This is a genomic window from Sphingomonas sp. OTU376 (assembly GCF_038440415.1).
Classification (GTDB): Bacteria; Pseudomonadota; Alphaproteobacteria; order Sphingomonadales; family Sphingomonadaceae; genus Sphingomonas; species Sphingomonas kyeonggiensis_A.
The window spans coordinates 1-52217 of sequence record NZ_JASATQ010000033.1 but is presented as its reverse complement, the minus strand read 5'-3'; the positions used below and the strand labels follow the sequence as shown (position 1 = coordinate 52217).

The window sequence follows — 52217 nt, the reverse complement described above, 5'->3', positions numbered from 1 at the left end:
GCGCCGCGGGCCCGCGCCTCGGGGGGCGGGGGGGGGGGGGCGGCCCCCCCCCCCCCACCCCTCGGGTCTGCGCTCAGCGCTCGCGTGTCGCCGCGAACTTCACCCTGGGATAGCGATCGGCAACATAGCCGACCTCCCAGCTCGACTTGGCCATGAACACCGGATTGTCGTCGCGGTCCTTGGCCATGGCGCCCCGGTTCAGGCTCATGAACTCCGCCAGGTCCTTGGGATCCTCGGCCGAGATCCACCGCGCCGTCTCGAACGGAGCCATCTCCAGCCCCGCCGCCACCTTGTACTCGGCATCGAGCCGCGAGATCAGCACGTCGAGCTGCAGCTGGCCGACCACGCCGATGATCCAGTTCGAGCCGATCTCCGGATAGAAGACCTGGGTCACGCCTTCCTCGGCCATGTCGTCCAGCGCCTTGCGCAGCTGCTTGGTCTTGGTCGGGTCCTTCAGGGCGACGCGGCGCAGGATTTCCGGCGCGAAGTTCGGCAGCCCGGTGAAGCGCACATCCGCCTTCTCGCTCAGCGTATCGCCCACCCGCAGCACGCCATGGTTGGGGATGCCGATGATGTCGCCCGGGAACGCCTCGTCGGCCAGTTCACGCTGCTGCGCGAAGAACAGGATCGGCGAGTGGATCGCGATCGGCTTGCCATGCCCGGTCGGCGTCAGCTTCATGCCGCGCTTGAAGGTGCCCGAGACCAGCCGCATGAACGCGATCCGGTCGCGGTGGTTGGGATCCATGTTCGCCTGGACCTTGAACACGAAACCGGTGACCTGGCCCGCATCGGGCGCGACCGGCGCCGGCTCGGCCGGCAGCGCGTGCGGCGGCGGGGCGTGCGTCGCGATCGCCTCGATCAGCGAATCGACGCCGAACTCCTTGAGCGCCGAGCCGAAATAGACCGGGGTCAGGTCGCCGTGGCGATAGGCCTCGCCGTCGAACGCCGGATAGCCCGCCTGGGCCAGCTCGACATCCTCGCGCAGCTTGGCGAGGTTCTCGGGCGAGATGATCTGGTCGAGTTGCGGATCGTCGAGCCCCGAGGTCTGCACCACCTTGCCATGGAACTCGCGGCTGTCGCCCTCGGGCAGCAGCAGGCGGTTGGTGGCGAGGTCGAAGATGCCCTCGAAGGTACCGCCCATGCCGACCGGCCAGGTCATCGGGCACACGTCGAGCGCGAGCAGGTCGGCGATCTCGTCGAGCGTCTCGAACACGTGGCGGCCTTCGCGGTCGACCTTGTTGACGAAGGTGATGATCGGCACGTTGCGCAGCCGGCAGACCTCGAACAATTTCCGGGTCTGGCTCTCGATGCCCTTGGCGACGTCGATCACCATCACCGCCGAATCGACCGCGGTGAGCGTGCGATAGGTATCTTCCGAGAAATCCTCGTGGCCTGGCGTGTCGAGCAGGTTGAAGGTCACCCCGTTCCGCTCGAACGTCATCACGCTCGACGTCACCGAGATGCCGCGCTGCTGCTCGATCTTCATCCAGTCCGAGCGCGCACGCCGCGCCTGTCCGCGCGCCTTCACTTCGCCGGCGAGATGGATCGCGCCGCCGAACAGCAGCAGCTTTTCGGTGAGCGTGGTCTTGCCCGCGTCAGGGTGCGAGATGATCGCGAAGGTACGGCGGTCGGAGGGAGAAGGCATCGCGGCCCTCTAGTCGTCGCGCAGCCTCTCGGCAACGCCTGCGATTTCTCGCACCTGTACTAAACTGCTCCCCCAGGCGATCCGCCCTAGACCCGGAGCGAAACCCGCATCGTGAAGGTCCGCGCCTCGCCCGGCGCGAAGCGCAGCATCAGCGGCTTGTCCCAGATCTCGCCGGTGAAGCCGTACGGATCGGCGATGCCGTGCCAGGGCTCGATGCACAGATAGCGCGCGCCCGGCTTCATCCACAGCCCCAGCGCCGGCGTATCGGGGAAATCGCAGACCAGCTGCGGCCCGCCCAGCGCGCCATAGCTGAGCGACTGGCTGCGCACCGGATTCCACACCAGCGCATCGCGCTCGAACAGCTCGTCATACAGCTCGAGCATCCGGTCCTCGACCGGGCTCTCCCAGCTGTCGGCGTCCATCCAGCCGCCCTTGACGATCGCCGCCAGTTCGCCGGGCTCCTCGTCGGCGAAGACGATCTGGTGCTCCTCCTTGCTCGAGCCATAGGGCAGCGGCCAGGCAAAGGCCGGGTGGAAGCCGAAGCTCGCCGGCATATCGACATCACCGGTGTTGGTCACCGTGATCTCCATCAGCAGCGAAGCGTCGATCAGCGTGAACGCCGCATCGAGCGCGAAGGCGAACGGGTAGACCGCGCGCGTCTCCGCATTGTCGACCAGCCGGAACACCGCCCGGTCCGGCGCCTGCTCGACCAGCGCGAAATCCTGCTTACGGGCGAAGCCGTGCTGGGGCAGCGTGTATTCCTTGCCGTCCAACCGATATTTGTCGTCCATCAGCCGCCCGACGATCGGGAAGAGCAACGGCGCCCGTCCGCTCCAGAAGGCGGGATCCGCATCGGTCATCAGCTCGCGGCCATCCGCATCCCGCAGCGAGGAGAGCTCGGCGCCGAACGGATTGATCGCGGCGGACAGCGACTCGGACTGAATAGAGATCATTCTGGACCTAATAGATCATGGGGAAGACGGCGGCGGATACTATAATCCGGCGACACAGGGGCAAGAGGGGGCAGCCTGAAGGCCAGGCCGCCCGGGAGGAGACACCATGAACAGTCAGACAATCGATGTCATCGGCGATCCCGCGCTGATCGCGGCGATCGCGGCGCTTGCACGGCAGGAGGGCCATGCCGCCTCCGAGCCGATGCTGACCGAATCGATCAGCGACGCGCTGGACGCGCCGTTCGGCGTCGACGAGATCCGCCAGGTCTGCGAAGTCGTCACGATCATGATGGGAGCCGGCACCTCGGTCGTCGGCTTCCTCGCCGCGGTAAAGGCGCTGCTCAAGCGCAGCGAGCCAAAGGGCGGCGGCGAGACCGCGGTGATCGTCAACGATACCCAAAGCCAGGCCCGGATCACCAGGCTGACACCCGATACTGACATCAGCCAGATCGGCGGCTAGCCATGCTCCCCATCATCCAGTTCGATCCGGCCACGATGTCGTTGTTGTACGACGCCCAGCTGATCGGCGGACTGGATGGCGGCGGGCCGATCCAGCAGGCGGTCGCCGCGGTCACCCAGGGCAGGTCCGACGAGGCGATCGCCATTCTGGCATCCATCGACGACGACAGGACCTTCAACCGCGGCCTGCAGATGGTGTCGGCGATCTGGCACGAGAAGCGCCATTTCCTCGATTTCGTGTTCAGCAATTACGGCGCGTTCCGCTTCCGCCAGTTCGTCGAAATGTACGCGAACATGCCCCTCATCCTTCGCGAGGGGCAGGAGGCGGGGAAGATCCATGTCCCCCTCGAAATCTATGCCGATCCCGTTCGCAGCGCGGTCGCGAAGGTCGAGAACCCATCCGCCCACTTAGCCACCCTGGCATCGGTACTGACCCGTCGGCGAAAGATGATCGAGAGGGACCGGGCGCAGGAACAGACGCGCTTCGGGAGGCTCGAGCTGGGCGGCGAGGCACAGCTCGAATGCATGGCCTTCCTGGCGCAGCTCGATTTTGTCGGTACCTATTTCGGCGAGGAGGGCATACGGCGCTTCTACGGCTCGCTGTTCGATGCCGGGCAATTCGCCGCCAAATATCTCTCGCTGATCGAAACCGCCGGGCGGCTGGGGGTGGTGCAGGGAGATGTCACGGCCGAGGATGCGATCACGATCGACCCGTCGCTGCTCGAATGCATCCTGTTCGCATCGCTGCAGACCGACTATTTCGGCGCCTCTGCCCCCGGCTATGCGGCCACCTCCTACCCGGCGGAACGCTTTGCCGCGATCTCGGTGGAACTCACCCAATCCGGCAAGCTGCCGCAACCCGGCGCGCCGCCGCTCACGCCCGAGGATTGCTGGGAACTCGTCGATCAGGCGTGCCGCACCATATTTGGCGAAAGCATCGAGGGGGCCATCGCCAGGGATCTTGCCCTGTTCCGTGCGCAGACCGTCGACAAGATGCGGGGAAACATCCCGCCGGCGCTCGAGACGATGTTGGAGGACTATCTCGGCCTGCGCGAACGCATGCTCGAGGAATTTCGCGAAGACCCCGGCAAGTTCATCTTCTCGGCAAGATTCACCTCGGATCTCGCCGATCGCCTGCAACCGAATTACGTGATGGCGGCAAGCGGCGGAGATCTCGGCGATCCGCCGCCCGGCTACCATCTCATCATGGGCTATGATCATGAGAAGGGAACGGCGGGCGGCCAGGACCTTCCCTATCGCAAATGGTGGTGGGCCTGCGCGCCGACGCATCAGGCGGCAGGCGCAGCGCCGGACCGGCTGGGATTTGCCAACCCCTCGGTCTGGTACTCGGTGATGGACTTCTACGCCCCCACCGCCAAGCTTCTCATGAACGGACGCCGGCTCAGGACGCTCATCGGGCCCGAACTGCTCTTCGCCCAGCAGCGGCTGACGAATGATTTCCAGATAGAAATCGAGATATATCCGAGCTTCGCCTTTCCGGACGAGACGCTGCCGGTGGAGGTTTTCTACTATTACTACGGCACCGACCGGCTGAAATGCGACATGTCCTCCGTCCCGCTCACGCGCCCGGAAGGCGTGGCGATAAACCCCTGGACGCTACGGCGATGGCCGGGGCTCGCCCGGCACATGATCACCACGCTCGGGGATCATGACTTCGCCTATTTCACCTTTGTTCGCGACTGGTCGCCCTGGGTGATATCCAGCGCCGCCTATGACGAGATCCGGCCCTTGATGGCGTGAGCGCGCTCAGCCCTCGCGGTGGATCGCGAAGGCCTGCCAGCTCTGGTTGACCGGCATCAGCTCGAGGCTGTTGATGTTCAGGTGCGGCGGCAGCGTCGCCACCCACAGGATCGTCTCGGCGATGTCCTCGGCGGTCATCGGGTTCACGCCGCCATAGAGCTTGTCCGAGGTTTCCTGGCTGCCGGTGCGCACCAGGGTGAACTCGGTCTCGACCATGCCGGGCTCGATCGAGGTGACGCGCACCCCGGTGCCGTGCAGGTCGGCGCGCAGGTCGAGGCTCAGCTGGCGGACGAACGCCTTGGTCGCCGCGTACACATTGCCGCCCGGATAGGGATAGGTCGCCGCCACCGACGACAGGTTGATGATCGCGCCCTTGCGCGCCACCAGCATCGGCAGCAGCTTGTGGGTGATCGAGACGAGCGCGGTCACGTTCGTGTCGATCATCGTCTTCCACTTGGTGAGCGACGCCGCCTGCGCGGGATCGAGGCCCAGCGCCAGCCCGGCATTGTTCACCAGCAGGTCGAATTCGCGGAAGCCCTCGGGCAGCGAGTCCAGCGCCGCGTCGCGGGCTTCCTCGTCGCGGATGTCGAAGGCGAGGGTGCGGACATTGTCGCGCTCCAGCGGCGCCAGCCGCTCCGCCCGCCGCCCGGTCGCGACGACATTCCACCCCGCATCGGCAAAGGCCAGCACACAGGCCTCGCCAATCCCCGAAGTGGCGCCGGTGATGAGTGCGGTGGGCATGGGCTGGCTCCTCGTGCTGCGGTGCCGCGGCTATGCGGCGCGCGAAGCGGCAAGGCAACCGGCTCTCGCCCCAATCCGTCACCCTGAACTTGTTTCAGGGTCCAACTCTCCACGAGCGATATCGCTCGCGGCGCATTGGATGCTGAAACGAGTTCAGCATGACGAGATTGGTACTCCATCCTCCCGTCAAGGGAAGTGCCGGTCAGCCCCGCAGCACCGCGCTCTGCTTGGCCGCGGCGGCGACCACCTTGTCGGCGACCGCCTTCAGCTCCTCGTCGGTGAAGCTCTTCTCGCCCGGCTGGAGCGTGACTTCGATGGCGAGGCTCTTCTGTCCCTCCGGCACGCCGGTGCCGGTGAACACGTCGAACAACCGCGCATCGACGATGGTCGCCTTGTCCGCGCCCTTGACGCTGCGGACCAGGTCCCCTGCCGCCAGCGTCGCCGGCACCAGGAAGGCGAAGTCGCGCGTCACGGCCTGCAGCGCGGGCGGCGTATAGGCCGTGCGCATGAAGCCGGTGCCGCCGCGCTTGCCGGGCAGCGCATCGAGATAGAGCTCGACCGCGGCGACATCGCCGTCGAGGTCGAACGCCTTGAGCACGCTCGGGTGGACCATGCCGAATGCCGCGAGCACCGTCTTGGGCCCCAGGCGCAGCGTCGCCGACTGGCCCGGGTGCCAGACCTCGCCGGCCTCGCCCATCACCTGCAGGTTGGCCACCGGCGCGCCGGCGGCCTCGAGCAGCGCCAGCGCCTCGGCCTTGGCATCGAAGGCGGTGAAGGGCTGCGCCTTGCCACCCTGCCAGCCGCGCGGGGTCTTCGCGCCCGCCAGCAGCACGCCGAGCGTCACCCGCTCACCGTCCGCCAGGTAGCGCCGGCCCAGCTCGAACAGGCGCACCGAAGTCGCGCCGCGCTTGAGGTTGCGCTCGGCAGCACCCAGCAGGCCCGGCAGCAGCGACGGGCGCATGACCTTCATGTCCTCGCTGATCGGGTTGGCCAGCGTCCAGGCACCGCCGCCGAAGGGCGCCGCCTCGCTCTCCGAGACGAAGCTCCAGGTCACCGCCTCGTTGAGCCCGCGCGCCGCCGCCGTGCGGCGCAGCTTGCGCTCGAGCTTCTGCTCGGGCGTCGCGGTCGGCTTCGCCACGCCCGGCACGCGCGAGAGCGGCGTGGACGGCACGTTGTCGATACCCTCGATCCGGATCACTTCCTCGACCAGGTCGGCCGGGCCATCCACATCGCGGCGCCAGCTCGGCGCGGTGACGCGCAGCGCGTCGAAGCCCGCATCCAGCTCGACCGGATCGCCATTGCCGTCGAGCGGCTGGACCGTGAAGCCCAGGCTCTCGAGGATCTCGACCTGCCGCGCCGCCGGCACCGCCAGCCCGCCCAGCGTTTCGGCCAGCTTCGGATCATAGCCCGTGGTCACGCCCACCTTGGGCAGCACCCCCGCGCGCGTAACCTCGCTCGCCGTGCCGCCGCACAGCTGGATCACCAGCCGCGTCGCGATCGCGATGCCGTCTTCGAGGAACTGCGGATCGACGCCCCGCTCGAAGCGCGAGCGCGCATCGCTGGTCAGGTTGAGCTTCTGCCCCGCCCGCGCGATATGCTCCGGCTCGAAATAGGCGCATTCGATCACCACCTCGGTGGTCGCCTCGGACACGCCGGTGTCCTCGCCGCCCATGATCCCGCCGATATCGTGCACGCCGTTGGCGTCGGCGATCACGGTGATCGTCTCGTCTAGCGTATAGGTCTTCTCGTTGAGCGCCAGCACCTGCTCGCCGGCCGTCGCCTTGCGCACGGTCAGCGCGCCCGACAGCTTGGCCTTGTCGTACACATGCAAAGGCCGGCCGAGATCGATCATCACATAGTTGGTGATGTCGACCAAAGCCGAGATCGGCCGCTGGCCGATCGCCTTCAGGCGCCGCTGCATCCATTCGGGCGACGCGCCGTTGGTCACGCCCGAGACCGTCTGGCCATAATAGGCCGGGCACCCCTCGGGCGCCTCGATCCTCACCTCGGGCCCCGCGCCCGCAACCGCAACCGGCTCGGCATCGAGCGGCTTGAGCGTACCCAGCCCCGCCGCCGCCAGGTCGCGCGCGATCCCGCGCACGCCCATGCAGTCCTGGCGGTTCGGGGTGATCGAGATGTCGAACACCGGATCGTTGAGATCGGCATAGTCGGCGAACGCCGTGCCCACCGGCGCATCGGCCGGCAGCTCGATGATCCCGTCATGATCCTCGCCCAGCTCGAGCTCGCGCGTCGAGCACATCATGCCGTTCGATTCGACTCCGCGCACCGCGGCGACCTTGAGCGCCATGCCGTTCGCCGGCACCACCGCGCCCGGCGTCCCGAGCACGCCGACCAGCCCCGCGCGCGCATTGGGCGCGCCGCAGACGACCTGCAGCACCTGCTCGCCGGTATCCACCGTCAGCACCTGCAGCTTGTCCGCCTGGGGATGCCGCTCGGCGGTCAGCACCTTGGCGACGCGGAAGCCGTTCAGCTTCTCGCCCGGATTCTCCACGCCTTCCACTTCGAGGCCGACGCGGGTCAGCGCCTCCTCGATGTCGGTCAGCGAGGCGTCGGTGTCGAGATGCTCCTTGAGCCAGCTCAGGGTGAACTTCATGCGCCCACTCCCCCGCTCAGCGTGGGCACGTCGAGTGCCGAGAAGCCGTAATGCTTGAGCCAGCGCAGATCGCCGTCGAAGAAGGCGCGCAAGTCGTCCATCCCATATTTGAGCATCGCCAGCCGGTCGACACCGGTGCCGAAGGCGAAGCCCTGCCATTCGTTCGGATCGAGGCCGCAGCTCTCGATCACCTTGCGGTGGACCATCCCGGAGCCGAGCACTTCCATCCAGCCGCCATTGTCGCTCTTGCGCGGATCGCCGCCGATCACGCGCTTGCCGTTCTGCCAGGTGAAGCCGACGTCCACCTCGGCCGAAGGCTCGGTGAACGGGAAGTAGCTCGGGCGCAGCCGCAGCACGATGTCGTCGCGCTCGAAGAACGCCTTGAGGAAGGTCTCCAGCGTCCATTTCAGGTGGCCGAGCGTGATCCCCTTGTCGATCACCAGCCCCTCGATCTGGTGGAACATCGGCGTGTGCGTCGCATCGCTGTCCGAGCGATAGACGCGGCCCGGCGCGATGATCCGGATCGGCGGCTTGTCCTTGACCATCGTGCGAATCTGCACCGGCGAGGTGTGGGTGCGCAGCAGATATTTCTGGCTGCCGTCTTCCTCGCGCGGGAAATAGAAAGTGTCGTGCATCGCCCGCGCCGGATGCGTCTCGGGGATGTTGAGCGCGGTGAAATTATGCCAGTCGTCCTCGATCTCAGGACCGGTGGCAACCGCGAAGCCGAGATCGGCGAAGATCTCCGCCAGCTCGTCCATCACCTGGCTCACCGGATGCACCGAGCCGGCGGCCACGCCGTCGACCGGCAGCGTCATGTCGAGCGTCTCGCTGGCCAGGCGCGCATCGAGCGCCGCCTTCTCCAGCGTGCCCTTCCGCGTCGCCAATGCCTCGGTCACTGCCTCGCGCAGCGAATGGATGCGCGGGCCGGTTTCCTGGCGCTCTTCGGGGCTCATCCCGCCCAGGGTCTTGAGCAGGCCGGTGATCGCCCCCTGCTTGCCAAGCGCATGCACGCGCACGGCCTCGACGGCGTCGAGCCCCGCCGCTGCATCGATCGCGCCGAGCAGGTCGGTGCGGAGCTGGTCCAGATCGGTCGTCAACTTGTCACCTCGTCATTCCCGCGGAGGCGGGAATCCATTCACACTGTCGGTAGCGGCTCGAAGCCCAGCCCGATCGCAAGGTCAACCCATTCCGGGTTCGATTGCTCGATCAGGTTCAACTTCCAGTCGCGATTCCATTTCTTGATCCGCTTTTCACGCAGGATCGCGGCTTCCATGTCGCCATGCATCTCGTACCAGACCAGGCGCAAGGCATGATGCGCATGCGCGAAGCCTTTCGTGATCCCCTGGCGATGCTTGTAGAGCCTGCCCACCAGGTCGGAGGTCACGCCGGTATAGAGCGTTCCCGCCCGTCCGCTCGCCAGGATGTAGACGCACGGATATTTCTCCACCGCCACCCTCCCTCACACCGTCATCCCCGCGAAGGCGGGGATCCATTGCCGCTGAACAGGAGGAAAGAACCCCGCCGTCAGCCTAAATGGATTCCCGCCTTCGCGGGAATGACGAAAGAAGAAGCGGCACAAAGAAAAAGGGCGCCGGTGTTGCCACCGGCGCCCCATTTTCTCGTACTCGCGCAGGTCGCCTTAGGCGGCCTGGGGCAGAGCCGCCTTCGCCTGCGCGATGATGGCGGTAAAGGCTTCGCCTTCGTTCATGGCGATATCGGCCAGGACCTTGCGGTCCAGCTCGATGCCGGCGAGCTTCAGCCCGTGCATGAACTGCGAATAGGTCAGGCCTTCGGCGCGGACACCGGCGTTGATGCGCTGGATCCACAGACCACGGAAGGTCCGCTTCTTAACCTTGCGGTCGCGATACGCGTACTGGCCGGCCTTTTCGACGGCCTGACGGGCGATGCGGATCGTGTTCTTGCGACGACCGCGATAGCCCTTTGCCTGCTCAAGAATGTTCTTGTGCTTGGCCTTGGTGGTTACACCACGCTTAACTCGTGCCATTTGTCAGGCCCTCCTTACTTCAGACCGTAGGGCGCCCACGCCTTGATGTGTGCAACATCGGCGTCGGCGAGCACGGAGGTGCCGCGGTTCTGGCGGATATACTTCGCGTTGTGCGAAATCAGGCGGTGGCGCTTGCCGGCGACTCCATGCTTCACCTTGCCAGTGGCGGTGAACTTGAAGCGCTTCTTTACGCCGCTCTTCGTCTTGAGCTTGGGCATTTTCGTCTCCTTATAGTTCGACGATTGCGGACACGCGCGGCAGCCCATTCAGCCGGCGCATCCCTACGATCGCGGAAAGCGGGGCCCCTAGCCGAAGAGTCGGGAGAGCGCAAGGTGAGTCTCTGGACTCCCCTCCACCCTACCCCGTCATCCCCGCGAAGGCGGGGATCCATTGGCACTGAAGCCGGATGGAGCCGCACCGCCAGCCAGAATGGATTCCCGCCTTCGCGGGAATGACGAGGGATAGTCTGGGATGCCGGCAAATCCCCGAATCGGAACCCCTTGGCATCGCCGGGCTTTCTCCCAGCATGGCCGATCGCGAAGCCCCGATAACCGCAGCCGACCCGGCACCAGCGCCCGCCGACGCGCCCGCGCGCCCGATTCGTCCCCTCGGCACGCCCCTCGCCAGCGTCATCGCGGTCGCCGCCACGCTCCTCGGCCTGGTCGTCCTCGCCTGGACGATCCTGTTCGTCACCAAGGGCCGCTTCCTCAAGCACAGCTTCGAGCGGATCGTCGCCCAGCAGACTCACCGCGAGGTGAAGGTCGCCGGCGACTTCCAGCTCTATTTCAACCCGCTCAACGTGAAATTCGTCGCCGAGGGGATGACGATCTCCAACCCCGCCTGGGCCGGCAAGGGCAATTTCTTCGAGGCGAAGCGCATCGATTCGCGCATCTCCACCTGGGGCCTGATCACCGGCCGCCGGCGGATCAACTGGCTGGGCCTCGAGGACGGCCGGATCGACCTGCGCTGGGACAAGGACGGCAAGCGCAACAGCTGGACGTTCAGCGAGGAAAAGGGCGAGCCGCTCGACCTGCCGGTCATCCGCCGCGCGCTCGTCCAGGGCACGATGATCCGCTACATCGATCCGCGCATGCAGGTCGAAGCTGGGATCCGCATCCACACGGTGGAAGCGAAGGACACCCAGTTCGCTTCGTCGATCGGCTTTGACGGCGCCGGCACGGTGCGCGGCACCCGCTTCGTCATGAACGGCGCGCTGCTCACCCCCAACGCCACCGTGTCGGGCGGCAGGAACCAGCTCAAGCTCCATGCCGAGGCGGTGCGCACCCAGGTCGATGTCTCGGGCACGCTCCCCGGCGCCACCGAGATCGAGGGCGCCGACCTCCACATGAATGTCCGCGGGGCGAACCTGGCGGACGTCTTCATGCTCGCCGGCATCGCCGTGCCCGACACGCGCACCTATCGCCTCACCTCGGCGCTCACCAAACGCGGTGACGAATGGCGCTTCACCGGCCTCAAGGGCCGCTTCGGCGACTCCGACCTTGCCGGCAAGATGACCGTGAAGATGACGCGCCCGCGCATGCTGCTCACCGCGCAGCTCGCCACCGACACGCTCGACATCGTCGATGCCGGCCCGTTCATCGGCTACAATCCGAACACGCTGGCGGCGAAGGGCGCCGCCGGTGCGATCACCCAGGTCTCCGGCACGCCGCGCCTGCTGCCCGATGCGAAGCTCCGCATAGACGCACTTCGCAACTTCGACGCGAAGGTCCACTGGACGGTGCGCGACGTCCGCGCGCCGAGCATGCCGGTGTCGAACATCGAGCTGGGGCTCGATCTCGACAACATGCTGCTCAAGCTCAGCCCGCTCAATTTCAGCATGGCGCGCGGCACGGTCAGCTCGGACATCAGCATCAACGCGCGCAAGCAGCCGGTCTTCACCGATTACGACATCCGCCTGTCGCCCACCCCGATGGGCACGTTGCTCGCCGGCTGGGGCGTCGAGCAGAGCGGCACCAGCGGCACGGTCAAGGCGCGGGTGCAGATGACCGGCCTCGGCGACAGCGTGCGCGAATCGCTTGCCAATTCGAACGGCCGCATCGCGATCATCCTGCCGCGCGGCTCGCTATGGACACGCAACGTCCAGCTGTCCGAGATCGATATCGGCACCTTCGTCCAGAAGATGTTCGAGAAGAAATTGAAGGAGCCGGTGCAGATCAATTGCGGGCTGATCGGCTTCACCGTGCGGAACGGCGTGGCCGCGGCGGATCCGATCCTGATCGACACCCAGAAGAACGTCATCCTCGGCCGCGGCGGCTTCAGCTTCCGCAACGAGAGCATCGACCTGGCGGTGCGCGCCGACAGCAAGAAGTTCAGCCTGTTCTCCGGCCAGTCCCCGGTCGGCCTGAACGGCTATTTCGCCCGGCCGGGCCTGAACGTGATCTCGCCCGAGCTGGTCGCCCGCGCCGGCGTCGGCTTGGGGCTGGGCGTCGTCGCCAGCCCGTTCGCGGCGATCATCGCGTTCGTCGATGTCGGCGATGCCAAGGCGGCCGCCTGCGGCCCCGTCCTGGAAGGCGCCCGCGCCGCGGCCCAGCGCACCACCAAGGGCAAGCCCCGCGACGATGTCGGCAGGGGGACGACGAGCAAGTCGGAGAATGGCGGGCGGGCGGGACTGAAGGGGGGAAGGTCCTACCGCCGTCATCCCCGCGGAGGCGGGGATCCATTGCCGCCGGTGGCAATGAGACTCACGTCGATCAGCCAGAATGGATCCCCGCCTTTGCGGGGATGACGATGAGAATCGACGATGGCCCGCTATTCCCCAAACAGATCCCCGGCGAAGGCCGGGGCCCAGTCCCGGCGCACTATCGAAGGCACCGGAACCTCGCGAGCGACATCGCGGCTGGACCCCGGCCTTCGCCGGGGAGCGGCATCCACCCAAATCGGTTCGCAAACCGGATTGACGCCACCTCCGCGATGCCGGACCCTCTCCCCACAAACCGCCATCGGAAGGGGAACGATGCGCATCCACCTGCTGCTCGCCGCGACTGCCGGCCTGGCCCTGGCCACCATACCACCCGCCACGCCCGAGGCACGCGCGTCCACCGTGCCCTTCTGCGGCACCGGCCTGGTAGCCGGATTGGCGATCTGCCTCAGCTGGAACATCAAGCGCTCGGAATATCGAACCCTGGTAGCGCGGGCCAATGCCGGCGACCGGGATGCCGCGCTCACCCTCGCGCAGTTCGAAGACGAACGCGACGATATCCAGTCCGATGGCCGCAAATGGTGGGCTCGCGCCGCACAGCTCGGCGAATGCCAGGCCATCCGCAAACTTCGCGATGATGCCGCAAGTGCCGGCAATGCCCGCCTCGCCGCGCATTGGCGGAAACAGGTGGACCGGTATCGTTGCACGGTTCGCGTTTACGGCGAGCGTTGGATGGGTTCGCGCTGGCTGCTCGGAAAGCAATAGCCACGCCCCGACCTGCCCGGCTTGCAAAATAGGATTTCGCCTGCTGGGCTTCCGCAGCGGGCTTCGGCCCGCCGCTATTTCAACCGTCGGAAATCGCTCAATGGTCGTGGTGGTGATGGCCCTGCCCGCGGCAGGCCAGCGCCTCGAGGATCTCCTCGATCCGCGCCGGGTCGCCGGCGGCGATCACTTCGCCGTTGCTGCCGGCGTGGAGGGGGTCGCCCTGCCAGTCGCACATCCGCCCGCCGGCGCCCTCGACGATCGGCACCAGCGCGGCGAAGTCGTGGAGCTTGAGGCCGGCCTCGACGACGATGTCGAGCCAGCCGCTGGCGACGCAGCCGTAATTATAGCAGTCGCCGCCCAGCACCACGCTCGCCACGGCGCTGTCGAGATGCTCGAAGGCGTGGAGCTGGTCGTCGTCGAACAGGGCCGGGCTGGTCGTGGCGAGGATCGCGTCCTTGAGGTCGCGGCAGCGGCGCGCCTCGGCGGGCTTGCCGTTGAACAGCGTCGGGCGGCCGGCGACGCCGAGCCAGCGCTCTTTTGTCACCGGCTGGTCGATGATGCCGAGCAGCGGCCAGCCGTCCTCGATCAGCGCGATCAGCGTGCCGAAGATCGGGCGGCCGGCAATGAACGCGCGGGTGCCGTCGATAGGGTCGAGAACCCAGGTCTTTCCGCTGCTCCCCTCCCGCGTTCCGAATTCCTCCCCCTGCACGCCGTCCATGGGCCTTTCGGCGATGATCAGCTTGCGCATGGCCTCTTCCGCAGCCCGGTCGGCCAGGGTTACCGGGGACTGATCCTCCTTGGCCTCCATGCCATGGGCACCCCGGAAATAGGGCAGGATGGCGGCGCCGGCCACATCGGCAAGGCGTTCGGCAAGGGCGATATCGGCAGCAGTCACGGGCATGGGGAAGCCCTAGCGTTCCGATTTTGACTCGCCAAGGTCACAAACCTTTGTCACTCCACCCGCCGATGCGCCGCCTGCTGATCCCGATCGCGTTCCTCGCCGCCACCCCCGCCGCCGCGCAGACCTTGCGCGCCGTGCCCGCCCAGCCCGCTTCCGAAGCCGATGCGCTGCGCGGGGTCGAGGTGTTCCTGGTCAATGAAGGCGAAGCGCCGGTCACCGATTCCGGCCCACGCCAGATCGAGATCACTGCGGTCGATGGCACCCGCCTGGTCCTGGAGCGCGCGCCGGGTCCGCTGCCGACGGTCGCTCCGCACGGCTTCGCCAAGGCACGCTATGTGCCGGTGGGCATCGCCGGCCGCGCGGTTCCGCCGACCGAGCAGCACGCGGCCGCCGACATGCCCGAAGGCGAGACCGTGGTGCAGAGCTCGACGGGCAGCTCGGGCGCCTTTGTCGAGCGATTCGAACCGCACGAGCCGGTCTATGGCGCATTCGGGCTAAAAGACGCCGGCGGCAAGCTTCAGGTCAGCCTTGCCTTCCGCCCGTTCAGCGAGAATGCCCCGCTCAAGCTCGGCAACCTGCGCTTCGCCTATACCCAGACGATGTTCTGGGCGCTGAACCAGCCCTCGGGCCCGTTCCGCTCGACCAACTACAGCCCCGAAATCTACGCCGACATCCCCCTGGACGAGACCACCAGGGTCGCGCTCGGCTACCGGCACGATTCGAACGGGCGCGGCGCGCTCGATTCGGTCGACCTCAACCGCGTCTACCTCCGCGCCGAGAAGACCTTCGACCTGGGCGGAGACTGGCATGTCGACATCGCCCCCCAGGCCTGGTTCTATGTCGGCCAGATCCGCACCGCGCCCGACGTGAAGGACTATTTCGGCTATACCAGCCTTACCGCCGCGATCGGCCAGCGGGACGGAATCAAGCTCTCGCTCACCGGCCGCGGCAATTTCGAGACCGGCAAGGGCGCCGCCGAATTGTTCGTTTCCTACCCGCTCGCGCGGATTGCGAAGGGCGTGGGCTTCTATATCTTCGGCCAGGCCTTCACCGGCTATGGCGAGGCACTGGACGACTATCGCAAGAACGACACCCATGCCCGGATCGGCATCGCACTGACGCGGTAGGCCGGGGAGAGGATCTAAGGAGGATCGCCATGCGCAAATTGCTGATCACTGCCGCCGCCGCCCTGTCGCTCGCCATGCCGGCCACCGCCGCGCTCCAGACCGGCCAGGTCGCGCCCGACTTCACCGCGCCCGGCGCGATGGCGGGCAAGCCCTTCACGGTGAACCTCAAGGCCGCGCTCAAGAAGGGCCCGGTCGTCCTCTATTTCTTCCCCGCCGCCTTCACCGCCGGCTGCAACGCTGAGGCCCATGCATTCGCCGAGGCACTGCCCGACTTCCAGAAGGCCGGCGCCACGGTGATCGGCATGACCGCCGGCAATGTCGAGAAGCTCGAGGCCTTCTCGGCCGAGAAGTGCGCCGGCAAGTTCGCCGTCGCCGCAGCCAGCCCGGAGATCATCAAGGGCTATGACGTGCTGCTCACCGGCAAGGACGGCAAGCCGACGACGATCACCAGCCGGACCTCCTATGTGATCGCGCCGAACGGCAAGGTGCTGTTCGTCCATTCGGACATGAGCCCCGCCGATCACATCCGCCTGTCGCTCGCCGCGGTCCAGAAGTACAAGGCCTCGCACAAGCATTGATCCGCGGCCTCGACATTTTCACGATTCCGCATGCTTTGCTCACCGGATGTTAGCAGTTGCACCGTAATTCCGTGTCCAGACGGCATTGAGGGTTGATGCCGTCGGACCAATTTTCTGGTGAGGCATTGAAGCAGATGGGCGCGGCGAAGGCCGTTCGGGTGGCAAGCGGGTCCCAGGCCGCGCGTAACCTGTACGACCGAATCGGTGAGTTCCTGGTGGATCAGCGGCTCGACCCTGATCCCGCGAACTATGCCTTTGCCTATCAGTTGCTCGCCAATCCCGACGGGCCGCTCGCGCGGGCGGTGCATGCGCTCACCGATGGCGGCGTCCGCCTCACCCGGCGCGACATCGAGACGCTGGGCTGCGACACGCAGCCCGTCGCCGGCAATCCGACCGCGACGATCGAAAAGGCCCAGGGCCTGGTCGCCCAGACCCAGATGCAGGTCGAGGGCTTTCAGGACATGGTCACCGCGATCCATGCCGAGACCGTCGATTTCGGCCGCGACCTGGCCGCCAGCGCGCGCGCGATGCGCAGCTCCGGCGCCGACAATGTCGAGGTCGAGCGCCTTACCGCGACGATGCTCGAGCGCGTGCGCTCCGCCGAGGAGCGACTGGAAAGCGCCAACCGCGAAGCGAACGAGCTGCGCACCAAGCTGGAAGAAGCACGCGACAACGCCCGCAAGGATCCGCTGACCGGCCTGCCCAATCGCCGTGCGTTCGAGGAAGCCTATGCCGCCCAGGCCGCGGCGGGCACCCGGATCTGCATGGCGGTGTGCGACGTCGATCACTTCAAGTCGGTCAATGACCGGTTCGGCCATGTCGTGGGCGATCGGGTGCTCAAGGCGCTCGGCGAAGCGCTGTCGGACACCTGCAAGGGCCATCTCGTCGCCCGCTATGGCGGCGAGGAATTCGTCGTGCTGTTCAGCGGCGTGGACATCCGGACTGCCCGCGAGATACTCGATCGCGCCCGCATCGCCGTGTCGGCCAAGCGCTACCGCCTGCGCGAGACCGATGCCCCGCTTGGCGAGATCACCTTCTCCGCCGGCCTGAGCGCCGCGGCGGAAGGCGAAATGTTCGGCACCGTGTTCCACCGCGCCGACCAGCTCTGCTACGCCGCCAAGAATGGCGGCCGGAACTGCATCCGCCTCGATTGACCGGAATCGGACAGTGACTGTCCGCCTTTGATTGGGAAAATGCACCATTGCTTAGCGTGAAATTTCCCAACTGCGCGTAACTTTCTATCGCGCTCCTAATGAAATCAATCACTTAGAAAATTGGCACGCTCCCTGCAACTCATCTGGCATCGGCAAGGCCGGATGGTCCGGCAACCGAAACACAGGGAGTAAGTTAAAATGGCCGTACGTATCAGCTCGTTCCAGCACAGCGTTGCAGTCATCGGCGCCGTCGTTCTCAGCTATGGCATCCTGCTCTTCTCGTCGTCCGCGCTTCCGATCGCATGATCGGCGCCGGACACGACGGAAGGGAGAGGATAAGCATGACGCGTAGCCTGATGATCGGTGCGGCATCATTCGCCATCACCGCAATGACGATCGCCACGGTCGGCCTGCAGGGTTTCAGCCACTTCGGCTGAACCCTGCGAGCCGCCCGGCGGCGGCCACCACCAGGCGGAAGCTCGGTCCGCCCAAACACCCGAGACTCAGCGGCCCGGACAGGGCCTCCAGCCCGGCGGCGGCACCATCCGGAAGGGATGGAACACCCCCGGCTTCAAGATATCCTCGTCGTACAGCATCGCCAGGAATGCCTCATGGCGGACATAGCGGCGAAAGGCGTGAAACGGCTCCGGCTCGCGGAAGCCATAGCCGAGCATCCCGCAATAGCGGCCCTCATCCCGAACGGCTTCGCCCACCTCCGGCTTCAGCCCGAAATCGGTGGGATTGAGCTTGCCGCTCAACCCGATGAACTTGTCGAGCACCGGATCGCCGCGGTTGACCGTGTAGCGCAGGCTCGCCAGCTGCGGCCCGAGATCCCGCAGCTTGCCGCAGGGCTGCCTGTCCACAATCGCCGCCTGCTGACCCTGATCGCAGAAATCGATCCGGCCGATCGCCGGCGCCAGCATCAGCGCATGGATGCGATTGCCCCCGTCCGGCAAGGGCGGTGGCGTGAGCAATGCCGAATAATCGCCATGCCAGCGCGCCGCGACTTCGCGCGCCCTGGCAATGAAATCGCGATGATAGACCGGATTGCCCAGCGCGCTCAGGATCACCGATGCGCCGCGGCTATGGCTGATCAGATAGACCTGCTTGCCCTTGATCCGCGCCAGCACCCGGCGCAACCCGCGCGAACCGGCAAGCTGGCTGGTCGCCGTGGCACGGAACCAGATCTTGCCCGCACCGAGTAGCTTGCCGGTGAGCCCGTCCCAGTTGAAGCGGATCACGCCGTCGTCCGGCCCGAGATCGAGCTGCGCCTCGATCGTGTCAAAGGGCGGCTCGCTGTCGTCGATCTCGCTGTTGAAGCCATGGATCAGCACGAAGATCCGTTTCTTGTCCCGTGCAAACGCCTCGATATCGGCGAGCTGCCGTGCTTCCTCGCGCGCGATCAGGGCGTCGAGCCCGGGCTTGCCCAGCGCTTCGTCAAGCAGGCTGCCGGCCTTCAGCTTGCCGCGATCGGCATAGCTGCGCCAGCCGTCGGGATAGAAGGTGCCGTTCATATCGACGAACAGCTCGGCACGCCTGGCCGCAGCCGGATCGAGATCGGCCGGTGCCAGGAAGCGCTCGCGCTGCGGATAGGCATGCGACCAGCAGCCGCCCAGCAGGACGGCAAGCGCCAATAGAAATGCGCGCGCAAACCCTTGTCGCATGATGCTCCCCGCGAGGCGAGCATCAGGTGGCAGGCGGGCGCGATCGCGGCAAGCGGCTTTCGAGCAGGGCCGCTATCAGGCGGTGGCGCTTGCCCCGACCGGGCCGATCGGCGCTTCCTCGCCGCGGGAATAGGTGCCGGTGAGCAGCCCCGCGGCGATCACCCTGCCTTCCATCGCCCGCAGCACGGCGCCACGGCCCGGATTCTCGCCCGGGTCAGGTCCTTCGGTCAGCGCGAAGATCTGAAAGGCGTAGTTATGCTCGCCATGCCCATTGGGCGGATCGGGCGGCAGCCAGCCCTCGACGAACACGCTGTTGCGCCCAACATCCTCGCCCTCGGCACCGCCGGCGCCATCGGGCGCGATCTCGCCCTCCTTGAGGTTGCCGTCGATGAGCAGGCCCCAGACGATCCCGTGCACCACCGGCTGCGGCGTCGGCGCATCGGGATCCTCGACGATCAGCACCAGCCGCGCCGTTCCCTCGGGCACCCCGGTCCAGAACAAAGGCGGCGACACGCCCTCGCCATCGGCGGTGAAGCGATCGGGCAGGCGCCCGTCATTGGCGAAGGCCGGGCTGGCAAGGTGGATCACGCCTTCGCCGGCCAGCTCGGGCCGGACGATCGCCAGCTTGTCGGCACCGGCACGAAACGGGCTCAGCGCCTTGCCGAGCCAATGGGGAAGATGTTCGAGCATCGCTTTCTCCTCGGCAGCTGAACCGATGAGAAAGCGGGAGGCTCCCATCTGTCACGTCATCCCGGCCCCGAGCCGGGATCCCGCTTCTCCTTCGCCAGCCTGAGGCAGCGGGACCCCGGCTCAAGGCCGGGGTGACGATGAGAGCTACAGGTCGAGCTTCTCGTAATCGGCGGGGGGCGGGATGCCTTCCATCCGCTCGCTGAGCAGCGGGCGGAAGCTCGGGCGGCTCTTCATGCGGATGTACCAGCCCTTGGCCTGCTCATGGCTCTTCCAGTCGATGCCGCCGAGATAATCGGCGATCGAGATCTGCGCGGCTGCCGCCAGATCGGCCAGGCTCATCGTCGGGCCGGCCAGCCAGGTGCGGTGATCGAGCAGATAATCGATGTAATCGAGATGGTTGACCGCCGCCTTCATCGCATTGCGCAGCGCCTGGCCATCGGGCGACTGCTTGTAGACGATGCGCTTGAGCATCCGCTCGTGGAGCAGGGGCGCGGTGATCTCGGCATAGAAATTGGTGTCGAACCAGATCGCCAGGCGGCGGATCTCGGCGCGATCGGTGGCGGTGCCGTTGAGCATCGGCGCCTTGTTCACCGTCTCCTCGAAGAACTCGCAGATCACCTGCGAATCGATCAGCGTCACGCCGCGCTCGTCATCGACCATCACCGGCACCTGCCCGGTCGGGTTCAGGTCGAGAAACTCGTCGCGCCGCAGCCAGGGCGATTCCCGCACCGGCTCATAGCCTACGCCCTTCTCGCCCAGCAGCAGCCGGACCTTGCGCGAGAAGGGACAGAGCGGGAATTGGTAAAGCTGCCACATCCAGTCGCTTTAGGACTCGGTACGCGCCCGCGTAAAGCGATTGCCGGGCAAAAGCGCTTATTTGGTCGTAAGCGCCCCACGCAGCGGCGCCAGCGCGGCGCGCAGGCGGGCGGCGGTCTGGTCGAGCGAGTCCTGCATCTGCAGCGCGCCCTCGGTCAGCTTGCCGGCAATCACGACGGCGCTGCGGGCGTCGTTATGGAAGTTCTTCTCGAAATTGGGATCGCGGCGGCGCTGGATATCGCGCAGCGTATCCTGCTCGCCGATCGTCGGGTCGATATAGCGCGCGGCGGGGCCGACGCGGGTATCGAGCACGATGCCGGCCAGGTTGGTGAGCATCGCTGCGGCGCCTTCCTGCACCATCGGATTGTTGAGCGCGCGGGCGAGCGCCTCGGTCTTGTCGCGGGTGCTGGGCTCGGGCTGGGACTGGGCAAGCGCCGGCGTGGCGGCGGCGCAGAGCAGGGCGGCGGTCAGGGCAAGACGCATGTTACGCTCCGGAGGGCGGACTCGGATATGCGCGCTTTATATCACAAAGGCTTGGCAGATATGCAGGGGCTTGCGACGAGCCGTTCAGCGCGGATTGCCGCCGCAGGAATCCGCCTTCAACGCCCAGGCGAACTTGCCGCGATCATTCTGGTATCGCGTGAGGGCAACCGTATCGCCGCGACGGCACCGATCGAGCAGGCCCGGATCGCCGGTGAAGCGCTGCACGCCGCCGCCCGGCATCGTGACTTCGATCACGGCGATCGGTCCGTGCGCCAGCGTGTACTTGCCTCCCGACGGCACGCCTTGCCGAAGGTCACGGATGGTACCCGTTCCCACGATCTGCGTGCCCTCGCGGCGCGGCAGCCCTTCCCAGCTCGGCCAGGCGAAGAATGCCCCGACCGCGAGCAGCACCAATGCCGCGACACCTTCGCGCCAGTAATCCCGGATGGGATGCCGGGCGGGCCGGGCCGTCACCTCATTCCGCCGCCACGGCCTCGGCGGTGTCGTCGTTGAGCGGCACCGGCAGGCGGGTCAGCATTTCCTTCGGCACGACCTGCCAGAAACTGCCGAGCACACGGTCCCAGTCCTCGAGCAGTCCGGCCGCCCATTTGCTGTCGGTCGCCGCGACATGCGCCTCGACCAGCGCGCGCAGCCTGGCTTCCCAGTGCGCCGACGAAAGCCGCTGCCAGATGATGCTTTCCGGATTGGCACGCGAGGCGAAGCTGTCGTCCGGATCATAGACGAAGGCCATGCCGCCGGTCATGCCCGCACCGAAGTTCATGCCAACATCGCCGAGCAGCACCGCGGTTCCACCGGTCATGTACTCGCAGCCGTTCGCGCCGCAGCCCTCGACCACCACTTCGGCGCCCGAGTTGCGCACCGCGAAGCGCTCGCCCGCCTGGCCGGCGGCGAACAGCGTGCCGGAGGTCGCGCCGTAGAGCACGGTGTTGCCGATGATCGTGTTCTTCCAGCTCTCCACCGGCGAGCTGACCAGCGGACGCACCACGATGGTGCCGCCCGACAGGCCCTTGCCGACATAGTCGTTGCTGTCGCCGAACACTTCGAGCGTCACGCCCTTGCACAGGAAGGCGCCGAGCGACTGGCCGGCCGAGCCGCGCAGGCGGACATGAACATGGCCGTCCGCCAGCGTCGACATGCCGTACAGGCGCGTGATCTCGGACGACAGGCGCGTGCCGACCGCGCGGTGGGTGTTCCGCACATTGTACGTCAGCTGCATCTTCTCGCGGCGCGCGAAGACCGGGGCGGCATCCTTGATCATCTGCGCATCGAGGCTGTCGGGCACTTCGTTGCGGAAGGTCGATAGGCTGAAGCGGCGCTCGGCGTCGTCGGCATCGACCTTGGCGAGGATCGGGTTGAGATCGAGATCGTCGAGATGCTCGGCGCCGCGGCTGACCTGGCGGAGCAGCTCGGTGCGGCCGATCACTTCGTCGAGGCTCTTGAAGCCCAGCCGCGCGAGGATCTCGCGGACTTCCTCGGCGATGAAGGTCATCAGGTTGATGACCTTCTCCGGCGTGCCGACGAACTTGGCGCGCAGCTTCTCATCCTGGGTGCAGACGCCCACCGGACAGGTGTTCGAATGGCACTGGCGGACCATGATGCAGCCCATCGCGACCAGCGACAGCGTGCCGATGCCGAACTCCTCGGCGCCCAGGATCGCGGCGACGACGATGTCGCGCCCGGTCTTGAGGCCGCCATCGGTGCGCAGCTTCACCCGGCCGCGCAAGCCGTTGAGCGTCAGCGTCTGGTTGACTTCGGTCAGGCCCATTTCCCAGGGCGTGCCGGCATATTTGACGCTGGTCTGGGGCGAAGCGCCGGTGCCGCCGACATGGCCGGCGACCAGAATGACATCGGCATGCGCCTTGGCGACGCCTGCCGCCACGGTGCCGATGCCGGCCGAGCTGACCAGCTTGACGCAGACACGCGCGCGCGGGTTGATCATCTTCAGGTCATAGATGAGCTGCGCCAGATCCTCGATCGAATAGATGTCGTGGTGCGGCGGCGGCGAGATCAGCGTGACCCCCGGCGTCGCGTGGCGCAGCTTGGCGATGAACTCGGTAACCTTGAAGCCGGGCAGCTGCCCGCCCTCGCCGGGCTTGGCGCCCTGCGCGACCTTGATCTCGATCTCGTCACAGGCGTTGAGATATTCGGCGGTGACGCCGAACCGGCCCGAGGCGATCTGCTTGATCGTCGAGTTGGCGTTGTCGCCATTCTCGTAAGGCGTGTAGCGCGCTTTGTCCTCGCCGCCCTCGCCTGACACCGCCTTGGCGCCAATGCGATTCATCGCGATCGCCAGCGTCTCATGCGCCTCGGGGCTCAATGCACCCAGCGACATGCCCGGCGTGACGAAACGCTTGCGGATCTCGGTGATCGCCTCGACCTGGTCGATCGGCACGCCCTCGTTCGGGAAGTTGAACTCGAGCAGATCGCGCAGATAGACCGGCGGCAGGTCGCGCACCCCGCGCGAGAAGGCCATGTAGGACGAGTAGCTGTCGGTCGATACCGCCGTCTGCAGCAGGTGCATCAGTTGCGCCGAATAGGCATGCGTCTCGCCGCCATGGCGCTGGCGATAGAAGCCGCCGATCGGCAGCGTCGCGACGCCGCGGTCATAGGCCAGCTCGTGGCGCATCATCGCCGAGAGGTGGAGCGAGGCATAGCCCTCGCCCGAGATCTTGGCGGGCATGCCCGGGAACAGATCGTTGACCAGCGCGCGGCTGAGACCGACCGCCTCGAAGTTGTAGCCGCCGCGATAGGAGGAGATCACTGCGATCCCCATCTTCGACATGATCTTGAGCAGGCCCTCGTCGATCGCCTTGCGATGGCGCTTGAGGCACTCCTCGATGCTGATGTCGCCGAACAGGCCGCGGCCGTGGCGATCCGCGATCGAGGCTTCGGTCAGATAGGCGTTCACCGTGGTCGCGCCGACGCCGATCAGCACCGCGTAATAATGGGTGTCGAGGCACTCGGCAGAGCGGACATTGACGCTGGCATAGGAGCGCAGGCCGCGGCGGACGAGATGCGTGTGCACCGCCGCCGCCGCCAGCACGCCGGCGATCGCCGCGCGATCGGCCGATACATGCTCATCGGTGAGGAACAGCTCGGTGCAGCCGGCGCGGACCGCCTGCTCGGCTTCATAGCGGATGCGCTTGATCGCCTCGCGCAGGTCCTCCGGGCTGCCGCCCGCCGGGAAGGTGCAGTCGATCTCGGCCGACTGGCTGCCGAAATGGGCGCGCAGCCGCTCCCAGTCGCCATTGGTCAGCACCGGGCTTTCGAGCACCAGCACCTTCGAGCCGCCGCCATCGGCATCAAGAATGTTGGCCAGGTTCCCGAAGCGCGTCTTGAGCGTCATCACCTGGCGCTCGCGAAGGCTGTCGATCGGCGGGTTGGTGACCTGCGAGAAATTCTGGCGGAAGAACTGGCTGATCAGTCGTGGCTTGTCCGAGATGACCGCCAGCGGCGTATCGTCGCCCATCGAGCCGATCGCTTCCTTGGCGGTCTCGACCATCGGAGCAAGGATCAACTCCATGTCCTCGAGCGTCTGCCCTGCCGCAACCTGGCGGCGCGTCAGCTCGGCACGGTCGAAGCGCAGCGGCGCTGCCTCCGGCTCGGGCAGGTCCGCCACGGTCATGAACTCGCCGATCATCCCGGCATAGTCATGCTCGCCGGCGACCTGGTCCTTGATCGCCTTGTCAAAGAGCAGCACGCCCTGATCGAGATCGACGGCGATCATCTGGCCCGGACCCATCCGGCCCTTGGCGACCACGGTCGATTCGGGAATCTGGACCATGCCGGTCTCGGAGCCGACGATCAGCAGTCCATCGCTGGTCTGGGTGTAGCGCAGCGGACGCAGCGCATTGCGGTCGACGCCGGCAACCGCCCAGCGACCATCGGTCATCGCCAGCGCGGCCGGACCGTCCCACGGCTCCATCACCGAGGCGAGATACTTGTACATCGCCCGGTGCCCCTCGGGCGTCGTATCGTCCCATGCCTCGGGCACCAGCATCAGCTTGGCGGTCGGCGCGTCGCGGCCCGAGCGGCAGATCGCCTCGAACACCGCGTCGAGCGCGGCGGTGTCCGATGCGCCCGCCGGGATCACCGGCTTGATGTCTTCGCTGCGCTCGCCGAACGCGATGCTCGCCATCTTGATCTCGTGGCTGCGCATCCAGTTCTTGTTGCCGCGGATCGTGTTGATCTCGCCGTTATGGGCAAGGCAACGGAACGGCTGCGCCAGCCACCATTGCGGGAAGGTGTTGGTCGAATAGCGCTGGTGGAAGATCGCGACGCGGCTGGTGAAGCGCTCGTCCTTGAGGTCCGGATAGAAGTCCGACAGGCTCTCGGCGAGGAACAGCCCCTTGTAGATGATCGAGCGGGTCGACAGCGAGCAGATGTAGAAGCCGCTGATCTGCGCGGCGATCACCGCCTTCTCGATCCGGCGGCGCACCAGATAGAGCTCCTTCTCGAACTCGGCGGCGTCCATCGCGTCCGGCTGCGGGCCGGCGATCATGATCTGCTCGATCTCGGGGCGCGTCGCCTGCGCCTTCATGCCGATGACCGAGACGTCGACCGGCACCTGGCGCCAGCCATAGATGGTGTAGCCCGCCTCAATGATCTCGGACTCGACGATCGTACGGCACACTTCCTGCGCGCCCAGATCGGTGCGCGGCAGGAACACCATGCCCACGGCCAGCCGGTTCGGCAGCACGCGGTGCCCGCCCGCGGCGATCGCATCGTCGAAGAAGCGCACCGGCAGGTCGACATGCAGGCCGGCACCGTCGCCGGTCTTGCCATCGGCATCGACCGCGCCGCGGTGCCACACCGCCTTCAGCGCATCGATCGCCGACTGGACGACGCGGCGCGAGGGCTGGCCGTCGGTCGCGGCAACCATGCCGACGCCGCAGGCATCGCCCTCAAACTCGGGACGGTACATGCCCTCGCGAGCCAGCCGCTCACGTTCGGTGGAAAGGGTGCTGATCATTGCTGCCTCGAACTGCTCGTTGCCGTGCGTACTGCCTGCCGCACCTTGGGAAGAATTGCCTGGGCCACGCGCTGCCCGGTTGTGACGCTGTTGTTGACCACCGCGGTCGCCAGCGCCCCGGTGAGCGCATGTTCCTTCGTGCCGACGGGCGAAGCCCGATAGGCCACCACCACGGGATCCGCCTTGGCCGCGGCCACTTCGGCGGCGCCGCCCGGCGAGGAGAAGCTGCGGATCACGCGCGCCGATTGCGGACTGGCATAATAGCGCTCGATCTCGACCAGCTCGGCGAGCGAGAAATGCTCCCGATAGAATGCCGCGACGGTATCGGTCAGCGCCGGTGCGAAGGCCGCGTCATATTGCTCGCCGGCGCCCTGCTGGGCCGCGCGCAGCGCCGCATCGCGTGCCGCCGGGTGCTGCTTGAAAAGTGCCCGGCTCCCCGCGTCGCTCTCAAGCCCCTCGGCGAACTTCTTCACAAAGGAATCGACAAATGCCTGCCGTGCGTCAGCACTGGGCGCGAAGGTGAGGTTCGCGATACGCTTCGCGAGCGCGGCAGCGGGCGATGCCTCGGCCACGCCCTGCGCGAGCAGCGGCGCCGGCGCCAGGAGCGGCGCGAGCAGCAGCGTCGCGGCAAGGCGCCACGCCTTCACTGGCCGCCCTTCTTCTTCGCCAGATACTCCGCCGCAGCGCGGGTCGCGAAACCTTCCATCTGCGGGCGATTGGCGGCGACCAGCTTGAGCGCCCAAGCCTGGCTGGCCGCGGCGATCTTCGGGTTGAGGCTGCCCATCTTCTGCGCCGCGGTGCTGCCGGCGAACGCCATCAGCGCCGGATAATCCTCGGGCGTCATCTTCGCCATCACCGCCGCCATTGCCGCCTGCTGCATTTCCTGCGGCGACTGGCCCGGCGCGTTGCCCATCGCCTCATAGACTTCGGCGCGCACCTTCTGGCCCGTCGGGCTGGCGAAGAAGGTCAGCGTGTCGGCGATCTCGCCCGGGGTGAGCTCGGCCTTGAGGATGGTCTCGATCTCGCCGCGCAGCGACGGCAAAGCCGCGACCAGGATGCGCGTGAACTGGCCGCGCAGCTGCCCGCCGACCTGCTCGCGCAGCCCGGGATTGGCGTCATAGGCCGCCTTCATCTTCGGGTCGGCGGCAAGCTGTTGGTCCATGCCGAGGTCGAAGGCGCGGCCGGCGATGCGCCCGATCGAATCCTCGGGCGCCATCAGCGCGACGAGCTTCTGGAGATCACCTTCGGCCGCAGGCGCGCTCACCGGCGCGGCGGCAAAGGCCGAGGCCGGGAGGGCGGCGACACCAAGGGCAAGGGCGGCAAGCAAGGGCTTCATCGGGACGACTTCCTCAGGCAGCCCGCGCGGTATCGGCACGGGCGCGCATCCAGGCATGCATGTGCGCCGCGACATCGCGGCCGTCGCGAATCGCCCAGACGACGAGACTCGCGCCGCGGACAATATCGCCCGCTGCGAAAACGCCGTCGAGGCTGGTCATCATCGTGCGCCCGTCGGTGCGCAGCGTGCCCCAGCGGGTGACGCCCAGTTCCTCGGCACCGAACATCCGCGGCAGGTCCTCGGGCTCGAAGCCGAGCGCCTTGATGACGAGATCGGCCTTGAGCTGGAACGCGCCGCCCGGATCGACTTCCGGCGCACGGCGGCCCGAGGCGTCGGGCGCACCGAGGCGCATGCGGCTGGCGCGCACGCCGGTGACCGTGTCGACGCCGTCAAAGGCTTCGGGAGCGGAAAGCCAGACGAACTCGACGCCTTCCTCCTCGGCATTGGCGGTCTCGCGCTGCGAACCCGGCATGTTGGCACGGTCGCGGCGATAGAGGCACTTCACCGAGGTGGCCCCCTGGCGCACGGCGGTGCGCACGCAGTCCATCGCGGTGTCGCCGCCGCCGATCACCACGACATGCTTGCCGTTGGCATCGAGGCTGCCATCATCGAACGCGGGCACGGCATCGCCAAAGCCCTTGCGGTTCGACGCGGTGAGATAGTCGAGCGCCTCGACGATTCCCTTGGCGCCGACGCCGGGCGCCTGGATGCCGCGCGCCTTGTAGACGCCGGTGGCGATCAGCAGCGTGGTGTGGCGCTTGCGCAGTTCGTCGAGATTGGCCTCGCGGCCGACTTCGAAGCCGAGATGGAAGACCACGCCGCCCTGCTCGAGCCGCTCGATGCGGCGCATGACGACATGCTTCTCCAGCTTGAAGCCGGGAATGCCATAGGTGAGCAGCCCGCCGGCGCGATCATGCCGGTCATAGACATGCACCTCATAGCCATATTCGCGGAGGTATTCGGCGGCGGCGAGCCCGGCCGGGCCCGCACCGATGATGCCGACCGACTGGCCGCGTGCCGGGCCGACTGCAACCGGCTCCACCCAGCCTTCTTCCCAGGCGGTGTCGGTGATGAACTTCTCGACCGAGCCGATCGTCACCGCGCCGTGGCCGGAAAACTCGATCACGCAATTGCCTTCGCACAGCCGATCCTGCGGGCAGATGCGGCCGCAGATCTCGGGCATGGTCGAGGTGCTGTTCGACAGCTGATAGGCTTCGCGCAGCCGCCCCTCGGCGGTCAGGCGCAGCCAGTCGGGGATATGGTTGTGGAGCGGACAGTGCACCGAGCAATAGGGCACGCCGCATTGCGAGCAGCGGCTCGACTGTTCCTCGGCGCTGGGCACCGCATAGCGATCCGCGATCTCGCGGAAATCCTCCGCACGCAGTTCCGCCTCGCGCTTGCCGGGATAAGCCTGCGCCGTTCCAACGAATTTGAGCATCGTTTCCGCCATGCAGCGCGCCTAACGCCGCAAGCGAGTCGATAAAAGTCAGCAAAGCTGACCTATATTATGTTTTTCGACGGTTTCGGCACAAAATTGAAAGATTATTGCGCCATTTTATGGCCGATCCGGACCTTATCGCATCGAAAGCCAGGCGATCGCGCCGATACCGGCGATGATTCGGTACCAGGCAAAGGGCGCGAAGCCGTGCTTGGAGACGATGCCGACGAACAGCTTGATGACCACGATCGCGACGACAAAGGCCGTGACGAAGCCGATCCCGATCTCGTCCCAGCCGACCCGGGCCGATGCGATCGCGTCGCGATTCTTGGCGAGCTCGAGCACGGTCGCGCCGAGCATGGTCGGGATGGCGAGGAAGAAGCTGAACTCGGCGGCGGTGCGCCGCTCGACGCCCAGGCTGAGCGCGCCCATGATCGTAGCGCCCGAGCGGCTCACGCCCGGGATCATCGCGATGCACTGGATGAAGCCGATGCCGATCGTGCGGACCAGCGGGATCTCGGCGATGCCGTGGATCGTGGCGGTCTTCGCCAGCCGCTCGATCACCAGGATGGCGATGCCGCCGATCACCAGCGCCCAGGCCACCACCATGGGCTGGCCGAGCAGCGCCTCGATATGCTTGTGGAGCGCGAGGCCGATCACCGCTGCCGGGATGAAGGCGATCAGCAGGTTGCGCACGAAGCGGATCGAGACCGGGTTCAGCTTGATGAGCCCTTCAGCCACTGCCCAGAAGGTCCGCCAGTAGAGCACGACCACCGCCAGGATCGCGCCGAGCTGGATGACGACGTTGAACATCCCCCAGGTCGCGGAATCATAGCCCATCAGCTCGGAAGCGAGGATCAGATGCCCGGTCGACGAGACCGGCAGGAATTCGGTGATCCCCTCGACAATGCCGAGGAGGATCGCGACGAGGGTTTCGCTCATGCGAGATCAGGCTCCGATGCGCCGACGGGCGCGGATAGAAAGGGTCAGGCGGCGAGCTTGCCGAAGCGGCCATGGCGCCGGTAGCGCACCAGCCAGGCCGGTGCGGCGGTGGCGAGCGGCGTCGGCACCACGCCCAGCGCGGCGAGCCCGGGCAGGTCGCCCGCGACATTGTCCGCCTGGAGCATGCGCCACTGGTCGCGCGTGATCGGCGTGCCCGGCAGTGCCGCGATCAGCGCGCCGATCGCATCGGGCAGCTCGACAAAGGTCGGGTTGTGGCCCGTCGCCCCTGCCAGCCAGCGGAACAGGCCCGCCATGGTCAGCGTGTCGGCACCGGCCAGCGCATAGGTCTTGCCCGCATGCGCTTCCGGATCGGCGAGCGCGGCGGCGACTGCCCTGGCGACGTCGACGACATAGACCGGCTGGAAGCGCACGTCCGCGCGCAGCACCGGCACCACCGGCCCCATGCCGACCATCGCGGCGAAGCGATTGGTGAACTGGTCCTCGCGGCCGAAGATGAAGGACGGGCGCAGGAGGATCGCGTCCGGGAACGCCTGGCGCACCGCCGCCTCGCCCGCCGCCTTGGTCCGGCCATAGGCGGAGGCGGAATCCGCCTCGGCGCCCAGCGCGGAGAAATGGATCAGCGTCCCGACACCGGCCGCCCTGGCGGCTTCGGCGACATTGCGCGCGCCACCGGCGTTGACGGCATCGAAATCGCCCTTGAGCACGCCGACCAGGTTGATGACGGCGTCGGCGCCGGCCACCGCGGCGACGACCGAATCGGGCCGGGTCACGTCGGCGGCGACGAACTGGGTCTGGCCGAGATCGCCGAGCGGCTTGAGGAACCAGGCGTCGCGCGGACGGCGCTGCGCGATGCGCACCCGGGCGCCCGCGGCAAGCAGTTCCTGGGCAACATAGCGGCCGACGAAACCGCCGCCGCCGATCAGCACTACGAGTTTGTCCTTCATGCCCTTTTCCCGGCTTCCCGCCTTGTAGAATATGCCTCGCGGCAGACCCCTATCCCATGCCCCGCACCGGGCGGGGAGGCAAGCACCACATGGTTTGGGTGCGCCATGCCTGCGACCGGCGGTGGCCTAGACTTTCCGCGAGACGCAGCGAAAGCCGATATGGCTGGTCGCGCTATCGATCTGCTGGGGATGGCGCGCCGCCGGCCGGTAGCGCTGGCAATAATTGACCGCGCACAGATGCGAGCCGCCCTTGAGCACCCGCCGCCCGATCTTCGCTCCCGGCGCATGCGACTCGAAACTGTCGCCGATCGTGGCGCCGCGCGGGTTCACCGCCTCGCAGCAGCTGCCCTTGCCCGGCTGCGGCGCGCCATACCAGTCGCGCGTCCACTCCCAGACATTGCCGATCATGTCGGAAAGGCCATAGCCATTGGCCGGGAAGCTGCCGGCCGCCGTCGTGCGATACTGGTCGTCGGGCTTGAGCGTCGCGAAGGGGAACATGCCCTGCCAGTAATTGGCGAGGATCGCGCCGCCCGGCGCCAGCTCGTCGCCCCAGGCATATTCCTTGTCGACCAGTCCGCCGCGCGCCGCGAACTCCCATTCGGCCTCGGTCGGCAGCGCCTTGCCCGCCCATTTGGCATAGGCATCGGCATCCTCGAACGCGACATGGACGACCGGATGGTCCTCGATCCCCGCGATGCTGCTGTCCGGACCGGTTGGATGCCGCCAGTCGGCACCGGGCACGAACGCCCACCACTGGCCATGATCGTCGAGCGATACCGGCTGGGGCGTGCGCTGGAAGACCAGCGAACCCGGCACCGCCAGCGCCGGGTCCATCCCCGGATAGTCCTTCGGATCGGGAGCCTTCTCGACAAAGGTCCGGTATCCTGTCGCGGCAATGAACGCGGCAAACTGCGCGTTGGTGACCGGCGTCGCATCGATCCAGAAGCTGTCCACCCGCACCCGGCGGAGCGGGCGCTCCTCCTCGTAGAATTGCTCCGATCCCATCATGAAGCTGCCGCCAGGGATCAGCTTCATGCCCTGGTGCGAGACCGGGCGGGCGGCGGAGCGGGGCGCGACCTTCTTCATCGCCCTTCCTATGCGGGTCCGCCGCCCCGCCGATCAAGCCCGCGCGTCAGCCGCCCGTCGATCAACCGATCGTCATCAGGCTGGCATTGCCGCCGGCCGCGGTGGTGTTGATCGAGATCGACACTTCCTCGAGCAGCAGGTCGAGCGGATAGCCCGAGGCACCGGCCGCGAAGAGCGAGACGATCGGTCCCTCGCGCCCGGCCAGCTCGGCGGCCAGCGGCCCGGCCTCACCCTCGACCAGCGCAGCGGCAAGCGGCTCGGCGGCATCGGGCGCAAAGGCAGCGGCGACATCCGCCGGCAGGCCTTGCGGCAGCGGCACGCCCTCAATCGTGCCGCGATTGCCGGTCGCCAGCACAGCCGCCATCTGCTCGTACAACCCCGCCGGCGTCTCCGCCCGCAGCAGCACCCGGCCACGCGGATGGAGTGCATAGAGGTTGCGCTCGCCCACCGGCCCTGGCAGCTCGCGCTCCAGCCCCAGCGCCGATTCCGCGCCGTAGCGCCGCGCGGTCGCCGCCGCCCTGTCCTCGCCCTGCGCATCGAGCCAGCCGATGAACCCGGCGAGCAGCGTCGGCGCCGCACTGGTCGATTCGACCGCGACCGGCGCATCCGCGACCATCCGCCCCAGATAGAGCGGCCCGCCTGCCTTGGGCCCGGTGCCCGAAAGCCCGCGCCCGCCGAACGGCTGCACGCCGACGATTGCGCCGATCACATTGCGGTTCACATAGAGATTGCCGGCCTTCACCCGTGCGGTGACTTCGGCAACTGTCTCGTCAAGCCGGGTGTGCAGGCCGAAGGTCAGGCCATAGCCGGTCGCGTTGATCGCATCGATCAGTTCGCCCAGATCATCACGGGCGTAGCGCAGCACGTGCAACACCGGACCGAACACTTCGCGCTCGACATCGGCGATGGCATCGATCTCGATGATCGTCGGCGGCACGAAGGTGCCATGGCCCGCGGCAGCCGGCAGGTCGTGCTGTTCGATCCGATGGCCGCGCGACCGCATCTGCGCAATGTGGTTCTCGATATTGCCGCGCGCCTCGGCAGTGATCACCGGGCCGGTATCGACATTGAGCGCATCGGTCCGCCCGATGCGCAGTTCCTTGAGCGCACCCTTGAGCATCGCCAGCGTGCGATCGGCGACTTCCTCCTGCAGGCACAGGATGCGAAGCGCAGAACAACGCTGGCCGGCGCTGTCAAACGCCGAGGCGATGACGTCCGCCACCACCTGCTCGGCCAGCGCGGAGCTGTCGACGATCATCGCATTCTGCCCGCCCGTCTCGGCGACCAGCGGGATCGGCTTGCCGGCGGGCGACAGGCGGGTGGCGAGCTGGCGCTGGATCAGCCGGGCGACTTCGGTCGAGCCGGTGAACATCACCCCCGCCGTCTCCGCCGCGCCGACCAAAGCCGCGCCGATCGGGCCGTCGCCCGGCACGAGCTGCAGCGCATCCGCCGGCACGCCCCCGTCATGGAGCAGCGCCACCGCCTGGGCGGCGATCAGCGGCGTCTCCTCGGCCGGCTTGGCGAGCACCGGATTGCCCGCGACCAGCGCCGCGGCAACCTGGCCGGTGAAGATCGCCAGCGGGAAGTTCCACGGGCTGATGCAGACCACCGGACCCAGCGGCACTTGCCCGGCCCCGAAGGTTGCCCGCGCCTGCGCCGCATAATAGCGCAGGAAATCGATCGCCTCGCGCACTTCGGCGATCGCATTGGGCAGCGACTTGCCCGCCTCTCGCACGATCAGCCCGAGCAGCACCGGCATCCGCGCCTGCATCGCATCGGCGGCACGCTCGAGCATCGCGGCACGCTCGGCGACCGGGGTGGACGCCCAGTCCGACGCAGCCGCGCGTGCGACCGCGGCCGTCGCCGCCTCGGGCGAGGCCTCGACCACCACGCCGACTTCGTCGCGATGATCGGCCGGGTTCAGCACCGTGCGTTCCGTGCCCAGGCCATCTGCCGGCGCCGAACGCCAGTCGATCGCGGCGCTCTCGCGCAGCGCCTCGCTCAGCGCCGCCAGCGCATCTTCATCGCTCAGGTCGAGCCCGTCCGAGTTGCGGCGATCGGGATAGAGCGCATGCGGCAGCGCGATCTGGTCGTGCGGCGCGCCCGGCTTCGCCATCGCCAGCACCCCCTCGACCGGATCGGCGACCAGCTCGGAAACCGGGATCTCCGGATCCGCGATCCGGTTCACGAAGGAGGAGTTGGCGCCATTCTCCAGCAGGCGGCGCACCAGATAGGCAAGCAAGGTCTCATGCGTGCCGACCGGCGCATAGATGCGGCACGGCCGGTTGAGCTTCGCGCTACCCACCACCTGCTCGTAAAGCGGTTCGCCCATGCCGTGCAGGCACTGGAACTCGTACTTGCCGACCGCGAAGTCCGGACCGGCGAGCTGGTAGATCGTCGCCAGAGTCTGGGCATTATGGGTGGCGAATTGCGGGAACACCCGGTCGGTCGCCGCCAGCAGCTTGCGGGCGCACGCCACATAGGCGACGTCGGTGTGGAGCTTGCGGGTATAGACCGGGAAGCCGGGAAGCCCGTCGATCTGGGCGCGCTTGATCTCCGCATCCCAATAGGCGCCCTTGACCAGCCGCACCATGATCCGGCGTCCGGCGCGGCTGGCCAGGTCGATGATCCAGTCGATCACGAACGGGCAGCGCTTGCCATAGGCCTGGACGACGAAGCCGAGCCCGTCCCAATTGGCCAGGTCCGGATCGAGCGCCAGGCTCTCGAGCAAGTCGAGCGACAGCTCCAGCCGGTCGGCTTCCTCGGCATCGATGTTGAGGCCGATATCGTAGTGGCGCGCCAGCGCTGCCAGCGTCTTCACCCGGGGCAGCAGCTCGCTCATCACCCGGTCGGCCTGGGCGCGGCTGTAGCGCGGATGCAGTGCCGACAGCTTGATCGAGATGCCCGGTCCTTCATAGATGCCGCGCCCGGCGGACGCCTTGCCGATCGCATGGATGGCATTCTCGTAATCGCGGTAATAGCGCTCTGCGTCCGCGCCGGTCGTCGCTGCCTCGCCAAGCATGTCATAGCTGTAGCGGAAGCCCTTGGCCTCTTCGTGCCGGGCGCGCTTCAATGCCTCGGCGATCGTCTCGCCGGTGACGAACTGCTCGCCCATCATCCGCATCGCCAGGTCGATCGCCTTGCGGATCACCGGCTCGCCGGCGCGCGCGACCACCCGCATCAGCGCGGCGCCCAGCCCGCGATCATCGGCGCTGTCGACCAGCTTGCCCGTCACCACCAGCGCCCAGGTCGCCGCGTTGACGAACAGCGACTTGCCGCCGAGATGCGCGCGCCAGTCGCCATCGGCCAGCTTGTCGCGGATCAGCGCGTCACGGGTGGCGTCGTCGGGGATGCGCAGGAGCGCCTCGGCCAGGCACATCAGCGCCACACCTTCCTCGCTCGACAGCGCATATTCCTGGACCAGCGATTCGACCGCGCCGCTGCGCTTGCGGGCGCGCAGCCCGGTGACGAGCTGCGTAGCGGTTGCACGGATCGCGGCGCGGGTGCCCTCATCAAGCGTCGCCGCCGCGATCAGCGGGGCCAGCGCCTCGGCCTCATCACGCCGATAGGCGGCGGTGATCGCCTGGCGGAGCGGAGTCGGCTCGCGGACGGGTGGAGCAAAGGCAGCGAAGGGCGCGGGCTGGGTCATAGGCACAATATAATCGCTTCGCGCAGGTCGATCCGACTTATCAGCGCCACTTCGCAGGCGGGATCGCCATATTATCGCGCATCTGCTAGGCGGAAATCATGAAAAAACCCGCCCTCGCAGTCGAATTGGACGATTTCGACCGCAAGATCCTCGCCGCCCTGGCTGAAGATGGCCGGATGACGGTCACCGAGCTCGCCAGGCGGGTGGGGCTGTCCAAGACCCCGGCGCAGGTTCGCCTGAAGAGGCTGACCGACAGCGGCGTGATCCGCGGCTTCCGCGCGATCATCGATCCGGCAAGACTGGGGCTCGATCATATCGCCTTCACCGAGGTGAAGCTGGCCGATACCCGCGAAAAAGCGCTGCAGGAGTTCAACGCCGCCGTCCGGCGCATCCCCGAGGTCGAGGAATGCCACATGCTGGCGAGCAATTTCGACTATCTGCTCAAGGTCCGCACCGCCGATATCCGCCGATATCGGATCGTGCTCGGCGAGAAGATCTCCAGCCTGCCGCACGTCGCCAGCACCTCCACCTATGTGGCGATGGAGACCGTCAAGGATTGAGGCGAGTGCCCTTGGCGCCGAAGTTCAGCCGCCGCGTGACGTTATAATCGAGCACCGCCATCACGAAATACGCCGCCGCCTGCTTGATCCGCATCCAGGGGCCGGTGCGCGCCTTGTAGAGCTCGGGGGTGATCCGCTCCGACTGCGCGATCTCGCCGTCGATGAAGCCGCGGATATAGGCAGCGAACGCCCTGTCCTCGATCCGGAACATCAGCTCGAGGTTGAGGAACATCGAGCGGATGTCGAAATTGGCCGAGCCGATGTTCACCACGTCGTCGATCAGGAACAGCTTCGCGTGCAGCTTGGTCGGCTGATACTCGTAGATCTGCACGCGCTTGCGCAGCAGGCCCGCATAGGTGAAGCGCGCCGCCCAGATCGCCGCGCCGTGATCGAGCTTGGAGGGCAGCACCAGCCGCACCTCGCCGCGCTTGCCCGCCCGGTCGAGCCGGCGGAGCATCGCCGGATTGGGGGCGAAATAGGCGGCGATGATGTCGATCGACCTAGCCTGCTCCATGTCGCGCTTGACCACCCGCGCCCACGGCGAGAGCCGCCGCATCGGCCCGCCGAGCAGCCAGCGGGTCTTGCCCTCAGGCTCGCTCCAGGCACGCAAGGTGCGGCCGAGCCGGCGCAGCGACGGCCGCGGCTGCCTGGCCCAGTTCGACAGCGAATCGAAATAGCCGACCAGCCGCCGCGCCGCCGGCCCCTCGACCAGCAGGCCGAGGTCGCGCCATGCTTCCTCGGCGATCGTGCCGAAATAGCTGTCCTCGATGTTGAACCCGCCGACGATCACCCGCTCCTCGTCGGCCAGCGCCAGCTTCTGGTGGTTGCGCAGCAGGTAGCGCCTCCCCCAGCGCGGCACGAAGCGGCACACCTCCACCCCCGCCTCGTGCAGCGGGTCGAAGAAGCGCCGGCTCTGGGCATGCTCGCTGCCCAGCCCGTCGACGATAAGGCTGACCTTCACGCCGCGCGCCGCCGCGTCGATCAGCGCCTGGCGCACTGCGGCACCGGCCTCGTCATCGACATAGATGTAGTAGAGCACGCGTAGCGACCGTTCGGCGCGGCGCATCAGGTCGAGCAGCGCTTCCAGCCGCTCGGGGCCGTCGGGCAGCAGCGTCAGCCGGTTGCCCTCGACCTCGAAGCTCGGCTGGGAAAATTCCATCGGGCCGTGATGCGGGAGCGGCGGGACGGGGGCAAGGGGGGCGAGCGCTTCCATGCGGTTCCACTGAACGTTGCGACAGCGTTCCCAACGCGCCGCACCCGATTCGGTTCGGCAGCCGGGGCCGCAAGCCCATTTTCTTGACTTTTCCACAGCCGGGCCCTAGATCGCCGCCTTTCCCGGACACTCCGTTTTTCAAGGAAGCGTAGATGGCGCGCGTCACTGTCGAAGATTGCGTCGACAAGGTTCCCAACCGTTTCGATCTCGTGCTGTTCGCGGCGCAGCGTGCCCGCCAGATCTCGGGGGGCGCCGAGCTGACCCTCGATCGCGACCGCGATAAAAACCCGGTCGTCGCGCTGCGCGAAATCGCCGAAGAGACCGTGCGCCCGACGCACCTGGAAGAAGCCGTGGTGTCGAGCCTGCAGCGCGTCCAGATCGACGACGAGGAAGCACCGGACGAAGTCGGCTCGATCGCCGCGTCTGCCGAGGCGCTCCGCCTCACCGCCGCTGCCCCGCCGCGCAACCAGAATCTGGGCGGCGACTACGACGGCTGAGCATGCGGCCCGAGGCCAGCGCAAGCTGGCCGAGGACAAGCCGAATGCCAGCCGGCAGGCATCGCCCGATCGACGGCGCGGCTTTGCCGCGACGGGCAAGAGATAGAGAAGGGCCGGGGGCAACTCCGGCCCTTTTGCTTTGCGCATTGCCGGCTAAGGATGCGGCCATGCCATCCGCCGATCCGCGCTACGTACTGAGCGATCCCCGCATCAACGCTGCGGAAGCGCCCTATACCTTCTTCCTGCCCAGTTCCGGGGAGATCGCCGCAGTTCGCGACGAAGATCACGTCAAGCTGGTCTTCGAATATCTGCACGAGACCGAGAAATGGCCGGCCGAGCGGATGTGGGTGCAGGTCAGTACGGTCGATGGCGACGCGGTGACCGGCACGCTCGACAACCTTCCCCTTGAACCGACCTCGACGCTGAAACTGGGCGAGCCGGTGCATTTCGAGCGTCATCACATCATCGCGATCGACTGGGCCGATCCCGAAGCGGCGCCGCCGCCTGTCGCGCATCGCGAATATTGGGAACGCTGCCTCGTCGATGCCTGCGTCCTCGACGGCTCCGAACCGGTCGAGTTCCTCTACCGCGAAGCACCGCAGAGCGAGGAAGGCGAGCAATATCCGGACAGCGGCTGGCGGATACGCGGCCGGATGAGCGACGCGACCGACGAGGAGATCGAAGCCCGCAAAGCGCACTACACCGCTCTCGGAGCCGTGCTCAACCGGGACGACAGCTGGCTGCACCTGATCGATTCGCCCGCAGGCTCGGCGTTCATGCGAGACTTCGAGACGGGCGACTACGTTCCACAATAGCCGCCGCGGCCGAGGTTCACTCCCCGTCCGGCTCCGCCTTGCGCCCCTTGAAGCCCTGCGCCACCACGAACCATTCCACCGAGCCCTTGCGGCTCGACGGCGGCTTGGCGTGCTTCACGGTGGCGAAGCTGCGCTTCATCGCGGCGACGAACTGCGAATCGGCACCACCGGCAAACACCTTGGCGACGAAATCGCCGCCCGGCTCGAGCACCTGGATCGCGAAGTCGAACGCGGCCTCGACCAGGCCCATGGTCCGCAGCGCGTCGGTCTGCGGATGGCCGACGGTGTTGGCCGCCATGTCCGAGATGATGAGGTCAGGATTGCCGCCCAGTTCCTCGATCAGCCGGTCGGGCGCGGCATCGTCCATGAAGTCCATCTGGAGGATGATCGCGCCATCGATCGGATCGACGGGCAGCAGGTCGATGCCGACCACCGGCGCCTTGGGCAGGCGCCGCCGCACCACCTGGGTCCAGCCGCCCGGCGCGATGCCGAGGTCAAGCACCCGCTTCTTGCCCTTGAGGAACCCGAACTTCTCGTCGAGCTCGATCAGCTTGTAGGCCGCGCGGCTGCGATAGCCCTCGGCCTTGGCGCGCTTGACGTACGGATCGTTGAGCTGGCGTTCGAGCCAGCGGGTCGATTGCGCGGTGCGCTTGCGCGCAGTCAGCACGCGGGTATGGCCGCGTCCGCCGCCTCTGCTCACAAGATTCTCCCGTTGATCAGGCGGCGGAGGATGCCCTCGCGAATGCCGCGGTCCGCGATCCCTAGCCGCTCTGCGGGCCAAAGGTCGAGGATCGTTTCGAGAATCGCGCAGCCGGCGACGACCAGATCGGCGCGTTCCGATCCGATGCACGGCACCTGGCTGCGCTCGGCCATGCTCATGCCCGAGATTCGCTGGCTCACTTCGCGCATCGCCGGCGCGGGCACGATCAGCCCATCGACCACCGAGCGATCATAGGCCGCAAGCCCCAGATGCACGCTGGCAAGCGTGGTGACGGTGCCGGAGGTACCCAGCAGCCGCCGGGTGCCGCGCGGGGTGCGAAGGCGGCTGGCGAAGGGCGCGAAGCTCTCCGCCACCCGTGCCCGCATGCTCGCATAGAGCGCGGCCCGGTCTTCGGCGGTCTCGGCGCTGCCCGATGCCTCGGTAAGCGAGACGACGCCCCAAGGCGCGCTGTGCCAGTCGAGGATGCGGGGCACGTCGCCGCCGCGCGAATCGACCAGCACCAGCTCGGTCGAGCCGCCGCCGATGTCGAACACCAGCGCCGGGCCATCGCCGGGCTCGAGCAGCGCATGGCAGCCGAGCACGGCAAGCCGCGCCTCTTCCTCGGCAGTGATGATGTCGAGCGCGATGCCCGTCTCGCGGTAGACCCGCTCGATGAACGCCGATCCGTTCGAAGCCTGGCGGCACGCCTCGGTCGCCACCGATCGGGCCAGGATCACATGGCGGCGCTTGAGCTTCTCGGCGCAGATGCGCAGCGCCGCGATCGTACGTTCGATCGCGGCATCGGAAAGCTTGCCGCTGGTGGCGAGCCCCTCGCCCAGCCGGACGATCCGCGAAAAGGCATCTACCACCGCGAAACCCGCCCCCTGCGGACGCGCGATCAGCAGCCGGCAATTATTGGTGCCCAGATCGAGCGCCGCATAGTGGCGCGCTTCTCCCGGTCGGCCGCGCACCGGGCGTTCCCGGGGCCGCTCCATCGGCGGCGGTGCCCTCCGGATTTTTCCGGAACCACGGCCGCGGGGCATCTTGGCAGTGCCATCCCCCATCATATCACTCGCTTATGTTCTGTTCCGTCACGGCTTTTCTGCCGCCGGTGCTTGAAAGCGAGGCTAGCGGAGAGCGGAGGCGGGAGCAAGAAGCCGACGGTACCGGGCCCGTTGACAGCGCCGGATCAGCACCGTATTGCGCCCCGCCTGCCGGCAGTGATGCCGCGTGATGCCCCGTCGTCTAAAGGTAAGACTACGGACTCTGACTCCGTCAATTGAGGTTCGAATCCTCACGGGGCATCCAATTTTCCTTCTGAATGAAGATCTTGCGCGAGAATGCGCTCTACATCCGATGGCATCGGTGCCGACGGAAGCGCATGCAATCTTCCGCAATCATCAGAATAAATCCGAGACGGGCAAATAATCCTCAAGGATATTTTGGCGATTCCGCCGAGAAGGCTATTCATTCTTCTCATACATCCATAGCCAAGCTTCAGAATACTTCAGGCACCCTTGGCAAGATTCGGCACACCGTTCTGCCGGCATCTTGCATATGCTGAACTGACTTTTGCCCTGCTCGTCGCAAAACCCGCCGGAATGACCGACTTGGTCTTCTGGATAGCCGCCTATGTCGCAAAATGCGGGCCGCATCGCGCCCGAGCCCCCACCGGAAACACCGCCGAGCCGCGTCCGCGCCCGGCCATCCGAACCAGTAAAGAGGGGCTTATCTCGTGAAATCGACCCACAGCTTGAAGAATCGCACGTCCGCGCGCCGGTTTCAGGGTCGCGCGGGGCTCCTCCTGGGCAGCGCATTGCTGCCGCTCATCCTGGCCGGGACCGCGCACGCCCAGAGCACCGAACCGGTGATTCTCGAGGAAGGCCAGGCCCCGCGCGAAGTGCATCTGGGCACCGGCGACGACCGGGTCGTTGCCGATATCGGCCGGGTCAACGCGGATACCGGTGTGCTCGACCTGAGCGGCCTCGTAACCGGCACGCTCACCGATGCCGGCGGCCTCGACACCCTGTGGCTGCGCGCTACCGGTAGCCGGACCGCAAATCTGGTCTTCACCACGCCGGCGAGCGGTACGGGCAGGCAATTCGTCACGGCGGACGGCACCCCGTTCGATGGCGGTATCGTCTATGAAGCCTCGGGAAACGACACGGAACTGCGCCTCGAGAATCGCTCGCGTTCGGATCCGCCCGGCGCCAATGCCAAGATGAAGCTCAATCACGAGCCGGTGCGGCTTGCCGGTGACGGCACGATCTTCGTCGGCGCCAGCCTCGATGCCCAGGACCAGGGCGGTGCCGCCGCAACCGATCAGAAGGCCATCTATGTGGAGCCGGGCTCCACCCTGGCCCAGCAGGGCGGCGATGGCGACGCGCTGCTGACAGTCGTGATCGCCGCCGACATGGACGGGCGACGCTCGGATACCGGTCTTGTCGATGTTGCCTATGCCCAGGAGCTCCGGCTCATCGACAGCGCCCGCGTGCGCTTCCAGCAGGGCCTCGGCATCGCCGGTGGATCCGCCGACATCTTCCTGGAAGCGAACACCACTGTCGCCTCGACCGACCCGGAGATGGGGGACGTCCGGCTGATCCAGAGCAGCGGACGAGTCTTCAATTCGACCAAGATCACAGTGGGTTCGGTGAATGGCGGTACGACCGCCGGCGGTGTCGGCGTCGAGCTGATCGGCGGCAAGCTCTACAATACGCTCACCGAGAACAGCACGCGCAGCGGCGTGGCGAGTGGCGGTCTCGGCATCGTGCTTGCCAGCGGCAACGCGGTGCTCGCCAGCGAGGGCGCGAATTATATCGAGAATGTCGGCCGGCTCGAATCGGTGGTCGATGCCACGATCCGCAACGAGGGCCAGGTGCTGGTCACCCGCAACGCGATCAGGCAGTTCGCCAATGGCGGCTCGCAGGCGGGCGTGATCGCCGGTGGCACGCGATACATCCCCCTGACGGGATCCCTCGCTCCGACCGATAAGCTCGCATATCAGGGCACCGGCTACGCGACCGACGTCCTGGTCAATTCGGGGACGATCGAAGGCGACGTCCAGTTCGCCGACGGCGAGAGCATGTTCCTCTACACCGGCGCCACCAATGGGGTGAACGGCCAGATCGATGGCGGCTATGGGATCGACGGCTATGGCAAGTCGTTCGGCGCCTCGGCGACCTACACCGCCAGCAACGCCATCCTGAGCCAGCCCGGCATCATCAATTTCGAGATGCACGGCATCGAGGCTAATGGTGCGGATACGGTTGTCACCGTCGCGAGCGCGGAGACGCTCGGCAATGGCCTGATGGCCATTGGTGACGGCACCGTGGTGAACAGCGCCAATATCGACACCGACGGCTTCGGTGTCTGGATCCGCGATATCGAGGGCGTCGGCAACAATATCGACTTCGTCAATCGAGGTAACATCCGGTCCAGCGAGGAGAGGGGCGTCTACGCGGAAACCCTGTCCAGCTTCCGCAACGAAGGCTCGATCCGAACGGAGACCTCGCTCGCGGTTCTGGTCAATGCCTTTGCCAAGGGGCCCGGATCGACCTTCCAGTTCACCAACACCGGCCTGATCGAGAACAGCAGCGCCTATGAATCGGCCGCGCTGGTTCTGTTCGAGAACCAGGCGACGACCGAACTGATGGGCGACATCGTCAATTCGGGCACGATTCGCACCACGGGCCATGTCGGCCCCACTGGTGACGCCCAGTACGCGCTCGCGGTGCAGAGCCGCATGTCTTACGGCCTCGGCACCAATTATCTGATGCGGGTGACCAATAGCGGCACGCTCGAAGCCACGGGCCAGGGCTATTCGGGCCTGCTGCTGTCCGGACACAAGATGGAAGTGGTCAACGACAGCCTGATCCGCGGTACCAACGCGGCCAGCGGCGGCGTTCGTTTTGCCACTGGTACCGACGGCCCGCGTCCGCGTACCGCCGCCTCGCTGACCAATCGCGGCACGATCAGCGGCGGCTCGGGCGCGGTCAGGGACGACGAGTTCGGCACCACGATCTCCTATGGCGCGCTGTTCGATTTCGGCGCGGCAACCGCAGGGGCGAATGCCAACGTCGTCAACCTGGGCACGATCGAAGTCGGCGCCGAAGGCGTCGCGATCGGCGTCGATGGTGGCAACGACCTGGAAGCGACCTTCACCCTCGACAATCGTGGCACGATCCGCGGCGGCGCGGGCTACACGCTTGGCGAGGAAGACTTCCTGGCAACCGCGCGCCTGCTGGACGATGGCGAGTACACGATCGCCGGTGCGATCCACACCCGGAACTCCACCGATCTGATCACCAATAGCGGCACGATCATCGGCAACATCCACCTCGGCGATCTCGGGGATTCCTTCGCCAATTACGGCACGCTCAACGGCGACCTCAATCTCGGCGGTGACCATGACTATTACGTCACGGGCTCAGGCGCCCAGATCATCGGCAGCGTCGATGGCGGCGACGGCATCGACGGGATCGCAGTCGATCTGACCGGCAGCGATGCCAAGAAGCTCGACATGAGCCAGTTCCGCAACTTCGAGGGGCTGACCAAACTGCAGAACAGCTTTGGCACCGGCACGGTCTCGCTCTTCGGCTCGATCGACCAGATGTCGATGCGCCTGAGCGACATCGCGCTGCGGATCGATGCCGGCGACACGATCGGCTCAGCCTCGGGCAGCACGGGATACACCTTCGACAATGCCGGTGCGGACAGCGTCGAATCGCTGACCAACAATGGCACGATCACCGGTGGCGTCGCACTCGGCGGCGGGGGCGATACGCTCGTCAACACCGGTACCATCGGCTTCGACGTCGACATGGGCGACGGCGATGACAATGTCGTCAACTCCGGCACCATCCATGGCAACCTGAACCTTGGCGCCGGCAACGACCGCTATGAGGCACTTGGCGGCGGCCTGGTCACCGGCGCGATCGACGGCGGCGACGGTACCGACACGTTCGTCTTCCGGATGCACGGCAACAGCGGCTCCATCCCCGGCGGCTTCACCAATTTCGAGTCGTTCGGCGCTTATGGCCCCGGTACCCTCACCCTCGGCCTCGACCGCAATTATGAGACGATCGAACTGTGGGAGCAGGCCAACCTCACCCTGCTCGACGGAACCGGCACGGTCGACCTGATCAAGGGCGACGACACCGCGCAGGTGGTGACGATCCAGGATGCCGACTTCACCGGCGGCGTGTCGCTGGGCGGGGGTGACGATACGCTGTCGATCGCGCTTTCCGGCGTACTGCGCGGCGCACTGGACGGCGGCTCGGGCACCGACACGCTCAACCTCAACCTGACCGGAGCCGCGTCGATCAACGACCTGTTCGGCTTCGAGATCGTCAATGCCGCGGGCGTCGCGCCGCTGACGCTCACCGGGCATCTCGGCGCGGGCCAGCAGATGAACTTCGACGGCGCGGACAGCCACTTCATCATCGACACCGGCGCTGTGTTCGAAGGCAGCGCCAATGGCGGCGATGGCACCGACACGCTGGAGATCAACACCGGCGCGGCGAACAACCGCACGATCGTGGCAGGGCAGCTCACTTCGTTCGAAAAGCTGGTGGCCGGTGGTGCAGGCACGCTCGCGCTCCAGGGCGAAGCCTATCATTTCCAGACAGCGCAGGTGGAGGGCAACCTCTCCATCGGCACCGGGGCCTCGCTCACCTCGTCGGAAGGCGTGCACTTCGGCGCCGGCGACAATCGCCTGACGCTGCACGGCACCGGCACGGTCGGCAGCCCGGTCGATGGTGGTGGCGGCACCAACACGCTCGCTTTCGAGCTCGATGCCAACAACAGCCGCAGCCTGAGTACTGCCGGCACCTTCACCAATTTCCAGCAACTCTCGACTTCGGGCACGGGCGCCCTGGTGGTCGACAGGGACGCGACCTATCAGCAGGTTCTGCTCGAAGGCGGCACCCTGAACATCGCCGGCGGCGCGACGCTTGCCGCGCCGGTACTCGGCAATGCGCAGGTCGACCGGCTCGGCCTTGCCGCCGGCGCCACGCTGAACGGTTCGGTCAATCTCGGCGGCGGTGACGATACGGTGAACAACGCCGGCACGATCCACGGCGACGTGCTGCTGGGCGACGGCGATGACCGCTACATCGCCCGTTCGGGCAGCACCGTCACCGGCACGATCGACGGCGGCGCGGGCAACAACACCTTCATCTTCAACCTCGCCGGCGCGAACGGCAGCATCCCGGGCTCGGTCACCAACTTCAATTCGTTCGGCGTCTATGGGCCGGGCACGCTGACGGTGAACCTCGACCAGGGCCAGACCTATCACAATCTCGAGATCCTCGAGAGCGCGAACCTGGTGCTTTCCGGCACCAACGGCTCGGTTGCCAATGTGATCGGCGACGACAGCAGCCAGTCGGTCACGATCGACGGCAGACTGACCGGCGGCGTGTCGCTGGGCGGTGGGGACGACAGCCTGACCATGCATCTGTCGGGCCTGCTCCAGGGTGCGCTCGATGGCGGCGCGGGCACCGATACGCTAAACCTGACGCTCGACGGCGCCTCGTCGATCGCCGGCATGTTCGGCTTCGAAGTGGCGAATGTCGCCGGCACAGCGCCGCTGACGCTGGCTGGAGACCTGGGCGCCAACCAGCGGGTGAACTTCACCGGCAACACCGACAACGAGCTCATCATCGCGGCCGGCGTGAAGTTCCAGGGCAGGGTCGATGGCGGCGCGGGCAATGACACGCTGCGCGTCCAGTCCGGTACGGCGGACAGCCGCACCGTGGTGGCATCGCAGATCGTCTCGTTCGAGAAGCTGATCTCCGAGGGCGCCGGATCGCTTGCGCTCACCGGCGGCGACTACAGCTTCGATTCGGTGACCGTGACCGGGGGCAATTTCGAACTGGGCGCCAACACCCGACTCAGCACCGCGACCGGCGTGACCTTCGACGGGGCGGACAATCGCTTCACGCTGGGCGCCGGCGCGACCGTGGCCGGCGGCGTGGATGGCGGCGCGGGCAATGACACGCTCGTGCTGCACCAGGCCGACAATACGGTTCGCCTGCTCAGCTCCGTACATCAGACCGGTTTCGAGCGGCTGGAAGCGTCGGGCGGCATCTCGGGCGAGCTGAGGATCGACCAGAATGCCAGCTTCGCCAACGGCGTCGGCATCGATGGCGGCGTGTTCAACGTGACGGCGGGCAACACCCTAACCGCCAACGTGGCCGGTGGCGCGAACCGTGACATCGTAACCGTATCCGGCCGGATCGAAGGCAATCTCGACCTGGGCGCGGGCCATGACTTCCTGACCATCTCGGGCGCGGGCACGATCACCGGCGCGCGGAACGGTGGGGATGGCACCGACACGCTGATCTTCAACACCAGCGGCACCTATGCGGCACCGACGCTGCTCGATCCCAACGCCTATACCGGCTTCGAGGCGCTCAACGTCGATGGCGGCGTGATCTCGACCACCGGCACCAGCAGCTGGGCCGCGATCACCCTCACCGGAGGACGGCTGATCGGACAGGCGGGCAGCGTGATCACCGCGACCAGCGGCGTCCTGATCGCCCGTGGCGCCACTTTCGGTACCGCCGGCACGGTGAACGGCAACATCCTGGTCGAGGGCACCCTCTCACCGGGCGCATCGCCGGGCACGATGACGGTGAATGGCGACGTCCATTTCTTCAGCGGCTCGAACCTGCTGCTCGAGCTCTCGCCGACGGCGAGCGACCTGCTCAACATCTCGGGCAAGCTGGTTATCGCCAATGGCGCCGGGATCGACATCACCGGCACGCTCCGCAACGCACCTGGCGCACGGCTCGACCTGGTGGTTGCGCAGGGCGGCATCACCGGCCGCTTCACGACGATCAACAAGTCGAACGACATCTTCGGCTTCGTTGTCGTCAACGGCAACCGGCTGCAGCTCCAGAGCGAGTTCCAGAACAGCGACACCTATCCGCTCAACACTCGCGCGAGCATCGCCTACGCCAATGCCACGCTGGGCGCAGGCAAGAGCGTGCAGACCTATACGGCGGCGCTGCCGGCGCTGGTCAGCGCTACTGGCAGCGTGAATGAGCAGGCCTTTGCCCAGCTGACACCGGAAGCCTATGCCTCGGTCATCCAGCTCGGCATCGAGAACAGCCTGTCGCTGTTCGACAGCGTATCGGCGGACAGCGCCGCCAATGCCGGGCGCCGCGGCTTCTTCGCCTTTGGCCGCTTCACCGGCGGCACCGCGGATGTGGGCGGCGATTCCTACACGGGCGCCGTGAAGACTCATGGCTCGAGCCACGGTTTCCAGGGTGGGTTCGGCTATGGCCTTGACGAGGATATCCAGGTTGGCGCCTTCTTCGGCGGCGGCAGCAGCCGGCAGACCATGGCCTGGCTCGGCGCGCGTACCGATTGGGATCAGCTCTCGGGCGGCATCTTCGCCGATGCGCGACTGGGCGGGTTCGGACTGCACGGCGTCGCTGCACTCAGCAGCGGCACGGCGGAAACGAAGCGCCAGCTGCTCGCCGCGCCGACTGCGGTGAAGTCGAGCTACAATCTCAAGAGCTGGCTGGCTGCAGGCGGCGTCGATTACCGCCTGCGTTTCGGCAAGCTCGCGATCACGCCGCGGGCCGACCTGATCTACATCCATGCCGGACGCGAGGGGCTGAGCGAGCAGGGCGGCAACGGCTTCGCGCTCAACGTCGCGCGGCTCAACAAGAACAGCCTGTTCGGACGCGCGTCGCTCGCCGTTTCGGGCAGCTTCCAGGCCGGCGGCGTCGGGATCACGCCCTATGCCGAACTCGGTGTGCAGCAGCGGCTCGGCAGCGGCTCGCTGTCCGCCTGGGGCGGGCTGCAGGACACGACCGAGGGCTTGTACGCCTTTGGCGTCGAGCGGAAAGCGACCGCGGGCCGGGCCGCACTGGGGCTTGGGCTGGACGTCACGCCGGGCGTGCGCGTGCAGGGCGGCTATACGGTCGAGTTCTCCGGCACCAAGCGCCAGAGCTTCACCGGTGGCCTCTCGATCCGCTTCTGATCCGCGACGCGTTCACGCGGCATCGGAAAGGGGGGCGGTCCGGATTGCCCGGGCCGCCCCTTTTCGTTTCAGGTCAGTAGAAGGCGCCGCGGATCACGTCGACGACGCGGCGGGTGCGGATGTTCACCAGCAGCAGGTCCGGACCGTAGCGCACCCAGCGATAGCCCGGGGGCGGCGCGCCGAGGCCGAGATCGTACCAGCTGTCATAATAATAGTTGTTCGACAGGAAGAGCAGCGGCAGCAGCCCGCCGATCGACCAGCGCTGGTAGCGATAGCCCGGCGGATAGCGGAAGGGCGGACGGTGGATCGGCCGGAACTGGGGCGGGCGGCCTGCACCGGGACGGTGCGGCGGGCGAGCGACCGGCGGACGCGGCGAAGGCGGACGCACCACCGGCGGGCGCGGCGCGGGCGGACGGGTCCCCGGATGCCCGGGATTGGGCCGGCCAGGACCACCCGGTCCACCGGGACCACCGGCGCCGCCATGATTGCCTCCCGAAGGCGGGCGCTGGCCTGATTGGCCAGGGCGATCGCCGCCCGGACGGTGCTGCTGTGCCTCGGCAAACGCCGGGGCCAGGAGTATCGCCATTGCGGCGAGGGAAGTCAGCTTCTTCATGCTTGCTCTCCGACTTCGAGAAAACCCACCCCCGAAACGATCCGCCCCCGGAAAAGCTGCGCCGATCAGCCCTTCGGCCGGCTCTTCATCAGCGGCTGGATGCGCGTGCCGAAATTCTCGACGCCCTCGAGGAAATCGTCGAAGGTCAGCAGCACGCCGCCGGTGTTCCGCACTTCGGCCATTTCGTCGAGCATCCGCGCGACGCTTTCATAGCTGCCGACCAGCGTCCCCATGTTGATGTTCACCGCCCCCTCAGGCGCGGCGAGCTGGCGGACATTGGTCGTCGGATTGTTCTTGTCGGCCGCGCCCTGGTCGATCAGCCAGCGTACCGCATCGATATCCAGGCCGTCGCGGTACGACTGCCACTTGGCCATCGCCGCCTCGTCGGTCTCGTCGGCGATCACCATGATCAGCACGAACACCTTCACGTCGCGCCCGGTCTTGGCGGTCGCCTCCGCCAGTCGCTCATTGTTGAAGGCGAAGGCCTTGGGCGTGTTGACGCCCTTGCCGAGGCAGAAGGCATAGTCCGCCCATTTCGCCGAGAAGGCGAGACCCTCGTCCGACGAGCCGGCGCAGATGATCTTCATCTCGCCCTGCGGCGTGGGGCGGACGAGGCAATCGTCCATCTGGTAATATTCGCCCTTCAGGTCGCTACGCCCGGTCTCCCACAGCTCGCGCAGGATCTGGGCGTACTCGTCGAGCATCTGGTAGCGGTTGCGGAAATGCTCGTCGCCCGGCCACAGGCCCATCTGGCTGTATTCAGGGCGCTGCCAGCCAGTGATCAGGTTCAGGCCGAAGCGGCCATGGCTGATCGAATCGATCGTGTTGCACATCCGCGCAGCAAAGGCCGGCGGGATGATCAGCGTGGGGCAGGTGGCGTAGATCTTGATCTTCTCGGTGACCGCGGCGAGGCCGGCCATCAGCGTGAAGCTCTCCAGCCCATATTCCCAGAACTCGGTCTTGCCGCCGAACCCGCGCAGCTTGATCATCGAGAGCAGGAAATCGAGGCCATGCTCCTCGGCCTTCAGGGCGATCGCCTTGTTCATGTCGAAGCTCGGCATGTACTGGGGCGCGTTCTCGCTGATCAGCCAGCCATTGTTGTTGATGGGAACGAAGACGCCGACTTCCATGTGATTAGCTCCCCAGAAATGCGAGCACGCGGGCTTCGAAGCCCGTCGGATCGGTAACGTTGCAGGCGTGCCCTCCCCAGGGCATCCGGACAAGTTGCGCCCCCGGAATGGCTTGCGCAAGCACTTGCGAGCAGGCTGGCGGGACCAGCGCATCATCGTCGCTGGCGAGCAGCAGCACCGGCGTCTCGAGCGGCGTCGCTTCCAGCCGACCGATCAGGTCGAACGCGAGCGCTTCGAGGATGCGCGCCTCGACCATCTCGACCGGGAAGCCGGCGACATGGTGCCTGGCCTCTTCGTCCAGCCGGTCGCTATTCTCGGAGATCCACTGCGGCGGGAACAGAAAGATCGGCTGGGCATCAACATATTTGCCGGCGCCATAGGCGCGCAGCAGCGCCAGCCGGGCATCGAAGCAGCGCCTGGTATAGGGATCGAGCCGGCCCCAGCCATTGACCACCACCAGCCTGTCGACCCGCTCCGGCGTGTCGAGCGCCAGGCTCAGTCCGCCCATGCCGCCGATCGCATGGCCGAGGATCGAGGCCTTCTCGATCCCGAGTTCGTCCATCAGCAGCCGGATATCGTCGCCGATGCTTTCCAGCCGCGGGGTGACCGTCCGGTCCGAGCGGGCGGTGCCGCGGTGATCGTAGAGAATAAGGCGGTAATGCTCGGCAAGCGCGGGCAGGTTGGGCCGCCAGTAATTGCCGGAACCGCCCATGCCGGCGGAGAGGATCAGCGGCGGTCCGCTGCCATGTTCCTCATAGTAAAGGCCCGCCGCCTCGGGCATCAGCCGATATGCGCCACCGAGGCGATCTCGACCAGGCAATCGGGCTTCACCAGATCCGCCTTGATGCAATAGCGCGCTGGCTTGGCGCCGGGGAAATACTCGGCATAGATCTGGTTGAAGACGGGGTAATCGGCGAAATCCTTGAGGAAGATGTGGTTCATCGCCACGTCCTCCAGCGTCGCGCCGGCCGCCTCGAGCGTGGTCTTAATGACTTCGAGGATGTGCCGGGTCTGGCCCGCGGCATCGCCGACATGGAGGACGATACCCCCCTCGCCGAGCGCCAGCACGCCCGAGACATAGACGGTGTTGCCCGCCTTCGCCCCGGCCGAATAGGGCGCGATCGGGGTAGGGAACTGGGGCGGGTTGATCGGTTCGAAGGGCATTGCTTACTCCCGGGGCAATTGGCCGAAGCTGCCGCAGAAATCGGCGGTGGTGGAGACCCAGCCGAAGAACTTCTCGACATTGTAGACCGTGGCTTCCTGCATCATCGGCGGGCCGAGATGATGCGTCGCGTCCTCGAGCATCACCCCGAAATATTCGAGGTGGAAGCCGTCGCGCAGCGTGCTCTCGACGCAGACATTGGTGGCGATGCCGACGAAGACGATGTTGCGGATGCCCCGCGCGCGCAGCGTCGAATCGAGCTGCGAGTTGAAGAAGGCGCTGTAGCGGGTCTTATGGAGGCGGATGTCGCCGGGCTTCGGCGCCAGCGCATCGACCAGCTCATAATCCCAGGTACCGCGCGCCAGCAGCTTGCCGCTGAGCTCGGGCCGGGCGCGCATAGTCTTCAGTGCATTGGACTTGTGCCAGTTGGGCGAGCCGGGGCCGCCCGCCTCGACATAATCGGCATCCCAGCCATTCTGCAGATAGATGACCGGCATGCCGGCGGCGCGGGCGGTATCGAGCACCGCGGCGATCTTGCCGATCGTCCCGGCCGAACCGGAGATGTCGAAGCCGGCCTGGTCGACATAGCCGCCGGGCGAGGCATAGGCGTTCTGCATGTCGATCACGACGATCGCCGTTTCATCGGCATGCACGCGGATCGGCTCGGGCCGGGCGGGAAGCGTGACGATGCGCGGCCCCTGGAGGTCGCGCCCGACGGTAGGTTCGCCTGTCATTTCGGGGAGTGTTCCCGAGAATGGCGCGGGGCACAAGCCCCCTACATCAGGGGCCGGCCCGACTCGCCAAAGTACACGAAGTACAGGCCAAAGCGGATTTTGCGGGCCGCTATTTTCCCTATTTCCTCGGGAAAGCGCCACATCTCGCACGATCGTTGCGCGCGGCTGATCCTATCTTTCCTACAGCGTCAAAGAGCGACGGCCCGGGGAGCCGGGCGCTCGAGCCGAGCAGGCGAAATCCTACATTGCAAGGTGCAGCATGCCGTTTGGTTTCCCCGGCGAAAGCCGGGGGCCAGAACCAAAAGCGATACGGCAGAGAAACCCTGGGCCCCCCGGGGGGGGGCGGGGGGGGGGGGGGGGGGGGCATAAGCCCCCGC

41 protein-coding genes and 1 tRNA gene are annotated in these 52217 nt (G+C 66.8%); 12 read left to right on the top strand and 30 right to left on the bottom strand.

Annotated elements, in window-relative coordinates:
- Positions 1–73: 73 nt before the first annotated feature.
- Both AAHM44_RS14670 and AAHM44_RS14665 read right to left on the bottom strand, forming a co-directional pair.
- Positions 74–1645, bottom strand: a complete 1572-nt coding sequence (locus AAHM44_RS14670; protein ID WP_269573460.1) for a peptide chain release factor 3 — start codon at positions 1643–1645, stop codon at positions 74–76.
- Between the two features lie 86 nt (positions 1646–1731).
- On the bottom strand, positions 1732–2598 hold the full coding sequence (locus AAHM44_RS14665; RefSeq protein ID WP_269573459.1) for an aldose 1-epimerase family protein: 867 nt from the start codon (positions 2596–2598) through the stop codon (positions 1732–1734).
- Between the two features lie 106 nt (positions 2599–2704).
- Between AAHM44_RS14665 and AAHM44_RS14660 the strand changes: the two genes are divergently transcribed.
- Positions 2705–3058 (top strand): hypothetical protein, encoded by a 354-nt coding sequence (locus tag AAHM44_RS14660; RefSeq protein ID WP_269573458.1) that lies wholly within the window; start codon positions 2705–2707, stop codon positions 3056–3058.
- A 2-nt stretch (positions 3059–3060) separates the two neighbouring features.
- Entirely contained in the window at positions 3061–4818 is a 1758-nt protein-coding gene (locus tag AAHM44_RS14655) for a hypothetical protein (protein ID WP_342250441.1), read from the top strand.
- Between the two features lie 6 nt (positions 4819–4824).
- Here the strand turns inward: AAHM44_RS14655 and AAHM44_RS14650 are convergent, their stop codons facing one another.
- The 6 genes from AAHM44_RS14650 to rpmI form a co-directional block, all read right to left on the bottom strand.
- Positions 4825–5559 (bottom strand): SDR family NAD(P)-dependent oxidoreductase, encoded by a 735-nt coding sequence (locus AAHM44_RS14650; RefSeq protein ID WP_342250440.1) that lies wholly within the window; start codon positions 5557–5559, stop codon positions 4825–4827.
- Between the two features lie 202 nt (positions 5560–5761).
- Positions 5762–8173: a phenylalanine--tRNA ligase subunit beta gene (gene pheT, locus AAHM44_RS14645; RefSeq protein ID WP_342250439.1), complete on the bottom strand. Its 2412-nt coding sequence runs from the start codon at positions 8171–8173 to the stop codon at positions 5762–5764.
- Positions 8170–9270, bottom strand: a complete 1101-nt coding sequence (gene pheS, locus AAHM44_RS14640; RefSeq protein ID WP_269573455.1) for a phenylalanine--tRNA ligase subunit alpha — start codon at positions 9268–9270, stop codon at positions 8170–8172. Before pheS ends, pheT begins: the two co-directional genes overlap by 4 nt.
- A gap of 38 nt (positions 9271–9308) precedes the next feature.
- Positions 9309–9626: a GIY-YIG nuclease family protein gene (locus tag AAHM44_RS14635; RefSeq protein ID WP_446745992.1), complete on the bottom strand. Its 318-nt coding sequence runs from the start codon at positions 9624–9626 to the stop codon at positions 9309–9311.
- Between the two features lie 186 nt (positions 9627–9812).
- Positions 9813–10178 carry a 50S ribosomal protein L20 gene (gene rplT, locus AAHM44_RS14630; RefSeq protein ID WP_116839693.1) on the bottom strand — a complete coding sequence of 122 codons (366 nt, stop codon included), beginning with the start codon at positions 10176–10178 and terminating at the stop codon, positions 9813–9815.
- 14 nt (positions 10179–10192) lie between these two features.
- Entirely contained in the window at positions 10193–10396 is a 204-nt protein-coding gene (gene rpmI, locus AAHM44_RS14625) for a 50S ribosomal protein L35 (RefSeq protein ID WP_184162896.1), read from the bottom strand.
- A 308-nt stretch (positions 10397–10704) separates the two neighbouring features.
- On the opposite strand from rpmI, the gene AAHM44_RS14620 reads away from it, so the two are divergent.
- Both AAHM44_RS14620 and AAHM44_RS14615 read left to right on the top strand, forming a co-directional pair.
- A complete protein-coding gene (locus AAHM44_RS14620) occupies positions 10705–12924 on the top strand; it encodes an AsmA family protein (RefSeq protein ID WP_342250437.1) in 2220 nt (739 codons plus the stop codon).
- Positions 12925–13152: 228 nt separating this feature from the next.
- Positions 13153–13602, top strand: coding sequence for a hypothetical protein (locus AAHM44_RS14615; protein WP_269573452.1), 450 nt, complete (start codon positions 13153–13155; stop codon positions 13600–13602).
- Between the two features lie 97 nt (positions 13603–13699).
- Here AAHM44_RS14615 and hisN read toward each other — a convergent pair whose 3' ends face one another.
- Positions 13700–14503 carry a histidinol-phosphatase gene (hisN, locus tag AAHM44_RS14610; protein WP_269573451.1) on the bottom strand — a complete coding sequence of 268 codons (804 nt, stop codon included), beginning with the start codon at positions 14501–14503 and terminating at the stop codon, positions 13700–13702.
- Between the two features lie 65 nt (positions 14504–14568).
- Here hisN and AAHM44_RS14605 point away from each other — a divergent pair, with 65 nt between their 5' ends.
- The 3 genes from AAHM44_RS14605 to AAHM44_RS14595 all read left to right on the top strand — a co-directional run bounded on the left by AAHM44_RS14605 (position 14569) and on the right by AAHM44_RS14595 (position 17362).
- Positions 14569–15630, top strand: a complete 1062-nt coding sequence (locus tag AAHM44_RS14605; RefSeq protein ID WP_342250436.1) for a phospholipase A — start codon at positions 14569–14571, stop codon at positions 15628–15630.
- A 29-nt stretch (positions 15631–15659) separates the two neighbouring features.
- Complete coding sequence (locus AAHM44_RS14600; protein WP_342250435.1) at positions 15660–16208, top strand: peroxiredoxin; 549 nt, start codon at positions 15660–15662, stop codon at positions 16206–16208.
- A 95-nt stretch (positions 16209–16303) separates the two neighbouring features.
- Entirely contained in the window at positions 16304–17362 is a 1059-nt protein-coding gene (locus tag AAHM44_RS14595; protein ID WP_342250434.1) for a GGDEF domain-containing protein, read from the top strand.
- A gap of 503 nt (positions 17363–17865) precedes the next feature.
- Here the strand turns inward: AAHM44_RS14595 and AAHM44_RS14590 are convergent.
- The 13 genes from AAHM44_RS14590 to putA all read right to left on the bottom strand — a co-directional run bounded on the left by AAHM44_RS14590 (position 17866) and on the right by putA (position 35424).
- Complete coding sequence (locus AAHM44_RS14590) at positions 17866–18996, bottom strand: alpha/beta hydrolase (protein ID WP_342250433.1); 1131 nt, start codon at positions 18994–18996, stop codon at positions 17866–17868.
- Positions 18997–19101: 105 nt separating this feature from the next.
- The gene (locus AAHM44_RS14585; RefSeq protein WP_269573447.1) at positions 19102–19716 is read right to left on the bottom strand and encodes a YbhB/YbcL family Raf kinase inhibitor-like protein; all 615 of its coding nucleotides are present in this window, start codon (positions 19714–19716) and stop codon (positions 19102–19104) included.
- 144 nt (positions 19717–19860) lie between these two features.
- Positions 19861–20532, bottom strand: a complete 672-nt coding sequence (locus tag AAHM44_RS14580) for a glutathione S-transferase family protein (protein ID WP_086127617.1) — start codon at positions 20530–20532, stop codon at positions 19861–19863.
- 57 nt (positions 20533–20589) lie between these two features.
- The gene (locus tag AAHM44_RS14575) at positions 20590–21015 is read right to left on the bottom strand and encodes a hypothetical protein (protein ID WP_269573446.1); all 426 of its coding nucleotides are present in this window, start codon (positions 21013–21015) and stop codon (positions 20590–20592) included.
- A gap of 84 nt (positions 21016–21099) precedes the next feature.
- On the bottom strand, positions 21100–21489 hold the full coding sequence (locus tag AAHM44_RS14570; protein ID WP_269573445.1) for a hypothetical protein: 390 nt from the start codon (positions 21487–21489) through the stop codon (positions 21100–21102).
- 1 nt (position 21490) lies between these two features.
- A complete protein-coding gene (gene gltB / locus AAHM44_RS14565; protein ID WP_342250432.1) occupies positions 21491–26008 on the bottom strand; it encodes a glutamate synthase large subunit in 4518 nt (1505 codons plus the stop codon).
- A complete protein-coding gene (locus AAHM44_RS14560) occupies positions 26005–26655 on the bottom strand; it encodes a hypothetical protein (protein WP_269573443.1) in 651 nt (216 codons plus the stop codon). Before AAHM44_RS14560 ends, gltB begins: the two co-directional genes overlap by 4 nt.
- On the bottom strand, positions 26652–27344 hold the full coding sequence (locus AAHM44_RS14555) for a DUF2059 domain-containing protein (RefSeq protein ID WP_269573442.1): 693 nt from the start codon (positions 27342–27344) through the stop codon (positions 26652–26654). The genes AAHM44_RS14560 and AAHM44_RS14555 overlap by 4 nt, the downstream gene beginning before the upstream one ends.
- Positions 27345–27357: 13 nt before the next feature.
- Complete coding sequence (locus tag AAHM44_RS14550) at positions 27358–28794, bottom strand: NAD(P)-dependent oxidoreductase (RefSeq protein ID WP_342250431.1); 1437 nt, start codon at positions 28792–28794, stop codon at positions 27358–27360.
- A 123-nt stretch (positions 28795–28917) separates the two neighbouring features.
- Positions 28918–29724, bottom strand: coding sequence for an undecaprenyl-diphosphate phosphatase (locus AAHM44_RS14545; protein ID WP_342250430.1), 807 nt, complete (start codon positions 29722–29724; stop codon positions 28918–28920).
- A gap of 44 nt (positions 29725–29768) precedes the next feature.
- A complete protein-coding gene (locus AAHM44_RS14540; RefSeq protein ID WP_342250429.1) occupies positions 29769–30689 on the bottom strand; it encodes a complex I NDUFA9 subunit family protein in 921 nt (306 codons plus the stop codon).
- A gap of 126 nt (positions 30690–30815) precedes the next feature.
- Complete coding sequence (locus AAHM44_RS14535; RefSeq protein ID WP_342250442.1) at positions 30816–31724, bottom strand: formylglycine-generating enzyme family protein; 909 nt, start codon at positions 31722–31724, stop codon at positions 30816–30818.
- A gap of 112 nt (positions 31725–31836) precedes the next feature.
- Positions 31837–35424 carry a trifunctional transcriptional regulator/proline dehydrogenase/L-glutamate gamma-semialdehyde dehydrogenase gene (gene putA / locus AAHM44_RS14530; protein ID WP_342250428.1) on the bottom strand — a complete coding sequence of 1196 codons (3588 nt, stop codon included), beginning with the start codon at positions 35422–35424 and terminating at the stop codon, positions 31837–31839.
- Positions 35425–35522: 98 nt separating this feature from the next.
- Between putA and AAHM44_RS14525 the strand changes: the two genes are divergently transcribed.
- Complete coding sequence (locus tag AAHM44_RS14525; protein ID WP_342250427.1) at positions 35523–35984, top strand: Lrp/AsnC family transcriptional regulator; 462 nt, start codon at positions 35523–35525, stop codon at positions 35982–35984.
- On the opposite strand, the gene AAHM44_RS14520 is transcribed toward AAHM44_RS14525, so the two are convergent.
- On the bottom strand, positions 35974–37143 hold the full coding sequence (locus tag AAHM44_RS14520) for a phospholipase D-like domain-containing protein (protein WP_269573436.1): 1170 nt from the start codon (positions 37141–37143) through the stop codon (positions 35974–35976). The genes AAHM44_RS14525 and AAHM44_RS14520 overlap by 11 nt on opposite strands.
- A gap of 206 nt (positions 37144–37349) precedes the next feature.
- Between AAHM44_RS14520 and rpoZ the strand changes: the two genes are divergently transcribed.
- Together rpoZ and AAHM44_RS14510 are read left to right on the top strand one after the other, a co-directional pair.
- On the top strand, positions 37350–37694 hold the full coding sequence (gene rpoZ, locus AAHM44_RS14515) for a DNA-directed RNA polymerase subunit omega (RefSeq protein ID WP_184162953.1): 345 nt from the start codon (positions 37350–37352) through the stop codon (positions 37692–37694).
- A 167-nt stretch (positions 37695–37861) separates the two neighbouring features.
- Positions 37862–38509: an immunity protein Imm33 domain-containing protein gene (locus tag AAHM44_RS14510; protein ID WP_342250426.1), complete on the top strand. Its 648-nt coding sequence runs from the start codon at positions 37862–37864 to the stop codon at positions 38507–38509.
- A 16-nt stretch (positions 38510–38525) separates the two neighbouring features.
- Here AAHM44_RS14510 and AAHM44_RS14505 read toward each other — a convergent pair whose 3' ends face one another.
- Together AAHM44_RS14505 and AAHM44_RS14500 are read right to left on the bottom strand one after the other, a co-directional pair.
- A complete protein-coding gene (locus AAHM44_RS14505) occupies positions 38526–39209 on the bottom strand; it encodes an RlmE family RNA methyltransferase (protein WP_342250425.1) in 684 nt (227 codons plus the stop codon).
- Entirely contained in the window at positions 39206–40204 is a 999-nt protein-coding gene (locus AAHM44_RS14500; protein ID WP_260395907.1) for a Ppx/GppA phosphatase family protein, read from the bottom strand. The genes AAHM44_RS14505 and AAHM44_RS14500 overlap by 4 nt, the downstream gene beginning before the upstream one ends.
- Before the next feature lie 239 nt (positions 40205–40443).
- Here AAHM44_RS14500 and AAHM44_RS14495 point away from each other — a divergent pair.
- Both AAHM44_RS14495 and AAHM44_RS14490 read left to right on the top strand, forming a co-directional pair.
- Positions 40444–40517 (top strand) — tRNA-Gln (locus AAHM44_RS14495).
- A 508-nt stretch (positions 40518–41025) separates the two neighbouring features.
- Positions 41026–48201: a hypothetical protein gene (locus AAHM44_RS14490; protein WP_342250424.1), complete on the top strand. Its 7176-nt coding sequence runs from the start codon at positions 41026–41028 to the stop codon at positions 48199–48201.
- Between the two features lie 73 nt (positions 48202–48274).
- On the opposite strand, the gene AAHM44_RS14485 is transcribed toward AAHM44_RS14490, so the two are convergent.
- The 5 genes from AAHM44_RS14485 to rutB form a co-directional block, all read right to left on the bottom strand.
- Positions 48275–48814, bottom strand: coding sequence for an RcnB family protein (locus AAHM44_RS14485; RefSeq protein ID WP_342250423.1), 540 nt, complete (start codon positions 48812–48814; stop codon positions 48275–48277).
- 65 nt (positions 48815–48879) lie between these two features.
- A complete protein-coding gene (gene rutA, locus AAHM44_RS14480) occupies positions 48880–49944 on the bottom strand; it encodes a pyrimidine utilization protein A (protein ID WP_342250422.1) in 1065 nt (354 codons plus the stop codon).
- A gap of 4 nt (positions 49945–49948) precedes the next feature.
- Entirely contained in the window at positions 49949–50725 is a 777-nt protein-coding gene (rutD, locus tag AAHM44_RS14475; protein ID WP_342250421.1) for a pyrimidine utilization protein D, read from the bottom strand.
- Positions 50725–51108, bottom strand: a complete 384-nt coding sequence (gene rutC, locus AAHM44_RS14470) for a pyrimidine utilization protein C (protein WP_184162974.1) — start codon at positions 51106–51108, stop codon at positions 50725–50727. Before rutC ends, rutD begins: the two co-directional genes overlap by 1 nt.
- Before the next feature lie 3 nt (positions 51109–51111).
- The gene (gene rutB / locus AAHM44_RS14465; RefSeq protein WP_342250420.1) at positions 51112–51840 is read right to left on the bottom strand and encodes a pyrimidine utilization protein B; all 729 of its coding nucleotides are present in this window, start codon (positions 51838–51840) and stop codon (positions 51112–51114) included.
- Positions 51841–52217 lie beyond the last annotated feature (377 nt).

What these genes read in the sequence shown, in the direction of transcription:
- AAHM44_RS14605 (WP_342250436.1), top strand. Translation starts at nt 14,569, where the DNA reads ATGCGCCGCCTGCTGATCCCGATCGCGTTCCTCGCCGCCACCCCCGCC.
- AAHM44_RS14595 (WP_342250434.1), top strand. Translation starts at nt 16,304, where the DNA reads ATGCCGTCGGACCAATTTTCTGGTGAGGCATTGAAGCAGATGGGCGCG.
- rutB (WP_342250420.1), bottom strand. Translation starts at nt 51,840, where the DNA reads ATGACAGGCGAACCTACCGTCGGGCGCGACCTCCAGGGGCCGCGCATC.
- gltB (WP_342250432.1), bottom strand. Translation starts at nt 26,008, where the DNA reads ATGATCAGCACCCTTTCCACCGAACGTGAGCGGCTGGCTCGCGAGGGC.
- rutC (WP_184162974.1), bottom strand. Translation starts at nt 51,108, where the DNA reads ATGCCCTTCGAACCGATCAACCCGCCCCAGTTCCCTACCCCGATCGCG.
- AAHM44_RS14580 (WP_086127617.1), bottom strand. Translation starts at nt 20,532, where the DNA reads ATGTGGCAGCTTTACCAATTCCCGCTCTGTCCCTTCTCGCGCAAGGTC.
- AAHM44_RS14615 (WP_269573452.1), top strand. Translation starts at nt 13,153, where the DNA reads ATGCGCATCCACCTGCTGCTCGCCGCGACTGCCGGCCTGGCCCTGGCC.
- AAHM44_RS14665 (WP_269573459.1), bottom strand. Translation starts at nt 2,598, where the DNA reads ATGATCTCTATTCAGTCCGAGTCGCTGTCCGCCGCGATCAATCCGTTC.
- rplT (WP_116839693.1), bottom strand. Translation starts at nt 10,178, where the DNA reads ATGGCACGAGTTAAGCGTGGTGTAACCACCAAGGCCAAGCACAAGAAC.
- AAHM44_RS14510 (WP_342250426.1), top strand. Translation starts at nt 37,862, where the DNA reads ATGCCATCCGCCGATCCGCGCTACGTACTGAGCGATCCCCGCATCAAC.
- AAHM44_RS14545 (WP_342250430.1), bottom strand. Translation starts at nt 29,724, where the DNA reads ATGAGCGAAACCCTCGTCGCGATCCTCCTCGGCATTGTCGAGGGGATC.
- AAHM44_RS14585 (WP_269573447.1), bottom strand. Translation starts at nt 19,716, where the DNA reads ATGCTCGAACATCTTCCCCATTGGCTCGGCAAGGCGCTGAGCCCGTTT.
- rpoZ (WP_184162953.1), top strand. Translation starts at nt 37,350, where the DNA reads ATGGCGCGCGTCACTGTCGAAGATTGCGTCGACAAGGTTCCCAACCGT.
- rpmI (WP_184162896.1), bottom strand. Translation starts at nt 10,396, where the DNA reads ATGCCCAAGCTCAAGACGAAGAGCGGCGTAAAGAAGCGCTTCAAGTTC.
- AAHM44_RS14650 (WP_342250440.1), bottom strand. Translation starts at nt 5,559, where the DNA reads ATGCCCACCGCACTCATCACCGGCGCCACTTCGGGGATTGGCGAGGCC.
- AAHM44_RS14535 (WP_342250442.1), bottom strand. Translation starts at nt 31,724, where the DNA reads ATGAAGCTGATCCCTGGCGGCAGCTTCATGATGGGATCGGAGCAATTC.
- AAHM44_RS14620 (WP_342250437.1), top strand. Translation starts at nt 10,705, where the DNA reads ATGGCCGATCGCGAAGCCCCGATAACCGCAGCCGACCCGGCACCAGCG.
- AAHM44_RS14550 (WP_342250431.1), bottom strand. Translation starts at nt 28,794, where the DNA reads ATGGCGGAAACGATGCTCAAATTCGTTGGAACGGCGCAGGCTTATCCC.
- rutA (WP_342250422.1), bottom strand. Translation starts at nt 49,944, where the DNA reads ATGGAAGTCGGCGTCTTCGTTCCCATCAACAACAATGGCTGGCTGATC.
- AAHM44_RS14655 (WP_342250441.1), top strand. Translation starts at nt 3,061, where the DNA reads ATGCTCCCCATCATCCAGTTCGATCCGGCCACGATGTCGTTGTTGTAC.
- AAHM44_RS14525 (WP_342250427.1), top strand. Translation starts at nt 35,523, where the DNA reads ATGAAAAAACCCGCCCTCGCAGTCGAATTGGACGATTTCGACCGCAAG.
- AAHM44_RS14660 (WP_269573458.1), top strand. Translation starts at nt 2,705, where the DNA reads ATGAACAGTCAGACAATCGATGTCATCGGCGATCCCGCGCTGATCGCG.
- AAHM44_RS14520 (WP_269573436.1), bottom strand. Translation starts at nt 37,143, where the DNA reads ATGGAATTTTCCCAGCCGAGCTTCGAGGTCGAGGGCAACCGGCTGACG.
- pheT (WP_342250439.1), bottom strand. Translation starts at nt 8,173, where the DNA reads ATGAAGTTCACCCTGAGCTGGCTCAAGGAGCATCTCGACACCGACGCC.
- AAHM44_RS14575 (WP_269573446.1), bottom strand. Translation starts at nt 21,015, where the DNA reads ATGCGTCTTGCCCTGACCGCCGCCCTGCTCTGCGCCGCCGCCACGCCG.
- AAHM44_RS14555 (WP_269573442.1), bottom strand. Translation starts at nt 27,344, where the DNA reads ATGAAGCCCTTGCTTGCCGCCCTTGCCCTTGGTGTCGCCGCCCTCCCG.
- putA (WP_342250428.1), bottom strand. Translation starts at nt 35,424, where the DNA reads ATGACCCAGCCCGCGCCCTTCGCTGCCTTTGCTCCACCCGTCCGCGAG.
- AAHM44_RS14670 (WP_269573460.1), bottom strand. Translation starts at nt 1,645, where the DNA reads ATGCCTTCTCCCTCCGACCGCCGTACCTTCGCGATCATCTCGCACCCT.
- rutD (WP_342250421.1), bottom strand. Translation starts at nt 50,725, where the DNA reads ATGCCCGAGGCGGCGGGCCTTTACTATGAGGAACATGGCAGCGGACCG.
- AAHM44_RS14485 (WP_342250423.1), bottom strand. Translation starts at nt 48,814, where the DNA reads ATGAAGAAGCTGACTTCCCTCGCCGCAATGGCGATACTCCTGGCCCCG.
- AAHM44_RS14600 (WP_342250435.1), top strand. Translation starts at nt 15,660, where the DNA reads ATGCGCAAATTGCTGATCACTGCCGCCGCCGCCCTGTCGCTCGCCATG.
- AAHM44_RS14540 (WP_342250429.1), bottom strand. Translation starts at nt 30,689, where the DNA reads ATGAAGGACAAACTCGTAGTGCTGATCGGCGGCGGCGGTTTCGTCGGC.
- AAHM44_RS14500 (WP_260395907.1), bottom strand. Translation starts at nt 40,204, where the DNA reads ATGGAGCGGCCCCGGGAACGCCCGGTGCGCGGCCGACCGGGAGAAGCG.
- hisN (WP_269573451.1), bottom strand. Translation starts at nt 14,503, where the DNA reads ATGCCCGTGACTGCTGCCGATATCGCCCTTGCCGAACGCCTTGCCGAT.